This window comes from Streptomyces sp. NPDC059455 (assembly GCF_042750115.1).
In the GTDB taxonomy this organism is placed as follows: domain Bacteria; phylum Actinomycetota; class Actinomycetes; order Streptomycetales; family Streptomycetaceae; genus Streptomyces; species Streptomyces endocoffeicus.
In genome coordinates this window covers 5,897-56,894 of sequence record NZ_JBHYVB010000053.1, presented here as the reverse complement: position 1 = coordinate 56,894, position 50,998 = coordinate 5,897, and the positions used below count along the sequence as shown (strand labels likewise).

The following is a 50,998-nucleotide window of genomic DNA, read 5'->3' as shown; positions in this document are numbered from 1 at the left end:
GCGGGGGGGGGGCCCCCCCCCCCGGGGGGGGGGCCGGCGGGGGCCTGCGGGGGGGGGGGGGGGCCCGCGGCCGAACGTTGGCCGGGGGCCCGCCCCCCCCCCCCCCCGCGACCCGGCCGTACCGAAGAAGCGCAGCGGTCGCCGTACCGCATCGCCCACCGAGCGCCGCGGGTTGAGCGAGGTGTCGGCGTTCTGGAAGACGAGCTGGACGGTGCGGCGCAGGGCGAGCGGGCGCCGCCGCGCGGGGGCGCTCAGGTCCCCGTCACCGCCGGACGAGCCGCCCGGCGGGCCACCGGGCGGGCCGTCGGGCGGGCCGTCGGATCGGCCACCTGACGGGCCACCGGACCCGTCATCTGACGAACCACCGGGCGAGCCGCCGGACGCGCCGCCCGACCCACCCCCGGACGCAGCCCTCATCGTTCCGCCCGACGGCTCCCGCAATCCCGCCAGCGACCACGCGATCGTCGACTTACCGCTCCCCGACTCGCCCACCAGCGCCAGCACCTCACCGCGCCGCACGCTGAAGGAGACTCCGTCCACGGCGCGGCTGGCCCCGTAGTCGATCACGACTTCCCGTACGTTCACCGCCTCCGCCGCGTCCCTGGCCACGCCCGCCCTGGGCCGGATCTCCCGCGTACCGTCCTCGCCCACCACCGCGAGCCCCGCGTCCGCGATGCGGGGGACGCTGGCCAGCAGCCGGCGGGTGTACGGGTCGGCGGGGGCGGCGAAGAGGCGTCGGGTGGGGGCGGCCTCGACGACCCGTCCGGCGTTCAGCACGCACACCTCGTCGGCCATCCGCGCGACCACGCCCAGGTCATGGCTGACCAGGACGGCGGCGAGGCCGAGTTCCTCGCGGAGGGCGCCGACCAGGTCCAGCACTCCGCGCTGGGTGATCACATCGAGGCCGGTCGTGGGCTCGTCCAGCACGAGCACCTTGGGCCGGGCCGCGATCGCCATGGCGATGGCGACGCGCTGCTGCTGCCCGCCGGAGAGTTCGTGCGGATAGCGGCGGGCGAGTTCGCGCGGGCGCTCCAGCCGCACCTGTTCCAGCAGTTCCGTGACGGGCACTTCGCCGCCCGCCTCCGCGATCTGCCGTCCGATCCGCATGGACGGCGTCAGGGCGTGGCCCGCGTTCTGCGCGACCATCGCGACCGTACCGCCGCGCAGCCGCCGCAACTCCCGCGCGGACAGCGCGAAGACGTCCTCGCCGGCCACCGCGACGCGCCCGCCCGTGATCCGGGAGCCGTGCCGCAGATGCCCCAGAAGGGTCGCGGCGATCGTCGACTTGCCGCTGCCGGACTCGCCGACCAGGGCCAGTGTCCGGCCGGGGCGCACCTCCAGCGACACCTCCTGGACGACGGGCACCTCGCGCCCGCCCGAGCGGTAGGCCACGGACAGCTTGTCCACCGACACGATGGGGGCCTTTGGAGACGTGGTCATCAGACGCCCTCCCTGATCCGGTCCACGCCCCACGCCTTCGACAGGCCGTCGGCCGCGAGGTTGAGCCCGACCACCATCGTGGCCAGGCCGATGATCGGCGCGAGGCTGGCCATCGGCACCACGGTGATGGCGGTGCGGTTCTCCGAGACCATCAGCCCCCAGTCGGGAGTGGGCGGGTCCGCGCCGAAGCCGAGGAATGACAGCGAGGAGATCAGCAGCACCACCCACGACGCCCGCATCGCGAACTCGACGCACACCACATCGCTGATGTTGGGCAGCACCTCGCGCCGCAGAATCGCCCAGGTGCTCTCGCCCCGGGCCCGCGCCGCGGTGACGTAGTCCTGGGGCACGACGCCGAGCGCGGCACCGCGCACCACCCGCACCACCTGGGGAACGCAGACGACGGCGATGGCCAGCACGATGACCGAGGATCCGGTGCCCAGCGCGGTGACGATCACCAGCAGGACGAGGATCGCGGGGATGGACAGCACCGCGTCCAGGACGCGCATGACCACATCGTCCAGCCAGCCGCCGCGCAGCGCGGCCGCACAGCCGAGGACGGCGCCGAGGGCGATGGTGATGAGGGTCGCGGTGACGGAGACGCCGAGCGCGTACCGCCCGCCGTACAGCACCCGCGTCAGCACATCGCGCCCGTACTGGTCGGTGCCCGCCCAGTGGTCGGCGCTCGGCCCGAGCAGGGCGTGCGAGGCGTCGCCGGTGGTGGGGTGGTACGGGGTGAGCAGCGGGGCGAGCAGCGCGACCACCACATGAACGGCGACGATCGCGAGCCCGATGACGGCCGGGCGGGAGGAGCGCACCGTGCGCCAGGTGCGGGCGGCGAGGCCGGGCCGTACGGGCGCGGGCGGCGGCGTGCTCGCGCTCACGGCGGACGACGGGGCCGGGCCCGCGCCCACAGGCTCCTTCACTGAGCTCTTCGGATCCTCGACGGAGCTCATCGGATCCTCCCTCCTCGGGTGCGGAGCTTGGGGTTGAGGGCCATGGACCCGAGGTCGGCGGCGAGGTTGCAGACGACGTAGACGACCGCGCTGATGAGGGCGATGGCCTGGATGACCGGCAGATCGCGGTTCTGGACGGAGCTGAGCATCAGCTTTCCGATGCCGGGGTAGTTGAAGACGTTCTCGACCACGGCGACGCCGCCCACCAGCCACGCCACATTGAGCGCGATGACGTGCAGCGTGGGCAGCAGGGCGCTGGGCAGCGCGTGCCGGGTGACCACGCGCCAGGTGGTCAGCCCCTTGAGCCGGGCGGTGGTGACGTATTCGCTCGCCATGACGTCGATCACCGAGGTACGGGCCATCCGCACGATGTACGCGGCCATGACGATCGCGAGCGAGGCGGCGGGCAGCCACACCGCCGGGAGCAGCTGCCCGATCCCGGCCCCCGGCCCGTACAGCACCACGGCGGGCAGCACCGGCACGGTGACGGAGAAGGCGAGCACCAGCACGGTGGCCACGACGAATTCGGGGACGCTCATCCCGACCAGGCTGACCGTGGAGATCAGATGGTCCGGCCAGCGGTCGCGGTAGAGCCCGGCCACGACGCCGAGGACGACGGAGCCGGTGACCGCGAAGAGGACGGTGACGACGGCGATCAGGGCCGAGTTGCCGAGGTACTGGGCGACCTCGCCGCCCACCGGCTTGGTGGTGACCAGCGAGGTGCCGAAGTCGCCGTGCAGCGCGCCCTTGATCCAGTCGGCGTACCGCTCCCAGGCGGGCTGGTCGAGGCCCATCTGCTTGCGCAGCGCGGCGACCGCGTCGGGGGTGGCGTCCCTGCCGAGCACCTGGGTGGCGACATCGCCGGGCAGCGCCTGGACGGCCAGGAAGACCATGACCGAGGAGAGCAGCAGGGTGCCGAGCGCGGCGACCACACGGCGGAGGAGGAAAGAGAACATCACGCCCCCTTCAGCCCGATGTGCAGGTAGTCGAACTCGAAGCCGTGCTCGGCGTAGCCGCGCACCTTCCGGGAGATCCCGACGAGCCGGTCGGCGAACATCGGGGTGATCGCCCCGCCCCGCTCGACGACGAGCGTCTGCGCCTGTCCGTACAGCTCGCGCCGGCGGCCCTCGTCGGTCTCCCGGCGGGCCCGGTCGAGCAGCGCGTCGAACTCCTTGTCGGACCAGGCGGTCTCGTTGTACGAGGAGCCGCCGCGGAAGACCTGGTTGAGCAGCTGGTCGACGGGGCGCCCGGTGTACCAGTAGGTGGCCATGAGCGGCTTCTTCATCCAGATCTGGGTGTAGTACGAGTCCGCGGCCGCGGTCTTGACCCGGATCCGGATGCCCGCGCGCCGGGCCGACTCCTGGTAGGCGAGGGCCATGGGCGTGAAGATCGGGTCGTACGAGGAGGTGTAGAGGTCCACCGCCAGCCGCTCGTGCCCGGCCCGCTTCAGCAGATGGCGGGCCTTCTCGGGGTCGTGGGCGGGGTGGGTGGCGATGTGGGAGGGGTCGTGCGGCGGGACGGGGTTGTCCCAGCCGGCCGTGCCCGCGCCCTGGAGCGCGGCCTTCAGGATGTGCGCGGGGTCGTAGGCGAGCTTCATCGCCTGCCGCACCCGCGGATCGGTGAAGGGCTTCTCGGTGGTCAGCATCGGCAGCACGTACCACTGGGCGTTTTCGGCGCGGGCGATGGTGGCGCGGTCGGAGGCGGCGACGACCCGGGCGGTGGCGAAGTCGAGATTGGTCTGGGAGAGCAGATCGACCTGCCCGGCGAGCAGGGCGTTGGAGCGGGCCTGCATATCGGCCACGGTGTAGAAGTCGATCGCGTCCAGGACCGGGCGCCCGGCCCAGTGGTCGGCGTAGGCGGTGACCCGGCCGGGCCCGGCGGCGGTGAAGGAGGAGAGCCGGAAGGGGCCGGTGCCGATGCCGGTGCGGCCGATGGAGCCGGCGCTGCCCTCGGGCACGACGTAGCAGTTGTAGTGGGTGAGCAGGCTGGGGAACTCGGCGTGCGGGCTCTTCAGGGGGACGACCAGGGTGTGGGCGTCGGGGGTGCGCAGCCGCCCCGGGTCGACCAGCGGGGACAGCACGGGGGCCTGCGGGGACGCGGTCGCCTTGTCGAGGATGTGGCGCAGGGTGTAGGCGGCGTCGGCGGAGGTGAGGGCGCGGCCGTCGTGGAAGGTGACGCCGCGGCGCAGCCGGAAGGTCCAGGTGGTCGCCTTGGCGTCGGGCTCCCAGGATTCGGCGAGGTCGGGGGCCACGGTGCCGTCGGTCGCGATCCGCACCAGGCGGTTGTAGAGCGCGCCGAGGTACTCGTACGCGGACAGCGCGCTCGCGGGATCGAGGGTCTCGGCGTCGGAGGCGGGCGGCCGGGCGATGCGCAGGGTGCCGCCGCGGTCGGGCCGCCCGGCCGGGCCCCGGGTGGGCACGGCCCTCGACGGGGAGGCGGAGGCGGCTCCCGAGCAGCCGGTCAGCGCGGCGGACCCGCCGAGCGCGGCGACGGCCGCCGCGGCGGTGGTGAGCACCGACCGCCGCGGTATCCCGGCCGCGGCGGGGGCTGTGCGGTGGGAGATCTCGGACTTGAACGGGGACATGAACGGGGGCACCCTTCCCTTACTCGTTCAGCGGAACGATTGGGTGAAGTTCGTGAACGATAACGACACCGCCCGTTCGGGCCAACCCCTCTTTCGCGGAAATTAACACCAGAAACAGAGTCGTTATCCGGCGCGGAGGGTGGCGCGAAGCCCGGCGCGGAGTACGGATCCCGGGCGGCGCACGGAGTCGCGGCCCCACCGCCCGGCGCTCCCGCACACCGTCCACGTGGCGAAAAACACCGAGCGGCCCCGGATACACCGCCGTAAGGTGGCCGACATGCAGGTGATCCAGTCCACGAAGCTCTCCAACGTCTGCTACGAAATCCGTGGCCCGGTGCTCGAGGAGGCGATGCGGCTGGAGGCGGCAGGACACCGCATCCTCAAGCTCAACACCGGAAATCCGGCGACCTTCGGCTTCGAATGCCCCCCGGAGATCCTCGAGGACATGCTCCGGAACCTCGGCGACGCCCACGGCTACGGCGACGCCAAGGGCCTGCTGTCCGCGCGGCGCGCGGTGATGCAGCACTACCAGACCCAGGGCATCGACCTCGATGTCGAGGACATCTTCCTCGGCAACGGCGTCTCCGAGCTGATCCAGATGTCGATGCAGGGACTGCTGGACGACGGCGACGAGGTCCTCGTCCCCGCCCCCGACTATCCGCTGTGGACCGCCGCGGTCTCGCTCGCCGGCGGCACCGCCGTCCACTATCGCTGCGATGAGCAGTCGGACTGGCTGCCGGACCTCGCCGACATCGAGCGCAAGGTCACCGACCGCACCAAGGCGCTCGTCATCATCAACCCGAACAACCCCACGGGCGCCGTCTACGGCGAGGAGACGCTGCGCGGGCTCACCGACATCGCCCGCCGCCACCAGCTGATCGTCTGCTCCGACGAGATCTACGACAAGATCCTCTACGACGGCGCCACCCACACCCCGACCACCGCCGTCGCCCCGGATCTGCTGACCCTCACCTTCAACGGGCTGTCCAAGGCGTACCGGGTGGCGGGCTACCGCAGCGGCTGGCTCGCGGTCTGCGGCCCGAAGTCCCACGCCGGCAGCTATCTGGAGGGGCTGACCATCCTGGCCAATATGCGGCTGTGCGCCAATATGCCGGCGCAGCACGCGGTGGCCACGGCGCTCGGCGGCCGCCAGTCGATCAACGACCTGGTGCTCCCCGGCGGCCGGCTGGTGGAGCAGCGGGACACGGCGTACGAGCTGCTGACCCAGATCCCGGGCGTCACCTGCGTGAAGCCCAAGGGCGCGCTGTACGCGTTCCCCAAGCTGGACCCCAAGGTCTACAAGATCAAGGACGACCGGCAGATGGTCCTGGACCTGCTGCGGGCCGAGAAGATCATGATCGTGCACGGCACGGGGTTCAACTGGCCGGAGCCGGATCACTTCCGCATCGTGACGCTGCCCGCCAAGGAGGATCTGGCCGACGCGGTGACCCGGATCGGGAACTTCCTGGACGGATACGGCCAACCCTGATCTTTTAGTTACTGCTCAACTTTAGACAGAGTCTAAGTTAGGATGGCCTCCTCACCCCTTGGAGGCCATCCATGTACGAACCGATCCGCACCAAGTCGGTCCACAGCATGGCCGAGCCCACGCCCGACTTCCCGCACCGATCCCGCGAGGAAGAGCTGGACATCCGGCTGGCCGGACATCTGACCGCCCTGCTCACCGTGACGGACGAGCTGCGCACCCTCACCCCGGACCCCACCCTCGACGACGCCGCCCAGCGCCTCGCCGAGCAGGCCACCCGCCTGCGCGACGGCCACGCCCCGCTGCGCGCGGCACCCACGACTTCGGCCACGGACCCGGCGCATATCGCCGCCCTCCACCAGCGCGCCCACACCCTGGCCGGATGGGCCCTGGTCGTGGCCACGTCCCGGGACGACACGGCGGCCACGACGCTCGCGGCCGAGCGCATGCGCTCCCACGCGACCGCCCTGGGCCTCGCGGCCTGAGCGGACTCGGCCGAAGCCGAAGCCGAAGCCGAAGTGAGCTGAGGGCTGACGGCTGACGGCTGACGGCTGACGAGGGGCGCACGGCCGGGGCCCGCGCCTGAAGCACGGCCCCCGGCCCCCGGAGCGGAGCGGAGTGGCTCAGCCCAGGCGCTTCACCAGCGCGTGGTACTCGTCCCACATCTCCCTGGGCGTGTGCTCGCCGAAGGTGTTGAGGTGGTCGGGCACCAGCCCGGCCTCGTCACGCCAGACCTCCTTGTCGACCGTGAGCAGCAGCTCGAGCGAGGCGTCGTCGAGGTCCAGACCGTCGGTGTCCAGCGCCCCGGGCGCCGGCAGCACCCCGATCGGGGACTCCACGCCCTCGGCCTTGCCGTCCAGGCGGTCGACGATCCACTTCAGCACCCGGCTGTTCTCGCCGAAGCCCGGCCAGACGAAGCGCCCCTCGGCGTCCTTGCGGAACCAGTTGACGTAGTAGATCTTCGGCAGCTTGGCGGCGTCGGCGTTCTTGCCGACCTCCACCCAATGGGCCATGTAGTCGCCCATGTTGTAGCCGCAGAAGGGCAGCATGGCGAACGGGTCGCGGCGCAGCTCGCCGACCTTGCCCTCGGCCGCGGCGGTCTTCTCGCTCGCCACGTTGGCGCCGAGGAAGACGCCGTGCTGCCAGTCGAAGGACTCCGTCACCAGCGGAACGGCGCTGGCCCGGCGGCCGCCGAAGAGGATCGCCGAGATCGGCACGCCCTTGGGGTCCTCCCACTCGGGCGCGATGATCGGGCACTGACCGGCCGGCACGGTGAAGCGGGCGTTGGGGTGGGCCGCGGGCGTCTCGCTCGCCGGGGTCCAGTCGTTGCCCTTCCAGTCGGTCAGATGAGCGGGCGGCTCCTCGGTCATGCCCTCCCACCACACATCGCCGTCGTCGGTGAGCGCCACGTTGGTGAAGACCGAGTTCCCCCACAGGGTCTTCATCGCGTTGGCGTTGGTGTGCTCACCGGTGCCGGGCGCGACACCGAAGAAGCCCGCCTCGGGGTTGATCGCGTACAGCCTGCCGTCCTCGCCGAACCGCATCCACGCGATGTCGTCGCCGATCGTCTCGACCGTCCAGCCCCGGATGGTCGGCTCCAGCATCGCGAGGTTGGTCTTGCCGCACGCGCTCGGGAACGCCGCGGCCACGTACTTGGCCTCCCCGCGCGGCGGGGTGAGCTTGAGGATCAGCATGTGCTCGGCGAGCCAGCCCTCGTCCCGCGCCATCACGGAGGCGATGCGCAGGGCGTAGCACTTCTTGCCGAGCAGGGCGTTGCCGCCGTAGCCGGAGCCGTACGACCAGATCTCCCGCGTCTCCGGGAAGTGCGAGATGTACTTGGTCGGATTGCACGGCCAGGGCACATCGGCCTGGCCCGGCTCCAGCGGGGCGCCGAGGGTGTGGACGGCCCTGACGAAGAAGCCCTCGTCCCCGAGGACGTCGAGGACCTCCTGCCCCATGCGGGTCATGGTGCGCATGGAGACCGCCACGTAGGCGGAGTCGGTGATCTCTACGCCGATCGCGGAGAGCGGCGAGCCGAGCGGGCCCATGCAGAAGGGCACGACGTACATGGTCCGGCCGCGCATCGAACCCCGGAAGACGCCCTGCTCCCCGGAAAAGATCTCGCGCATCTCGTCGGGGTGTTTCCAGTGGTTCGTCGGGCCCGCGTCCGCCTCCTTCTCGGAGCATATGAACGTACGGTCCTCGACGCGCGCCACATCGCTCGGATCGGAGGCGGCGTAGTACGAGTTGGGGCGCTTGATCGGGTCAAGGCGCTTGAAGGTGCCCTTCTCGACGAGCTCCGCGCACAGGCGGTCGTACTCCGCCTCCGAGCCGTCGCACCACACCACACGATCCGGCTGGGTGAGGGCGGCGATCTCGCCGACCCAGGAGACGAGCTCCTGGTGGCTCGTGGGACTCGGGGTGGTCGTGAGGGAGGAAGCCACATTGCTGGGCGCCACGATCGCTCCATCCCGCCGGAACCGCACTCGCTCCGGCGTCTTGATTGAGGGTTTGGACGGATATGTGCACTCATATCCGTTTATGGAGACAGCTACCCCTTGGGGGCTGCGACCCGGATGCTCAGCTCATCCGGTGCCGACCGCGCTCATTTGATCATCCGACTGTACGGGCCATCTGTCCAGTGGGCGCCTTGGTGACCATCACCACTCGACATGGACCGGTAACTTACGGTGGCGTAGGTAGCATGAGCGCCATGACTGCCGCCGCGCCCGATGCCGCCGTTGAGAATCCCCAAGGGCCCGAAGCGGCCCCGCCGCCCCCCCTGAAGCCGGTGCTGCGCGGCTGGCTACACGCCGGCATGTTTCCCGCGGTCCTGGTCTCCGGGGTGGTGCTGACGGCCCTCGCCGACAGTCCGCGCGGGCGGCTGGCCTGCGCCATCTTCACGCTCACCGCCTGTGCGCTGTTCGGCACCAGCGCCCTTTACCACCGCGGCAATTGGGGACCGCGCACCGCCGCGGTGCTGCGGCGGCTGGACCACGCCAATATCTTCCTGATCATCGCGGGCACGTATACGCCCTTCACGCTACTGCTCCTGCCACACGGCAAACAGCAGCTACTGCTGTGGCTGGTATGGGCCGGGGCGCTCGCCGGAATCGCCTTCCGGGTCTTCTGGGTCGGCGCCCCGCGCTGGCTCTACACCCCGTGCTACATCGCGCTGGGCTGGGCGGCCATCTTCTTCCTGCCCGACTTCCTGCACACCGGCGGCATCGCCGTGATGACGCTGATCGTCGTCGGCGGGCTGCTCTACAGCGTGGGCGCGGTGATCTACGGCACCAAGCGCCCCAACCCCTCACCCCGCTGGTTCGGCTTCCACGAGGTGTTCCACAGCTTCACGCTGGCCGCGTTCGTCGTGCACTACGTCGGCATCTCGCTGGTGGCCTATCAGCACGCCTGACCGGCCGACAGCCACTCCCGATTGACTCGATTGACAGCCCACATCTTTTGAGAGTTACTGTCATTTGACGGTAACTCTCGGAGGTGTGCCATGTCCGCTGCCCCGAACCCACGTCCGGACCCACATCGGGATCCACATCCGGATCCACGTCGCTGGTGGACCCTCGCGGCCCTCGTCGCCAGCACCCTGGTGATCGGATTCGACACCACGATCCTCAACATCGCCCTGCCGACCATGGACGCGGCCCTCCACGCCGATATCGGCGAACAGCAGTGGATCGTCGACTCCTACACGGTCGTGTTCGCCGCCGCGATGCTTCCGGCGGGCCTCCTCGGCGACCGGTTCGGCCGCCGCCGCATGCTCATCACCGGTCTGCTGATCTTCCTGGCCGGGGCGCTCATCGGAGCGCTGGTCTCCACCCCCGTGCCGGTCATCGTCGCGCGCCTGGTCATGGGGCTGGGCGCCGCGCTGGTCATGCCGCTGTCCATGGCCGTCCTGCCCACCTTCTTCGGCCCCGGCGAACGGTCCAGGGCGATCGCGGCCCTGAGCGCCGCGATGGGGCTCGGCATGCCGCTCGGCCCCCTCGTCGGCGGCTGGCTCCTCGACCACTTCTGGTGGGGATCGATCTTCCTGATCAACCTTCCTCTCGTCGCGATCGCCATCCTGGCCTGCCTCTTCCTGCTCCCCGAAACCCGCGACCCGGCGGCCCCCAGCAGGATCGACCTCGTCAGCACCGCGCTGAGCGTCGGCGGGCTCATCGCGCTCGTCTGGGGCCTCATCGAGGCCCCGGCCCGGGGCTGGACCCATCCACTGATCCTCACCGCTTTCGCCGCGTCCGTCGCACTGCTCACCGGGCTCACCCTGCGCGAGCGGCAGTCGGTGCGGCCGATGCTGGACCTGGGGCTGCTGTTCCGGCCCGCGTTCCTGTGGAACGCCGTCGCCATCACGCTGGTGGGCTTCTCGCTGCTGGGGCTGCTGTTCGTTCTGCCGCAGTACCTCCAGGCCGTCCTCGGTAACGACGCCTTCGGCACCGGGTTGCGGCTGCTGCCGATGATGGCCGGACTCCTGCTTGCGGCCCGCGCCGCCACCCCGCTCGCCGCCCGCTTCGGGCCCCGGCCCGTCATCAGCGGCGGGCTGCTGGTGAGCGCCGCCGCCGCGTTCCTCGGTTCCCGCACCGAGGTGGGTGACGGCTACGGCATGACCGCGCCCTGGCTCACGATCACCGGACTCGGCTTCGGCCTCGGCGTCGTCCCGGCCATGGACGCGGCGCTCGGCGCCCTGTCCCGGGACCGCGAGGGCACCGGCTCCGGGCTGCTCATGACGCTGCGCCAAGTGGGAGGCACCATCGGCGTCGCCCTGCTCGGCAGCCTGCTCGCCGACACGTACAGCACCCGGCTCGACACCACCGGGCTGCCACCCGCCGCGGCCGACGCGGCGGACGGCTCGGTGGTCGCGGCCCACGCGGTGGCCGGTCGGCTCGGCGATCCGCACCTCGCCGCGTCGGCGGACGCCGCGTTCGTCCACGGCATGGACGTGGCCCTCCTGGTGACCGCGTTCACCTCCCTCGCGGCGGCGGCGCTGGTCGCGATCCTGCTGCCCCGTACGGTTCCCGCCGATCAAGGCGCCATGGTCCAGGAGACCGCCGATGCCCGACAATGAGATTCATGGCTTCCGCACGTACGACGTCCGCGCGGCCCAAGCTCGGGCTGCGCGAACGCAAGAAGATCCAGACCCGGCAGGCGATCCGGCGCGCCGCCTACCGGCTGTTCACCGAGCAGGGGTACGACGCGACCCCGGTGGACCGCATCGCGGAGGCCGCCGACGTCTCCCCCAGCACCGTCTTCCGCTACTTCCCCACCAAGGAGGACATCGTCCTCTCCGACGAGTACGACGATGTCCTGCTCGCCGCGCTCCGGGACCGGCCGCTGGACGAACCGCCGGTCGCCTCGCTGCGGCGCGTTCTGCTCAACCTGTTCCGGCAGTTCGCCGGTGACGAACGGCGGGAGATGCTGGTCCGCCTCACCCTGATCCGCCAGGTACCGGGGCTGCGCGCCCGCATGAGCGAGAGCATGTCCCGGACCGGCGCCCTGCTCGCCGAAGTCCTGGCCGAACGCAGCGACCGGTCGCCGGAGGACTTCGAGGTGCGGGTCGTGGTCGGAGCCGTCCTCGGCGTCCTCCAGGAAGCGCTCTTCCACTGCGCCGACCAGGACGCGGCGGAGGACTCGGCGATGGCGGCCATGGAGGAGAGCATCGACCGCGCCTTGAACATGCTGTCCCAAGGCCTCCCTCTGTAGCGACGCCCCGGCACCCGCCCCCGCCGCAACCCCGGGACCGGCCCCGGACCGGCCGCGTAACAGGCCCGGACCAGCCCCGCCGCGGCTCCGGCCCGGCACCGTCGCGGCTCCGGCCCGGCTGCGGATCGGCCGCGTCGCGGGCCCGGACTCCGGCTCCGGACCGGCACCGGACAGGCCGCGTCACGGCTCCGAACGGCCTCGTCGCGGCCCCCGACCCCGGCACCGTCCCGGCTCCGGACAGGTTCCGGACCGGCCCCTGATCGGCCCCTGACCCCGGCATCGTCACGACCTCGGGCCGCGGCCCCGTCACGGCAGCGGACCCCCGCCCCGTCCCGGACGCGACCAGCCCCGCCGCGGCCCCGGACCGGCACCGTCGCGGCCCCAGGCCCCGGCCCCACTACGGCCCCGGACCGGCACCGTCCCGGGCGCCACCAGCCCCGCTGCGGCTCCGGACCAGCCCTCACGGCTCCGGCCCGGCACCGTCGCGGCCCCGGACCCCGGCATCGTCGTAGCCCCGGACCGGCCGCAGGCCCGCGCGCCGTACGTCGGGGGGTCCGGTCCCGTCGTCCCCGCTCAGCCCCCCAGCTTGGCCGTCAGGGCCTCGACATCGGCCGTGGGCGCGTCGCAGGTGAAGCCTCGGCAGACGTAGGCCGCCGGGCGGCCCTCCAGGAGGGGGCGGTCCTGGAGGAGCGGGATCTCGTCGGAGCCGGGCTCGCCGACCGCGACGACCGCCCCGGGAGCCGTGGCGAGCAGCGCGGCGCGGTGCAGGGCGCGGGTCGCGGGGTCGTCGTCGGGGCCGACCACGGCCACCTCGCGCGGCCCGTCGAGCCGGGCCTCGGCCACCGCCAGGCCCCAGCCGATGAAGCGGGGCACCTGGGGGCCGAGGGCCCGCACCACGGCGAGGGCACGCTCGGCACCCTCCCGGTGGCGCGCTTCGCCGGTGATGGCGGCGTAGGACAGCAGGGCTCCGGCGGCGGCCGTCCAGCCGGACGGCGCCGCGTTGTCCGTCGGGTCCTGGGGGCGGCGGATGAGCGTCTCGGCGTCATCGGCGGTGTCGAACAGCGTGCCGTCCTCGTCGGTGAACCGGCTCAGCACGGTGTCCAGGAGCAGCCCGGCGAACTCCACCCACGCGCCGTCGCCAGTGACGGCGGACAGCGCGAGGAAGCCCTCGGCCACATCCCCGTAGTCCTCGAGCACGCCCGCGTGGCCGCCCGCGGTGCCGTCGAGCGAGGTGCGGGCCAGCCGCCCGCGCTGGTCCATGTGGATGCGCACCAGCAGCTCGGCTGCCTCGGTCGCGGCGTTCACCAGGTCGGGGCGGTCGAAATAGGCGCCGGTCTCGGCGAGCGCCGCGATGGCCAGCCCGTTCCACGCCGCGACGATCTTGTCGTCGCGGCCGGGCCGGGCCCGTAGCTCCCTGGCGGCCAGCAGCCGCTCCCGTACGGAGGAGACGCGGGTGGCGTCCGTCAGCCGCTCCCCGTCGGGCAGCTGGAGCACGGAGGCCCCGTGCTCGAAGGTGCCCTCCCGGGTGACACCGAAATACCCGGCGGCGAACTCCGCGTCGGCCTCCCCCAGCACCTCGCTCAGCCGCTCGGGGGTCCACGCGTAGTACGCGCCCTCGACATGCCTGCCGGTGCCGTCGTCGCTGTCGGCGTCCAGCGCGGAGGCGAAGCCGCCCTGTCGGGTGCGCAGCTCGCGGACCATGAAGTCCGCCGTCTCCAGGGCGACACGGCGCGCGAGGTCCGAGCCGGTGGCCCGCCACAGATGGGCGTAGACGCGGCACAGCAGCGCGTTGTCGTACAGCATCTTCTCGAAGTGCGGCACGGTCCAGGTGGCATCGACGGAATAGCGGGCGAAGCCGCCGCCGAGCTGGTCGTAGATACCCCCGCGGGCCATCGCCTCACAGGTGGCGGACACCATCTGGAGCGCGCCCTCGGAGCCGGTGCGGGCGTGATGGCGCAGCAGGAACTCCAGCGCCATGGACGGCGGGAACTTCGGCGCGCCGCCGAACCCGCCGCGGGTGGCGTCGAATTCGCGGGTCAGGGCCATGAGCGCGCTGTGCAGATCCTCCTCGCCGGGCGGCCGCGGCGCGTCCGAGCCGAGGGCGATACCGCCGCGCTGGGACAGGTCCTCCACGATCCGGCCGGCGACGTCCCGCACCTCGTCGCGGCGGTCCGACCAGGCGGCGCTCACCCCCTCCAGCACCTGCCGGAAGGACGGCATCCCGGGCCGGGGCCGGGGCGGGAAGTACGTGCCGAAGTAGAACGGCCGGGCCTCGGGGGTCAGGAACACCGTCATGGGCCAGCCGCCCTGGCCGGTGGCGGCCTGCACCGCCTCCATGTACACCGCGTCGACGTCCGGCCGCTCCTCGCGGTCGACCTTCACGGAGACGAAGTGGGCGTTGAGATAGTCCGCGGTCGCCTTGTCCTCGAACGACTCGTGCGCCATGACATGGCACCAGTGACACGCGGAGTAACCGACCGACAGCAAAACGGGTACACTGCGCCGCTCCGCCTCCGCGAACGCCTCTTCCCCCCACGGCCACCAATCCACTGGGTTGGCGGCGTGCTGCAGCAGGTACGGCGACTGGGAGCCGGCCAGGCGATTCATACTGGCATCGTCGCACGCTCCGGACACACGGCCCAGCACACCAGGTCGAGAGTCGGGACTCCCGGACGATGCCGCCTCCTTCGTGCCTGCGTGCCTGCTACTCCCAGGAGCAGGCTGGATGTCGCGAGCCTGGCCATACTCGACCGCATGGACGACGCAACGCACGGCAAGTCCCTCCTCGGCGAGTTCCTGTCCACTCGTCGGGCGCGGCTGAAACCGGCAGACGTGGGGTTGCCGGACTACGGCGACCGGCGGCGGGTGCCGGGGCTGCGGCGTGAGGAACTGGCCCAGCTGGCCGGTGTCAGCGTGGCCTACTACATCCGGCTGGAACAGGGGCTTTCGCTCAATGCCTCGCCGCAGGTCCTCGACGCCCTGGCCACGGCTCTGCGGCTGGATGACGCGGAGCGGCGCCACCTGCACACCTTGTCCGGTGATGCCCGGCAGCGCCGCCGCCGGCTCCCCGCCGAGCGGGTCACCGCGGCGGTGCGTCAGCTGATGGACGCCTTCGGGGACTCACCCGTGGTCGTCGTCGGCCGACGTTCGGACGTCCTGACGTGGAACCGCGCCGGGCATGCGTTGTTCGCCGGGCACTTGGCCCCGGACAGCCCGGATCAAGCGGCCACGCGGCCCAACACCGCCCGGCTGGTCTTCCTGGACGCCCACACGCGGGACCTGTACGTGGACTGGCCCAGGAAGGCACGGGACGTGGTGGGCAAGCTGCGGCAGGCGGTCGGCGAATATCCGGACGACCCGCATCTGGCCTCCCTCATCGGCGAGTTGACCATGCGCAGCCCGCAGTTCGCCACGCTGTGGGCCGAGCACCGGGTGCGCGCCTGGGACATGGCCGAGTACCGGATGCGCCATCCGATCGTCGGGGAACTGGATGTGCTGCAGCACTCGCTCCCGGTGCCCCGGGGGCAGGGGATCCGGGTGGTGGTGACGACGGCGGCGCCGGGCTCCGCCGCCCAGGCGGCACTGCAGTTGCTCAACCAGACCCTCCAGCCCGCCGCGGACCCGTCGGCAACCGCCCGCCCCGCTGCCGGCACCCCCGCACGCGTCGTTCCTCACCCGCACTCCTGACGCGGCCGTCCGGCGGCCGCGACACCGCGGTCCGCTCGGCGCGTCACGCCTGAACATCACCCGGCAGCCCCCGGCCCGAGGCCGGCAGGGAGTGCCGCGGGGGCCTCGTCACACGCGCCTTCCCGCCGCCGACGACGCCACCTCCCCTCCTTCCTCCTTTCCTCCCCTGTGTCCCCGCCCGCGCCCGCGGGCCGCCCTGCCCGGACGCGACATCACCGAGACAAGGACAACCATGAAGAAGACGAAGCTGAAGACCGTCATCGCGGGCGCGGCACTTGTCGCCGCCGTGGCCACCGGGACGGCGTGCACCGCGAACGGTTCCGCCGCCGGATCCGGCTCCACGTCCGGCGCCGAGCAGACCCGGACCGAGCAGGCCAAGCAGAAGACGCCCGACGTCATCAAGGCCGACGGCGCGAACGTGTTCCCGCACTCGCTGGACTTCGACGAGCCGTCGAAGACGTTCTTCGCCGGCTCGCTGAAGCACGGCACGGTCTCCGCCGTCGGTCCGGACGGAAAGGTGCGCACCTTCATCGACGACCCACAACTGGTGTCGGCGCAGGCCGTCAACGTCGACCGCGAGCGGGACCGCGTCCTGGTCAGCAATGTGGACTACGGCACCGCCGACCGTTCCCGCAAGGCCGACCCCTTCAAGGTCGCCAGCGTGGGCAGCTACGACCTGAAGACCGGGAAGCAGGACTGGTGCGTCGATCTGACCGCGGTCACCAACGACGGCAAGAAACACCTGATCTCCGACGTGACGGTGGCGCCCGACGGCACCGCCTACGCCGTCGACGAGCTGACCCCGACGGTGTTCCGCATCGACCGTAAGGGCCGCGCCTCGGTCTTCCTGCGGAACGACCTGCTCCAGGGCGCGCTGGACATCCCCGACTTCCTGAACGACGTGGGGATGTCGGCGGTGGAGTGGGTCAAGGGCAACCAGCTGATCATCTCCATGGCCGACGGCTCCTTGGTACGCGTGCCCGTCCAGAATCCCGACGAGGCACGGAAGGTGAAGCTCGACAAGCCGCTGGGGGCGCCCGCAGCCGGTATGCGGCTCCTGAAGGACGGCTCGATCGCGGCGGTCAGCAGCGGCCTGCTGACCGGCAAGCCCGCCCAGATCCAGCGCGTGGAGCCCGGTGACGGCTGGAAGAAGGCCACGGTGAAGGTCACCGACACCGTCGAGAATCCCGTCACCAGCGACGTGACCGCGGGACCGGACGGGACGACATACGCGCTCAGCGGCGGGCTGGCCGACCTCCTCGCGGGCAAGCCCAACGACGGATTCGACCTGACCCCCGTCAAGACCGATTGAGCCGGGGGCCGTTCCCCACCAGGGGCGGGGGCGCGCCGCGCCCCCCCCCCCCCCGGGGCCGGGGTGATGGGCGAGGTGCCCGCCCAGACGTCGGCGGCGTCCGCGACCAGCGCCGGATCGGTGAGGCTGTGCAGCTGGAGGACGGCACGGAAGCGCGGCCCGTCCGCCTTACCGTTCCCACCGACGCCGTGCAGCAGCTCGATACGGATCGAGAGCCGCACCCCCGCGTCGTGCCCGGCGGCCACGTCGGCGGCCCAGGCACGCTGTTCGGGCAGCCGCCGTGGCCCCGGGGCGGCGAAGGCGGGGCCGCCCGAAGCCAGCGCCGCCGCGGGCGAGCGCGGCAGCCCGTCCGCCACCGCGTCCAGGAACGCCCGCAGATGCCGCTCGGGCTCGGGCAGCAGCACCGGGCCGGAGACGGGCAGCGGCGTCGCGTGCGCCGTGGGCGGCATGGCGGCGGCCAGTTCACGCACCCGCGTCAGATCGTCGGGGGTGAGCGGACCGACCCGCCAGGCGTCGTGATCGGTGGCGCTGAGCCCGGGTAGCAGCCTTCCGCGGGCCGCGAGTTGGAGGGCGAGTACGGCGGCGGCGCCCCAGAAGGCCGTGGCGGGGTCGCACTGCCCCGGACCGGCCTGTGCGGCCCGCGCCCGGGCCCGGGTGAGCACCGGCAGCGCCTCGCCCAGGGGCAGCACGAGCGCCCTTACGGTGCGCGTCTCGACGTCGGGGCCGGTGGGGCCGGGGTCGGTGGGGTCGTCATGGGGACCGCCATCGGTGCCGTCCGACGGGACGACGACCGTCAGCTCCGCGGCGGAGCCGGTGGCGGGGCCGGAAGGAGGAGCGCCGTCCGGCCGCCAGAAGGCGATCCGGCCGGTGCGTGCCGGGTCGCCGGGAAGGAAGACCGCGGTGCAGCGGGAGAGTTCTGCGATGTCGGAGGGTGTTGCCGCGGAGGGTGGTGTCACAGCGCTGAGCGTTCCTCAAATTTGACTAGTCGAGCCCGGGCCGCCCGAGGGTACAGGATCACGGCGCGGGGAGGAACCGGGTGCCGTCGGTGTCCGTTGTGTGGAGTGAGTGCGGCTATGGGCCGTGAAGGAGGCGGGTGAGATGTCCACACGCGCGAAGGTCGCCACCGGTGGTGTGGTGGCGGGTGTGATCCTGCTCTGGGTGTTGCCCTTCTGGGCTGCGCTGCTGGTGATCGTGGGAGTGCCGGCGGCGGCCTATCTGCTGCTGGACCCCTCCCAGCGCCGCAGGCTGAACAGGACCACCCGTAAGCAGCTGGGCCGCTGAAGCGGTCGGCCGCTTCAGCGGCCGCGCAACGCGGCCGGCTGGGCCAGGGGCCACGGGCGGAGCGCACCCGGGAGTGACCGTGCAGTACCGATCGCGGACCGCCCGCGACCCCGTTCCGGACCCGGCCGGGTGGGGAGCGGTCATGCCCCTTGGGGCTCCGCCGAGGCCCGGGGTCCGGGGCGACGTCCGGGCCCGGACGGAGAGGTCGCGGGGACCGTACGGGCGCCGATGGGCTCCGCGCGTCGGCGTGGCTGACCGGCCCGGACGGCGTCGTTGACCGGCTCCTCGCGGCGTCCTTGACCGACCCCGTACGGGACGGGGCACGGCGTCAGGTCTCAGTGCGGCCGTACGGCCAGCTTGTCCAGGGCCGTCAGCAGCCCCGGCAGCTCGGGGCCGCGACCGACCGGCAGCACCTCGCCCGGTGCGTCGTCCAACAGGACGAACGCGATGTCGTCGGTCCGGGCCACCATGCTCCAGCCCGGCCCGTCGGCCCGGAGCGTCCGCGCGTCACCGGAGGCGAACGCCGAGCGGATCCGCCCCAGCGGCGGGGGTGAGTCCAGATAACCGCGCGCCTCTTCGAGCACCCGCCGCACGCCCCCGTGCGGCTTCTCGCCCGGGGACACGAACGTCACATCGCTGTCGACCTGCTCACGCCAGATCGCCCACTGGAGCGCGATCTCATCGGCGCCGAGCCGCCGCTGGGCCGGGCCCCACCGCTCGGAGTCCGGCGGCGACAGCGGCGCCCGGGAGGTGTCTTCCCCCAGCCCGGGGTCGGGCGCGGGATCATGGGGAGCCGGTACGCCCGGGGCGGCCACGGCCACCGCGAGCGGCCAGCCGGGAAGCGAGGCGACCACCGTACGGTCCTCGATGGCCAGGGCGTACTCCATACCGCAGTCCCAGGTCGCGATGGCGATGGCCACGAGCGACACATCGTCGGTGACCACCGTCCAGCGGGCGCCGCCGCCATCCTGCCCCAGTACCAGCCCGTAGCCGGTGTCGTACGGCTCCAGCCCGAGCGCGGCACATGCCTCGGGATAGTCGTCGCCGAGCACACTCGGGAATTGAGCGGGTGTCAGCAGCACCGCGGTCAGCACATACAGCGCCTCGTCGCGTGACTCCTCCGTGGCGGGCACGACAGCCTCCTCCTGCGCATGCGGATCCGATGAGCGATCCGTCGTCGCGCACCTTAACCACCCAGTAGCCACGGAGTCGAGACTTCGGGAGGTGGTCGGCCCTCAGCCGTCGGCCGCCGCCCGCAGCGTGTCCAGCGTGCGCCGCAGCCAGGACAGTTCGGCCTGGCTGGTGGCCCGGGCGATGGTGAGAATGCCGCGCCGGAAGGGGTCCTCGACCTCTTCCGCCCGCAACGGGCGGTCACCCTCGTAGAAGAAGCTCGACGGCTGCCGCAGAAAGGCCATCCGGCGCTCCAGCACCTCCGCCTGTGCCGACGGGTCGTCGAGGTGGCGCAGGAACGCCAGCACGGTGAACCAGCGGTTCTCATCGGTGATGTCGACGTCCGCCGGATGCGCGAGGCGGCGGCGCAGCTCCGTCTGCCCCTCGGCGGTCAGCGTGAGCACGTGACGGGGCGCGGCCCCCGCACCCGGCTGGGTCCGGCGGGCCAGCAGACCGGCCTTCTCCAGCCGCTTGATCGCCGGATAGAGGGTGGACTCGGCCACGGGTTTCCCATGTCCGGTCAGCGCGGCGATGCGCTTGCGCAACTCGTAGCCGTGCAGCGGGGCGTCGTGGAGGAAGCCCAGGATGGCGAGTTCGAGCATGGCCGCATTGTGCCGCATGACCGCTGTACCTCGTGAGCGCAATACATCGCCATCGATGTGTTGTCGGTGTCCGACGCGATCCGTAAGGCGGGTATGGCGGAAGGAAAGCCGTGGAGCAGGCCTCATTCGGCCCTGGGTGCCGCGCTCATCGGGCACAGCATGGGCGGATCGGTCGTGATCGTGCTGGCGGTACGCCGTCCGGAACCGGTGTCCCGTCTGGTGCTGACCGAGGCCAATCTGGATCCCGTGGTCTGCTCGGGCCGGCCCTTTCGATCCTCAGCCGACTTCCCTCAGTCGACTTCGCGGACGCAGAGCGCCAGAAAGCGTGTGTCCTCGTCGGTGTACGAGTCCAGGCGCCAGCCGGCGTCCGCCAGCAACGGCCGCAGTTGGGCCTCCGCCCGCAGGTCGTCGGGGGTGAGGGCGCGGCCGTGGCGGGCGGCGAGAGCGGCCCGCCCCACTGGATGGAACAGCGCGAGCCGCCCGCCGGGGCGCACCACCCGGGCCAGTTCGCGCAGGTTCTCGCGGGGGTCGGAGAGATGGGAGATCAGCCCGGCGGCGAACACCGCGTCGAGGCAGCCGTCGCGCAGTGGCAGCCGTGCCACATCGGCGAGGGCGAGGCCCGCGAAGCCGTCCCGGCCCTCGCCCAGGGCGGCGTCCAGCATGGCGGGCGTGAGGTCCACTCCGAGGACGGTCCCCTCGGGGCCGACCGCGTCGCGCAGCGCGGGCAGCGCACGCCCCGTTCCGCACCCCGCGTCGAGCGCCGCGTCCCCGGGGCGGAGCCCGAGGTCGGCGACGGCGGCGGCGTAGGCGGGGCCGTCGTCCGGGAAGCGGCGGTCCCAGTCGGCCGCCCTGGGGGTGAAGAAGTCCCGTACGTCGGCCGCACTGTTTCCATGGGAGGGCTCATGTGGCACGGGAACTCCTCGGGACACCTTGGATACGACGGTGAAGCGCTGCGCTGAGCAAGCAGCCTACGCCCGCTTTGAGTGCAGATTCGGACGCCCATCGATCGCTCTGGCATCTGACTCTGTCAATTTTCAACAGGTTCCGTAATGCGCCCTCAATGTGCGCCCCCGCCGGGTCTAGCGTCCCTGGCCCAGGGGGACACCTGGAGCGCCGCCCCGGCGCGGCGCATCCCGACCGAGGGAGATCGCCCATGACCAAGCCGCGCAGCACCGCCGCACGCTCCATGGCCGATCTCGACCGGATCCTGGACGATCTGGTGGCCGCGGCAGCAGGCGTACGCCATGCCGTGGTGCTCTCCCGGGACGGGGCGACCGTCAGTGCGTCCGGTGGGCTCTCCCGCCATGAGGCCGAGCATCTGGCCGCCGTCGCCTCCGGATTCCACGGCATCGCCGCGAGCGCCGGGCGCCGGGGGCGCGGCGGCCCGGCCCGGCGGACGATGATCGAGATGGCGGCGGGCACCCTCTTCGTCACGGCGTTGGCCGACGGCGCGTGTCTGGCCGTGCTGTGCGGCGCGGACGCCGAGCCGGCCGCGATCGCCGAGGAGACGACCCAGCTCGTGGACCTGGTGGACCGGCGGCGCGGCCCATGGCCCCGCCGACGGTTCGGCCGGATGCGCCGGGGCGCCCGCAACGGCCCTCGGAAGATCCTTCCGACGAGGACAACAACGACGGCGGCGAAGGGGCGCGGTGATGCGAGCGGTGACCTGGCAGGGCCGACATGATGTGCGGGTCGAGACGGTACCCGACCCCATCATCTCCCTCAGCGGGGTGTGCGGCGGGATGGCCGATTCGCTGCCGCTGGAGGAGGCACCCCGCGCTTATGAGATGTTCCAGCACAAGGAGGACGGTGCGATAAAGGTCCTCATGCGCCCGTAAACGTCGGATGGGCGGGGTGCGTCATGAAGGGATGGGTTTCGGTCGAATCTCGCTATTCGGCGACCCCGGAGAGCGCGAGCACCTTGTCGATGCGCACCCTGACCAGCAGCTCGCCCGGCACGCCATTGCGGGCGCCGTACTCCTCGGCCCGGTCCTCGCCCATGTAACGGGAGGCGATCCGGGTGGCCCAGTCGCGGACCTGCCCCAGATCGTCGATCAGCTCGGCGCGCCCCCGCAGGGTGACGAAGGCGAACGGCGGCTTGTCGTCGTCCACGCAGATGGTGAGCCGGCCGTCCCGGGCCAAGTTGCGTCCCTTGACCGTCTCCTGACCTGTGTTGAAGACGAGGTCGTTACCGTCGAGCAGGAACCACACGGGGGCGAGGTGCGGACTTCCGTCGGCCCGCACGGTCGCCAGCTTCGCGGTGCGGGTGCCCTCCGTGACGAACTTCTGCCACTGATCCTTGGTCATGTTCTGTGCCATGTCCCCATCCTGCGTCAATCAGCGCACAAGCGTGGGGTGCCGGGCGGGGCGGGTTGCCCAGACGGCGGCAGTGAGAAAGGCTGGCACGCAGCTGAAGGGAAATCGGGGAGGAGTCGGATATGGCAGTGAACAAGGGGCTCGACTGGTTACTGGACGACCTGACCGAGCGGATCGCGGAGATACGGCACGCGCTGGTGCTGTCCAACGACGGGCTGGTGACGGGGGCGAGTTCCACGCTGGTGCGCCAGGACGCCGAGCACCTGGCGGCGGTGGCGTCCGGGCTGCACAGCCTCGCCAAGGGGTCCGGGCGCCACTTCCGGACGGGCCGGGTGCGGCAGACGATGGTCGAATTCGACGAGGGCGTCCTCTTCGTCACGGCGGCGGGGGACGGCAGCTGTCTGTGCGTGCTCACCGGGCCGGACGCGGATGTGGGGCAGGTCGCCTACGAAATGGCGCTGCTGGTCAACCGGGTGGGGGAGCACCTGGGAGTCGAGGCCAGGCAGGAGAGCGGCGCACCCAGCTGATGCCGCGCGGAAGTTATCCACAGGCCTGACCGGGCATCTTGCTTCGCGGCTATCGTCGTCACTGTCAGTGATTGAGGCAGTGCGGGGGAGGACGTCGCATGGCAGTGCGGGTGGATCAGGAGCTGCGGGAGAGCCAGGGGCCGTGGAGCCCGGAGTGGCTCGGCGAGCCGAGCGTACCGGGACGGGCGAGCGGGCCGGGAGACCCTGGCGGGCCGGCGGGGCCGGGCGGATCGGGCGGGAGCGTCGCGTTCGGCGCGGCGGCCCGGGCGCTGGGGCTCAACCCGCGGGAGTTCGAGCTGGCCGTTCAGTTGGGGGAAGTGCGCACCGTCACCACCGGTCTGGGCCGGCGGGTGGCGTGCGAGGAGTTGAGGCGGGTGACCGCCGCCGAGGGCTTCCCGGAGGCGCTCATCGGCCGTCTCCGCGTGGTCGGCACGGCAGAGAGCGCGGAGCTGCTCGGCATTACCCAAGGGCGGCTGACCCGCCTCGCGCGCGGGGGTTTCTTCGCCCCCGTCCGGTTCTATGTCAATCGCTATCGGGCCGTCGTATGGCTCTATCTGGCGTCGGATCTGACCGAGTTCGCCGTCAGGCAGCCGGAGTTGCTGAGCGGCCGCACCCCGCCGGGACTGAGCGCGGCATTGGCCGCCGGGGAGGACTGGCGGGCCGCCAAATGGCGCAGCCGAAGGATCGGCCAGCTGCTCGCCCAGACCGAGGACCCCTGGGAGCGGGCCGCGGTGCTGGCATCGGTGCTGGGCTCCGTCGAGCTGGCCTCGGCCGTGGCCGATCCTTATGAGCGGGCCCATCTGCGGGAACTCCGCCCCGCGCTCGTCCGGATGCGCCCCGAGGCCGGAGCCGTCCGGGATGTCATCGGCACGGTGGTCACGGCGGACGACCCACGGGAGATCCGGCGCTATCGGGCCGCCCTCGCCTCGTCGCTGGACGACGCCCGCCGGGCCCGGTCCGCGCCACGCCCGGACGCCGGGCCGGAGCCGGTGCCCGATGACCGCACCCCGGTTCCGGGCCGCCCGCGGAGCCTGTGGCAGAAGCTGATCGGCAGGCGATGAGTCACGGTGCGCACGTCCTTGTGGGGCACACCAGGGCGCGGCAAACCAGAGCGTGGCACACCACGGAGGGGCACACCACGGTGGGGCTCAGCCGTCGTCCGCGGCACCTTCGGCTGGCCGCAGCGGGCGGAACAGTCCCTCTTGCACCACGGACACCAAAAGTCGACCCGCACGGTCGTAGATCCGGCCGCGCGCCAGTCCCCGGCCGCCCGTGGCCACGGGCGACTCCTGCTCGTAGAGAAACCACTCATCGGTGCGGAACGGCCGGTGGAACCACATGGCGTGATCCAGCGAGGCCATGTCGAAGCCCCGTGGGCCCCACAGCGGCTCGATCGGCACCCGCACCGCGTCCAGCAGCATCATGTCGCTCGCATAGGTGAGCGCACAGGTGTGCACCAGCGGGTCGTCCCCGAGCGGCCCCACCGCGCGCATCCATACGGCGCTGCGCGGTTCCGCGCCCTGGAGCTCCTCGTCCGTCCAGCGCAGCCGCTCCACATAGCGGATGTCGAAGGGCTGCCGGCGCTCCATACGGGCGAATGCCTCGGGGAGCGTGCCCAGATGGGCGCGCACCTCATCGGCGAGGGTCGGCAGACCCTCCGGCCCGGGGACATCCGGCATCGGCAGCTGATGCTCGATACCCGGCTCAGGAGAATGAAAGGAGGCCGTCAAATTGAAGATCGTGCGACCCTGCTGGATGGCGACGACCCGGCGGGTGGTGAAGGAGCGCCCGTCCCGGACCCGCTCCACCTGGTACACGATGGGCACGCCCGGCCGCCCCGGCCGCAGGAAGTACGCGTGCAGTGAGTGCACCGGACGCTGCCCGTCGGTGGTCCGCCCGGCGGCCACCAGCGCCTGGCCCGCCACCTGCCCGCCGAACACCCGCTGCAGCGACTCATCGGGGCTGCGGCCACGGAAGATGTCCAGCTCGATCCGTTCCAGGTCGAGCAGATCGACCAGGCGCTCGGCGGGATTGGTCATCGGTGGTGCTCCTTCACTGAGGGGGCCGGGCCGGTCCCCGGTGTGGACAGCGTCCAGGAGGCTACAGTTGGCCCACGTCGGTGACCCGGACCACCGCCCGGCCCTCCTCGTCGGAGGCGGCGAGATCGACCTCCGCCGCGATACCCCAGTCGTGGTCGCCGTTCGGGTCGTCGAAGGTCTGCCGCACCCGCCACAGACCGTGCTCGGGGTCCTCCTCGATCCGCAGCAGCTTCGGCCCGCGGGCCTGCGCTCCGGTGCCGAGCTCCTCGTACTCCTCCCAGTACCCGTCCAGCGCCTCGGCCCAGGCGTCCTCGTCCCAGCGGGAGTCGGCGTCCATCTCCCCGAGCTCGGCGACCTTGTCCAGCGCGGCCAGCTCCACCCGGCGGAACATGGCGTTGCGCACCAGCACGCGGAAGGCGCGGGCGTTGGCGGTGACCGGCCTGACCTGGTCGGCGCGCTCCTGCGCCTGCTCCGCCGACTCCACCTCCGGGTTGGCCAGCTGCTCCCACTCGTCGAGGAGGCTGGAGTCGACCTGCCGCACCATCTCGCCGAGCCAGGCGATGATGTCCTGGAAGTCATCGGACTTCAGATCGTCCGGCACGGTGTGGTCCAGGGCCTTGAAGGCGCTGGCCAGGTAGCGCAGCACAATGCCCTCGGTCCGCGCCAGGTCGTAGAACGAGGTGAACTCGGTGAAGGTCATCGCCCGCTCGTACATGTCGCGGATCACCGACTTGGGCGAGAGCGGATGGTCGCCGACCCATGGATGGCTCTTGCGGTAGAGCCCGTACGCGTGGAAGAGCAGTTCCTCCAGCGGCTTGGGGTAGGAGATGTCCTGGAGCCGCTCCATGCGCTCCTCGTACTCGACGCCGTCCGCCTTCATCGCGGCCACCGCCTCACCGCGCGCCTTGTTCTGCTGCGCCGCCAGGATCTGCCGGGGGTCGTCCAGGGTCGACTCCACGACCGAGACCATGTCCAGGGCGTAGGAGGGCGATTCGGGGTCCAGCAGCTCGAAGGCGGCCAGCGCGAAGGTGGACAGCGGCTGGTTGAGCGCGAAGTCCTGCTGCAGATCCACCGTCAGCCGGACGATCGGGGCGCCTCCGCCCTCGCCGTCCCCAGGCTTCACCTGCTCGACCACCCCGCCGTCCAGCAGCGAGCGGTAGATCGCGATCGCCCGGCGGATGTGCCGCAGCTGGTTCTTGCGCGGCTCGTGGTTGTCCTCCAGCAGGCGGCGCATCCCCTCGAAGGCGTTGCCGGGACGGGCGATCACCGACAGGAGCATCGCATGGGTGACCCGGAACCGGGAGGTGAGCGGCTCGGGGTCGGAGGCGATGAGCTTCTCGAAGGTGTTCTGGCCCCAGTTGACGAAGCCCTCCGGCGCCTTCTTGCGGACCACCTTGCGGCGCTTCTTCGGATCGTCCCCGGCCTTCGCGAGTGCCTTCTCGTTCTCGACGACGTGCTCGGGCGCCTGGGCCACCACAAAGCCCGCAGTGTCGAAGCCGGCCCGTCCGGCCCGGCCCGCGATCTGGTGGAACTCCCGGGCCCGCAGCGTCCGCACCCGCTGACCGTCGTACTTGGTCAGCGCGGTGAACAGGACGGTGCGGATGGGCACATTGACGCCCACGCCGAGGGTGTCCGTACCGCAGATGACCTTGAGCAGCCCGGCCTGCGCCAGCTTCTCCACCAGCCGCCGGTACTTGGGCAGCATGCCCGCATGGTGCACGCCGATCCCGTGCCGGACATAACGGGACAGGTTGCGGCCGAACTTGGTGGTGAACCGGAAATTGCCGATCAGCGAGGCGATCTCGTCCTTCTCGGCGCGCGAGCACATATTGATGCTCATCAGCGCCTGGGCCCGCTCGACCGCCGCCGCCTGGGTGAAGTGCACGATGTAGACGGGCGCCTGCTGGGTCTCCAGCAGCTCGGTCAGCGTCTCGGTCAGCGGCGTCGTCCGGTACTCGTAGCTCAGCGGCACCGGCCGGGTCGCCGACCGCACGACCGCGGTGGGCCGCCCGGTGCGCCGGGTCAGATCCTCCTCGAACCGGCTCACATCACCGAGCGTCGCCGACATCAGGATGAACTGCGCCCTCGGCAGCTCCAGCAGCGGGATCTGCCACGCCCAGCCCCGGTCCGGCTCCGCATAGAAGTGGAACTCGTCCATCACCACCTGGCCGATATCGGCGTCCTTGCCGTCCCGCAGGGCGATGGACGCCAGCACCTCGGCCGTACAGCAGATGACCGGCGCGTCCGCGTTGACCGACGCGTCGCCGGTGAGCATCCCGACGTTCTCGGTGCCGAAGAGCTTGCACAGTTCGAAGAACTTCTCCGAGACCAGGGCCTTGATCGGCGCGGTGTAGAAGGTGACCTCGTCCTTGGCGAGCGCGGCGAAGTGGGCGCCCGCCGCCACCAGGCTCTTGCCCGAGCCGGTGGGGGTCGAGAGGATCACATTCGCCCCGGACACCACCTCGATCAGCGCTTCCTCCTGGGCGGGGTACAGCGAGATGCCTCGCTCCTCGACCCAGGTGGAGAACGCCTCGAAAAGTGCGTCGGGGTCGGCGTCGCTCGGCATCTGATCGATAAGAGTCACGCACCTATACTGCCTGGTTTCCCCGCCGGGACGGGAACCGGCTGTACGTGCGAAGATCGTCCGCCGCTAGGCTGTGCCGGGCCGAAGCAGTCAACTCCCGCTCGGAAGCGGGAAAGAACAGGGGCGGGGTACGACCATGATGGGACCGGCGCATTCGCTGTCCGGGGCGGCGGCCTGGCTGGGGGTGGGGGCGGCGGCCGCGGCGGCCGGCCACGCGATGCCCTGGCCGGTGCTGGGCGCCGGCGCGCTGATCTGCGCGGGAGCGGCGCTCGCCCCCGACCTCGACCACAAGGCGGCGACCATATCGCGCGCCTTCGGGCCCATCTCGCGGGCTCTGTGCGAGGTGATCGACAAGATCTCGTACTCCGTCTACAAGTCGACCAGGAAGGCGGGCGACCCGCGTCGCTCCGGCGGCCACCGCACCCTGACCCACACCTGGGTATGGGCGGTGCTGATCGGCGCCGGAGCCTCGGCGCTCGCGATGATCGGCGGGCGCTGGGCGGTGCTGGGCATCCTCTTCGTGCACATGGTGCTGGCCGTCGAGGGGCTGCTGTGGCGGGCGGCGCGGGTCTCCAGCGATGTCCTGGTGTGGCTGCTCGGGGCGGCCAGTGCCTGGATCCTCGCCGATGTGCTGGACAAGGCCGGCAATGGCTCGGACTGGCTGTTCAGCGCACCGGGCCAGGAGTACCTCTGGCTCGGCCTGCCGATCGTGCTCGGCGCCCTGGTCCACGACATCGGGGACGCGCTCACCGTCTCCGGCTGCCCGATCCTGTGGCCCATCCCGATCGGCCGCAAGCGCTGGTACCCGATCGGTCCGCCGAAGGGGATGCGGTTCCGGGCCGGCAGCTGGGTCGAGCTGAAGGTGCTGATGCCGGTCTTCATGCTGCTCGGTGGCGTCGGCGGACTGGCCGCCCTCGGCGTGATCTGAACCCCGGACGGGGCCGGGGCGGCCCCGGACCGCACCAGGGCGGCCCCGGACCGCACCAGGGCGGTCCCGGAGGGCATCGGGGTGGCCACGCCGGGGCGCGGCCACCCCTCCCGCTACTGGTGCCAGGAGCGCCACAGCGCGGCGTACGCCCCGTCCGCCGCGACGAGTTCGTCATGGCTGCCCAGTTCGGTGATCCGGCCGCTCTCCACCACGGCGATCGCATCCGCGTCATGCGCCGTGTGCAGCCGGTGGGCGATCGCCACCACGGTCCTGCCCTCCAGCACCCGGCCCAGCGACCGCTCCAGATGGCGCGCCGCCCGCGGGTCCAGCAGCGAGGTGGCCTCGTCCAGCACCAGCGTATGCGGATCGGCCAGCACCAGCCGGGCCAGCGCGATCTGCTGCGCCTGTGCGGGGGTGAGCGCGAGACCGCCCGAGCCGACCTCGGTGTCCAGGCCCTCGTCCAGCGCGCGGGCCCAGCCATCGGCGTCGACGGCGCCCAACGCCGCCCACAGCTCGGCGTCCCCGGCGAAGGCGCGGGCCAGCAGCAGGTTGTCCCGCAGCGAGCCCACGAAGACATGGTGCTCCTGGTTGACCAGGGCCACATGCTCACGGACCCGCTCGGCCGGCATCCGCGCCAGCTCCGCACCGCCCAAGGTCACCCGGCCCGTGCGCGGGGAGTAGATCCCGGCCAGCAGCCGCCCCAGGGTGGACTTTCCCGCCCCGGACGGGCCCACCAGCGCCAGTCGCGTCCCCGGGGCCACCTTCATGGACACCTCGTGCAGCACATCGCTGCCCTCGTGGTAGCCGAACCGCACCTCGTCCGCCCGCACCTCCCGGCCACCGGGGACCACCCCCTCGTCGGCGGGACCCTCCTCGATCTCCCGCACCCCCACCAGCCGGGCCAGCGACACCTGCGCGACCTGCAGCTCGTCGTACCAGCGCAGGATCAGCCCGATCGGCTCGACCAGCATCTGCGACAGCAGCGCCCCGGTGGTCAGCTCGCCGATCGACATCCAGCCGCGCATCACACACAGGCCGCCGATCATCAGCACCGAACCGGTGATCAGCGTGTAGCTCACATTGATCACCGGGAAGAGCACCGAGCGCAGCCAGAGGGTGTAGCGCTCCCATGCCGTCCACTGCCGGATGCGCAGCTCGGACTGGGCGATCCGCCGGTCGCCCAGCCGGTGGGCCTCGATGGTCCGCCCGGCGTCCACGCTCTCGGTGAGGGCCGCGGACACCGCCGCGTACCCTGCCGCCTCCGAGCGGTAGGCGCTCGGCGCGCGGCGGAAGTACCACCGACAGCCGATCACCAGCACCGGGAGTGCCACCAGCACCGCGAGACCCAGTGGGGGAGCGGTCAGGGTCAGCGCGCCGAGCAGCAGTCCGGTCCACAGCACACCGATGGCGAGCTGGGGCACGGCCTCGCGCATCGCGTTCGCCAGCCGGTCGATATCGGTGGTGATCCGGGACAGCAGATCCCCGGTCCCGGCCCGCTCCAGCACCCCCGGGGGCAGACCCACCGACCGTACGAGAAAGTCCTCCCGCAGATCCGCCAGCATCTGCTCGCCCAGCACCGCCCCGCGCAGCCGCAGCAGCCGGACGAACACGGTCTGCACCACCAGCGCCACCGCGAACAGCGCCACGGTGCGCCCGATGTGGAGGTCCTTCTCGCCCTGGGAGAGGTCCTCGACCACGCCCCCCAGCAGCTGCGGGCCGACCATGGAGGCGAGCACCGCGGTCGCGTTCACGACCATCAGCCAGGTGAACGCGGCCCGGTGCCGCCGCAGCAGCTCCCGCACATAGGCTCGTACGGTGGTGGGTGTGCCGACCGGCAGCGTCGTCGCCGACTCCGGTGCGGCCGGGTCATAGGCGGGCGGTGCCACGCCGATCATGCCGACTCCTCGATCTGTTCCTCGATCCGCCCGATGTCTTCCCGCGCGATGTCCTTCCGCGCGATGTCCTCCAGGCCGTGGCCGGTCGGCCCGGTGGATCGCCCGGTCCTCCGCACGGCGGCCTCGCCGTCCGTCTCGCGGGTGACGACCGCGCGATACGCGGAGTCGGTGCCCAGCAGCTCGCGGTGGGTGCCCACCCCCGCCGCCTCGCCGTCGGCGACGAACACCACCCGGTCCGCCCGGTCCAGCACCAGCGGGCTGGAGGTGAACACGATGGTGGTCCGGCCCGTCCGCAGCCGCCGCACCCCGTCGGCGATCCGCGCTTCGGTGTGCGAGTCCACCGCGGAGGTCGGCTCGTCCAGCACCAGCACCTCCGGATCGGTCACCAGCGAGCGGGCCAGCGCCAGCCGCTGCCGCTGGCCACCCGACAGCGAGCGGCCGCGCTCGGTGATCCGGGTGCGCATGGGGTCGGCGTCACCCTCGTCGGCGGCCGACGCCTGCGCCAGCGCCTCCAGCACATCGCCGCACTGGGCCGCCTCGAGGGCCGTCTCCGCCGAGACCTCGCCGGACCTCGGCACATCCAGCAGCTCGGCGAGCGTCCCCGACAGCAGCACCGGGTCCTTGTCCTGCACCAGCACCGCCGTGCGCGCCGAGTCCAGCGCCACCTCATCGAGGGCGACTCCGCCCAGCAGCGCCGACGGCGCACCGCCGTGGTCCCCGTCGCCCGGGCCGCCGAGCGCGGGATGTCCGCCGAGCCGGTCCGCCAGCCGCCCGGCCGCGTCCGGGTCGCCGCACACCACCGCGGTCAGCACCCCGCTCGGCGCCAGCGTCCCGCTCGCCGGGTCGTACAGATCCCCGCCGAGCGGTCCGGTGGCCTCCTGCGCTTCCGCGCGCTCGCCCCCGTCCACGGATGCCGTGGTGGCCGCGGTGTCTGAGATGTCTGAGGTGTCCGCGGTGGCCGGGGTCTCGTCCTCCGCGGAGGAGCGCCGCAGCGCCAGCACCCGGGCCGCGCGCCGCGCGGAGGGCCGGGAGAAGGAGTACGCCATGGCGATCTCCTCGAAGTGCCGCAGCGGGAAGAGCAGAAAGGTGACGGCGCTGTAGACGGTGACCAGCTCGCCCACCTCGATTCGCCCCTCGCGGGCCAGCGACGCCCCGTACCAGACCACACCGATCAGCAGCAGCCCCGGCAGCGCCACCTGCACGGCCGCGATCAGCGCCCACATCCGCGCGCTGCGCACCGCCGCGACCCGCACCTCCTGTGAGGCGTTCCGGTAGCGGCCCAGGAACAGCTCCTCGCCGCCGATGCCCCGCAGCACCCGCAGCCCGGCCACGGTGTCCGAGGCCAGCTCGGTGGCCCGGCCCGCCTTCTCCCGCTGGTCGTCGGCCCGGCGCGCCGCGCGCGGCAGCAGCGGCAGCACGGCCAGCGCCAGTGCGGGCACACCGACCGCCACCACCGCTCCCAGCGCCGGCTGGTAGAGCACCAGCGCCACGCAGAGCGCGACGGTGGTGATCGCGGCCGCCGTGAAGCGGGACAGGGCCTCCACAAACCAGCCGATCTTCTCGACATCGCCCGTGGAGACGGCGATTACCTCGCCGGCCGCCACCTTCCGGGTGAGCGCGGACCCCAGCTCCACCGCCTTGCGGGACAGCAACTGCTGCACCCGTGCCGCCGCCGTGATCCAGTTGGTGACCGCCGCGCGGTGCAGCATGGCGTCCCCCAGTGCGGTGAGCGCGGTGAGCCCCACCATCAGCGCTCCGGCCAACGCCAGCCGGGAGCCGGAACGGTCCACCACCGCCTGCACACCGAAGCCGATGGCAAGCGGGAAGGACACCAGCGCGGCCATGTGCACCAGACCCCAGAGGGCCGCCTTGACCTGCCCGCCCAGCTGATTCCTGCCCAGCCAGAAGAGAAACCTCGGACCTGACCGCACGTCGGGTCGGCCGGGATCGGGGTACGGAAGATCGCGAATGTGCATGACGTCCCAAGGTCGGGCGGGCGGCGGAGGGAGGGAAGGGCGGGAGACGTGCAAGGCTGACGTTCTCTCGGTGCGGAATTCAACTGGTTTTCCCGGGACCGGCCGGAACACGCCAATCCCGCATACCGCACTGTCCTATGGGGGTGGGACCATGGGGACATGCGAATTTCCGGCATGATGTCCATCCGTGCGGCGGCCGCGGCCGCCGCGGCCCTCGTCCTCCTCACAGCCTGCGGCGACGGCGGTGCTGACGGTGGCGGTGACAAGGGCGCGGACCAGGGCAAACAAGCGCTGCGCAGAGGGGCGCCCGCGCCGGATCCCACGCGTATCCCGGATGTGGGGGACAAGCTCCAGTCCCGGATCCCGGACCAGTCCCGTCAGGTCGTGGCGGTCTACGGCAAAGGGGTGAACTCCGGCGACGCGACCGTGGTCCTCTACACCAAGCAGGGCAAGGACTGGGACCGGACCCGCAGTTGGTCCGCGCACAACGGCAAGCGCGGCTGGACGACGAGTCATCACGAGGGCGACAAGCGCAGCCCGGTCGGGGTCTACACGCTCAGCGACGCGGGCGGTGTGCTGCCCGACCCCGGCGCCCGGCTGCCGTACACGTCGTCCGGCTCCTTCGCGGCGCCCCACTACTGGCCCAAGTCTCACTGGACGGACTTCAACTACGTCATCGCCATTGACTACAACCGCGTCAAGGGCACCTCGCCGCAGGACCAGACCCGGCCCGAAGGGCAGAGCAAGGGCGGCAGCATCTGGCTGCACATGGACCACGGCAGCGGCACCTCGGCCTGTGTCAGCCTCTCCAAGTCCGGTATGGAGTATCTGCTGAAGAACCTCGACCCCAAGCTGCACCCGGTGGTGGTCATGGGGGACAAGGCACACCTCGCCGCCTGAGCGCGGCACCAGGATGTCGGCGGCGCCGTCGCCCGGAACTCAGCAGCGGTGGTCCGGGGTGCCGGACAGGGTGTCCAGCAGCTCGCCCAGCGCCTCGCGCTGCTGATCGCTGAGCGGCGCCAGGATGTCCTCCGCGGCGGACCGGCGCGCCTCGCGCAGCGCGCGCAGCGTCGAGCGCCCGGTGTCGGTGAGCTCGACGCGCACCACCCGGCGGTTGGTCGGATCCGGTATGCGGCGCACCGAGCCATGCGCCTCCAGGGCGTCCACCAGCGTCGTCACGGCGCGCGGGACCACCTCCAGGCGCCGGGCCAGGTCCGCCATCCTCGGCGGCTGGTCGTCATGGGCGACGGTGCGCAGCAGGCGGGACTGGGCGGGGGTGATGCCCAGCGGCTCCATATAGCGCTTCTGGGCGCGGTGCAGTCTGCGGGTCAGGCGCAGCAGCTGCTCCGCGAGGAGGCCGGATGTCTCGGACGTGGGCATGATCGCAGTTTATCAGGACCAGGTTCATTGTGAGTATAGGTAACAATGAGCTATGCTCTCAAAGCCCGCGCCGACGCGGCCACGGCCACGGCTCGACCATGCCGTCATCATCCGCGTCGGCTGCCCTGACTCCAGAAGGAGCCCATGCGTCCCGACACACCTCCGTCATGGACACCGTCCGCCCAGGAGCCCGAGCGTCATACCGCGGAGCCCGAGCAGCCCGCCCAGGTGCGCCGCATCCTCCGGCTCTTCCATCCCTATCGCGGCCGCCTCGCCGTGGTCGGCCTCCTGGTCGCCGCCTCCGCGCTGGTCTCGGTCGCCTCGCCGTTCCTCCTCCGCGAGATCCTCGACACCGCCATCCCCGACGGCCGCACCGGACTGCTCACCCTGCTCGCCCTCGGCATGATCGCCGCGGCCGTCGTCAACAGCGTCTTCGGTGTTCTGCAGACCCTGATCTCCACCACCGTCGGCCAGCGCGTCATGCACGATCTGCGCACCGCGGTCTACGACCGGCTGCAGCGCATGCCGCTCGCCTTCTTCACCCGCACCCGCACCGGCGAGGTGCAGTCCCGTATCGCCAATGACATCGGCGGCATGCAGGCCACCGTCACCTCCACCGCGACCTCGCTGGTCTCCAACCTCACCAGCGTGGTCGCCACCGTCGTCGCGATGCTCGCGCTCGACTGGCGGCTGACCGTCGTCTCCCTGCTCCTGCTGCCGGTCTTCGTCTGGATCAGCCGTCGCGTCGGCACCGAGCGCAAGAAGATCACCTCACAGCGCCAGAAGCAGATGGCGGCCATGTCCGCGATGGTCACCGAGTCCCTCTCGGTGAGCGGCATCCTGCTCGGCCGCAGCATGGGCCGGTCCGAGTCGCTCACCCAGCAGTTCGCCCAGGAGTCCGAGCGCCTCGTGGGCCTGGAAGTGCGCTCCAACATGGCGGGCCGCTGGCGGATGTCCACCATCGGCATCGTCATGGCCGCCATGCCCGCGCTGATCTACTGGGCCGCGGGCATCGCCCTCCAGGCCGGTGGCCCCGCCGTCTCCATCGGCACGCTCGTCGCCTTCGTCTCGCTCCAGCAGGGGCTGCTCCGGCCCACGGTGAGCCTGCTGTCCACCGGTGTGCAGGTGCAGACCTCCCTCGCCCTCTTCGCCCGCATCTTCGAATACCTGGACCTGCCGATCGACATCACCGAGCCCGCCGACCCGGTGCGCCTGGAGAAGGTACGTGGCGAAGTCCGCTTCGACGGCGTCGACTTCGACTACGACAGCGCGTCGCCCGGCCCCTCGAAGGGCACCCTGCGCGGCATCGATCTGACCGTCCCCGCGGGTGGCAGCCTGGCCGTCGTCGGACCGACCGGCTCCGGCAAGACGACCCTCAGCTATCTGGTGCCCCGGCTCTACGACGTGACCGGCGGCCGGGTGCTGATCGACGGTGTGGACGTGCGCGACCTCGACTTCGACTCCCTGGCCCGGGCCGTCGGCGTCGTCTCCCAGGAGACCTATCTCTTCCACGCCTCGGTCGCCGAGAATCTGCGCTTCGCCAAGCCCGACGCGACCGATGAGGAGATCGTGGCGGCGGCTGAGGCCGCCCAGATCCACGATCACATCGCCTCCCTCCCGGACGGCTATGACACCCTGGTGGGAGAGCGCGGCTACCGCTTCTCCGGTGGGGAGAAGCAGCGTCTGGCCATAGCCCGCACGATTCTGCGCGACCCGCCCGTCCTCATCCTCGACGAGGCCACCAGCGCCCTGGACACCCGCACCGAGCAGGCCGTCCAGGAGGCCATCGACTCCCTCTCGGCCGGTCGCACCACGATCACCATCGCCCACCGACTCTCCACCGTGCGCGACGCCGACCAGATCGTCGTCCTCGACGGTGGCCTGATCGCCGAGCGGGGCACCCATGAGGAGCTGCTGGCCAAGGACGGACGCTACGCCGCACTGGTGCGGCGCGACGCCCATCTGTCGCCGGTGGTCCCCGCGGTCTAGTGCCCGAAGTCCTCCGCGTAACCCGCTGAAAGACGGCCGGAGCCTGAAAGACGCGGCACCGCAAACCCCTTCGTCACGCGGGCACGGTGCCGGCCGGGGCCGAGGTGTCCGTGCCCTGCGCCGGAACCTCGCTCGCGGGATGGCAGACGATCCGACGTGTCGGGAGCTCCGGAGCGGCGCCCCCGCCCTCGGAGTGAGCCGGTATGCCGGCGTCCCCGCCCCCGGAGTGAGCCGGCACCAGGTTCCTCAGCGTCTGGGAGGGCTCCAGGCCCAGCTCCTCGAGCAGCACCCGGCGGCATTGCTCGTACTGCCGCAGCGCCGCGCCCCTGTTGCCGGCGGCGAGATGCGCGTTCATGAGCACGCGATGAGCACTCTCCCGCAGGGGTTCCGCGCGTACGGCGGCGAGTCCGGCGGCGACGGCCTCGCCATGGCGGCCCACCGCCGTCAGCCGCTCGGTCATCGCCTCCAGGGCATACAGCCGGAGTTCATGGTATTGCTCCTGCTCGACCAGCACCCACTCGTTCTCCGACCACTCCGGTAGGAGATCGGCCGAGAGATCCTCCCGGGTCTGCGCGGTGAGGATGTCATCGCACGGGCGCGACATATCGAGCAGCCGGTGCGCGCGCGTCGCCGCCACGTGGATATCCACGTCGATGTGTTTGCAGATCGCCAGTTCCTGCGTGGACGCGTCGATGACCTGATGCCCCGTGCGCGTGGCGCGCCATAACGACGACCGGAGATTGGCGTTGGCGCGGGAGGCCGTGACGTCCGGCCACAGCATTCCGGCCACATAGGTCCGGCTGCGCGGCATGTTCTGCAGGGCGAGGAACGCGAGGAGGCGTTGGGCGCTGGAGGATATGGGAACGCGATTCTGATCGACCGACAACGCGAAACTCTTGAGCAGTCTCAACGTCATGACGTGGCCTTCTGTGCTCATCGGCCCCCCGGGGCGATATTGGCTCCAGCGACCCATCCCGTGCGTCCCGTCGGGATGCCCTAAAGCCATGTTACGAGCAGATCATGATCGTGTGTCCGGTCTTCCGGCCAAAGGACGCTATATGGCAGGCCATCACCGGAACGTCGCGGCAACGTCACCTCTCCGGCTCGAGCAACTGGTCGAGCCAGGCGCGCACGGCGGTGAGCACATCGTCGACCGCGCTCACCGCGGTGGGGGCTGTCTGATGCCCGTCCCCGGTCGGCACGATGCGCGCACGGAATCCATCCGGCCTGCCGCCTTCCACCCAGACCCGGAGGATCAGGACACCGGTCCGTTCTGAGGGGATTTCCATGAAAGGACAATATGCTCGTCGGTGTCACCTCGGCGTTGTCGATGTGTGTCCGGGTTCGTCATCGGCGGCCACGAAAACGGACCGGTGACGTTCGTGTGATGTGCGTATCGCGGTCCGGCCACGCCGGTCCCGGCATCCTCTCGGAGCACGCTTTCGAGCGCGGAGAGGGGGAGCATTCGCATGGGCGACTTCGGCGTCATCGCCGACGTCTCCACGGTCATCGTGGACAGCCTGACCCAGTCCCTGCGCGGGCTCAGCCAGGTGGAACCGCCGATCGCGGAACTCAACGACCTCTCCGAGACGGTCCAGACACCACCGCCCAAACTCACGGTGTTCCTCTACGAGATCGCCGAGGACCCCACCTCGCGCAACCGGCCGCCGGTGCGCTCCCAGCCACCCGACCCACCGACCACCCGCAAGCCGCCGATGGCCCTGCTGCTCCGCTACCTGGTCACCCCCTGGGGCGGTGACCAGGCAACCCAGCACCGGATGCTCGGACGGGCCCTCCAGACGTTCTACGACGACGCGATCCTGGACGGCGCACAGCTGTCCGGCAGCCTGGCGGCGAGCACCGACGCGCTCCACCTCAGCCTGACCCCGCTGACCTTGGACCAGAAGTCCTGGGTCTGGTACGCGATTCAGAAGCCGTACCGGCTGTCGCTCAACTACGAGGTCCGCGTGGTCAACCTGGACTCCGCCGTCGAGACGCCGGTCCACCCGGTGCACAGCCGGGTCATCAGCGGGGCGGGGCTGCCATGAGCCGCTTCCTGCCGCTGGAGCGGTCGACGCTCTACAGCCCGGCCTGGTTCATACCCTTCGACGACTACGCCCGGCGGGTGCGCGCCGCCGGGGTCACCGTCCAGCTGGACCGCTACGACGACGGCGACTGGCTGCCGCTGGACGACACGGCGGTGCGCACCCCCAGCGCCGCCTTCGTCTATCCGGGTCTTGGCCGGTGCGCCGAGCCGTGGGCGGCCCGGCCGCGGCGCCACCGGGCGCGCTTCACGGCCCCCGGCTACCAGCCGCTGTACCCGGCCGACGGCCGGCCGTTCTCGGCGGACCTGGTGGGCGTCGAGTTCCTGGTGCACCCGTATGACGACGGCCACCCGCCGCCGGTGGTGACCGAGCCCCGGCTGGTCCGGCTGCTGCCGAGCGTCTCCTTCCCCTACCCGCCGGGACTGCGCACGGTGCACGGCGTCGTGGTCGACGCGGCCACGAGGGCGCCGATCGCCAATGCGCTGGTGGAGGCCGGGGGGCAGACCAGCCGGGACCTGACGCCATGGCATGAGCGCACCCTGTCCGACGCCGCGGGCGCCTTCCGGCTGGCCCTGCGGTGGGAGGGCGAGAAGGCCGACGAGCACGCCGTCGAGGAGACATTCCGACTGCAGGCCACCGAGCGGCCGGGCCGGTCCGGATCGCTGGTCGTGCGGCTGCCCCAGGACACCGAGCGCCGGCACGTCATAGAGATCCGCGAGAGTTAAGGAGCCGTCCATGGCGGAGTATCTGAGCCCCGGGGTCTACATCGAGGAGATCGATGCGGGCCCACGGCCGATCGCGGGGGTGAGCACCAGTACGGCCGGAATGGCCGGGGTCACCGTGCGCGGTCCGTACACCGGCAAGCCCAAACTGGTCACCAACTTCCTGGAGTTCCAGAACACCTTCGGTGGATTCCTCCGCGAGCCGGACCCGCTGATCCGGGACACCTGGGCGAACGACCCGGCGGAAGGCGGCCGTTGGTGGCTGTTCCCGCTGGCCGTCAAGGGGTTCTTCGACAACGGCGGCCAGCGGCTGTACATCAAGCGGGTCGCCAGCAAGCAGGCCGGCCCGTCCTCGGGCGTGCTGGGCCACGGCCTGGTGAGCCCGGTCGCCGGTGATGCCGCCAAGGGCGCCACCCGCCTGGAACTCGGCCATCTGATCGGGTTCTCCGGCGTCGGGCAGCAGATCCAGATCTTCCGCGGCGACGACCAGCAGTCGATCCACACCGCCGGTGTCGCCGCCTATGACGCCACCACCCACCGGATCGAGCTGGACGCCCAGCTGCCAGCCGAGGTCAGGGCGGGCCGCGGCGACTACGTCCAGATCGGGACGCGCAGCGCTGAGCAGACACTGGAGTTCGCCGCCGTCAGCCCCGGTTCGTGGGGCGACGCGGTGCAGGTGCGGATCCAGCCGATGGCCTCGGCCGCGCTGCCGGTGCTGCCGGATCCGCAGGAGGGCGGGCTGTTCGTCACGCGGCTGGCCGCGGACGCCGCCGCCGACAGCGAGACGGTCGAGGTCGCCGCGGTGACCGGGCTCGACCCCGACGAACTGCCGTCCGACGTGTGGGTGCAGATCGGCACCGGCCGCTTCAAGGTCCAGGTGAGCCAGCCGGCGGACGGGAAGGTCACCCTGACCCTGCCGTCCGGCGCGACCCATGAGGCGTGGCGCGGTGGACTGCTGGTGCGCCGGGTGCGCCGGGGCAACACCTCGGCGGGGACAACGCTGCGGGTCGGCGGGGCGAGCCGGCTCTACGAAGGCGCCGTCGTGCAGCTCGACGACGGCACCCATCTGACCATCCGCACCGTCGAATCGGTCGCCGCGGACGTGGTCACCCTCGACGGAAACGTGCCGGGGACGCTGTTCGAGACCGATCGGGTGCAACTGATCGAGGCGCAGGTCGACGCCCGGTTCACCGACCCGTCCGGAGCCGTGGAGACCGAGACCCACCGCAACCTCCGGCTCACCGGCGACACACCGGCCAGCCTGGTGACCACCCTGGCCGGCCGCTCCCGGCTGGTGCGGGCGACGGCGCTGGGCGCCCTGTCCACCGATCCGACGAAGTTCCCCCTGCCCGCCGTCGGATCCTGGCTGAAGCTGGGATACGGGGACGACGCCTACGGGAGTCTGAGCGTGGCCGACTTCGTCGGCGAGGACGGCGGCAGCGGCAAGCGCACCGGGATCGCCGCGCTGGAGGACATCGACGAGGTGGCCGTCTGCGCCGTGCCGGGCATGTGGTCGGGGACGGTCGAATCGGCCCTGGTCACCCACTGCGAGCTGCTCAAGGACCGGTTCGCGATCCTCGATCCGCAGGACGGCCTGGACATCGAGGACGTCCAGGCGTTCCGCGAGCGGTTCGACACCAAGTACGCCGCGCTCTACCACCCGTGGCTGGTCACCCGCGACCTGTCGGCGGGCCGTGACGTCGAGGTGCCGCCCTCGGGCCACATGGCCGGGATCTACGCGCGCGTGGATGTGGAGCGGGGAGTGCACAAGGCACCGGCCAACGCGGTCATCCGGGGCATCCGGCTGACCGACGGCATCGCCCAGGACATCACCAAGCGCCACCAGGACGTGCTCAACCCCAAGGGCGTCAACGCGCTCCGGTTCTTCCCCGGACTCGGCCACCGGGTCTGGGGCGCGCGCACGCTCTCCTCGGACAGCTCGTGGAAGTACGTCAATGTCCGGCGGCTGTTCCTCTATCTGGAGGAGTCGATCGAGGAGGGCACCCAGTGGGTGGTGTTCGAGCCGAACGACGAGGCGCTGTGGTCCCTGGTCCGCCAGACGGTCACGAACTTCCTCACCACGGTGTGGCGCACCGGCGCGCTCGCCGGCACCACCGCCGACGAGGCGTTCTTCGTCGCCTGTGACCGCACCACGATGACCGAGGACGACCTCGCCAACGGTCGGCTCATCTGTGTCGTCGGCGTCGCGCCGGTCTTCCCGGCGGAGTTCGTGATCTTCCGGATCCAGCAGAAGACCCGCGAGACCCAACTCGCCTGAGAGCCCGAGGGAGTCCACCATGCCGCCCGTGACCAGGGACGATCCATACGCGTCCTATAACTTCAAGATCTTCGTGTTCAACGTCAGCGACGACGGGCTCGCGGTGAGCGGGTCCTTCACCGAGGCGAGCGGGCTGGAGCTGGAGATCCCGCCGATCGAGTACCGCAACGGGAGCGAGGACATCACCGTCCGCAAGATCCCGGGGCTGAAGAAGTTCACCAACCTCACCTTCAAGCGCGGCATCACCGGCCACGCCGCCTTCTGGAAGTGGGTGGCCGACGCGCTCAACGGCACGGTGAAGCGCACCCACGGCTCGATCGTGCTGTGCGACGAGAACCGCAACGACGTGGTGCGCTGGAACTTCGACCGCGGCTGGCCCACCAAGTACACCGGCCCGACGCTGAGCGCCACCAAGAACGAGATCGCCATGGAGACGCTCGTCCTGGCGGTCGAGAAGCTGGAGATCGAAACCTGACATGGCAGGCGATGCGCTCCCCGGAGTATCCCTCGCGTTCGCGCCACGCGGCTCCGACACCGAGCCGCTGCGCACCGACGTGGCGGCGTTCCTGGGCCGGCTCCGCCGCGGCCCGGTCGGCACTCCCGTGCGCGTGGAGAGCTGGAACGACGTCGTGGGCACCTTCGGGCCGCCGGAGGGCGCCTTCGCCACCCCGTACGCACTGCGCGGCTTCTTCGAGAACGGCGGCCGCACCGCCTGGGTGCTCCGGGTGTCCGGGCCGGCCTCCACGGCCCGGACGGCGTGGACGGTCGGGCCGCTGAGCGGATGGGACGCCACGAGCTACCAGGTGGTGGCCACCAGCCCCGGAGCCTGGGCCAACGGCGGGCGCGTCGCCATCCGTTACCAGGCCAGCACCGTCGCCGGACCGCCCACCGTGGGCATCCGGATCATGATGCCCGGCGAGCCGCCCGAGACCTTTCCCGGGCTGCCGCTCGCCGGCCTGGCCGACCGGCTCACCGGATCCCGCTACCTCCGGCTGGTCCCGGACGGGCCGCCACCGCCACCGGGGCGGTCCGGCCCGATCTCGATGTCCTGGGACCTGACGCTCGCGGGCGGCGCCGACGCCGCGCCCACCCGCGGGGCGTACTCGGACGCCGTGACCGTACAGGCCGAACTGCCCGAACCGGCGCTGGTGGCGCTGCCGGACCTGGGCACGGACCTGTCCGGTGCCGCGCATACCGACGCGGTGCTCGAACTGCTGCGGAGCGTGCAGCCGTCGCACGACCGTCTCGCCGTTCTGGACGTGCCGCCCGCGCTGTCCTCAGTGGACCAGGTGGTCGACTGGGTCGGTTCCCTGGCGGCCACCGGCGACAGCCAGTTGCTCGGCTGCGCCGCCGTCTACCATCCGCCGCTGCGCACCCCCGACGGGCAGGACCTGCCCACCGTCCCGGCGTCCGGGCACGTCCTGGGCGTCATCGCCCGCCTCGACGGCGAGCGCGGGGCGCACCACACGCCCGCGAACGCGGTGATCCTGGAGGCGGTCGACCTCGCCACCGAATACCCCGAGCCACAGCAGGTCCGGCTGTTCGACGCGGGGATCGACCTGATCCGGTGCACCCGCGGGCGGGGGCTGATGGTGTGGGGCGGGCGCACCCTGTCCGCCGACCCGGGCACCCGCTACATCGCCCACCGCCGGCTGGTGCATCTGCTGGTGCGCGCGATCCGGCGGGCGGCGAGCCCGCTGGTGTTCGACGTCAACTCGGCCGAGCTGCGGCTGACGTTGGTACGGGCGCTCACCTCCGTGCTCCTGTCGGCCTTCCGGGCCGGGGCGCTCGCCGGCGCCCGGCCCGAGCAGGCGTTCCGGGTGGTGTGCGACGACACCAACAACCCGCCCGAGCAGGACCCGGGGCAACTGGTCTGCGAGATCGAGGTGGCCCCGGCCGTCCCCATGGAGTTCATCCGGCTGCGTCTCGTACTCGGCCAGGACCGAGGTCTGGAGGTGATCGAGGCATGAGCCTGGATCCGCTGCCCAAATACCGCTTCCTGGTCACCCTCGACCCCGGCGACGCGTATCTGCCCGCCGCGCAGGCGCTGCTGCTGCCACTGGCCGCCTCCGGCGCGTTCCAGGAGGTCACCGGGCTCGGCGCGCAGCTCGAGGTGACGAGCTACCCGGAAGGCGGGCGCAACGACTCGGTCCACCAACTGCCGCTGCGCCACTCATGGAACCGGATCACCCTCAAGCGTGGTGTGGTGCGCGACCCGGGGCTGTGGTCCTGGTACCAGGCCGGGCTCGCCGACTCGCTGGGCGCCCGCCGCGACGGCGCGGTGATCGTGCTCGGCCCGGACGGGGTGCCAGGTGCGGCCTGGGCCTTCCACGGCGGGCTCGCCGCCAAGTGGACCGGCCCGGACCTGCACGGGGAGCAGAACGCGATCGCCATCGAGTCGCTGGAGATCGCGCACGAGGGGCTGACGAAGGTCCTGCAGGACGCCGCGGCGAGCGCCTTGCCGCGCCAGATCCAAGGGAGGTGACCGAGGTGCCGAAGGTGACCATTCACCACCTCGAGGTCCGGTTCCAGGTGGACGGCGACGACGGCGCCGTGTTCACCCGCCTGTTCAACCAGCACATCCAGGCGTGGGCGAAGTTGTACGAGGACCAGTGCGCACGCGCCAAACACACTGAGGTGGAACGGCGCTTCGGTGACGCGGAGGGCAGTTCATGAGTGTGACGCCCGTGTCCTTCGCGCGGCAGGGGGCCGCCCGGGCCCGGCTGGAGATCGTCCGGCCGGTGATCGCCGACGAGCGGCAGCGGCGGATCCCGCTGCGGTTCAACCCCACCGACTACAAGCTGAGCAAGAGCAACACGTTCGCCGAGATCACCATCCCCGGCCTGGAGACACCGCCCCTGCAGTACGTCCGCGGCGGCACCGAGACCCTCACCGTGCAGGCGCTGGTGGACACCTCCGACACTCTGGAGAACGTACGGAAGGCCTACGTCAACGCGGTGCGCAACCTGCTGCGGCCCGACAGCCGCGAACACGCGCCACCGGTCGTCCGGTTCGTCTGGGACGAGGAGGTCTTCACCGGCGTGGTGGAGAAGCTGGATGTCAACTACCAGCTGTTCCGCCCGGATGGTGTGCCGCTGCGGGCCATGCTGGACCTCTCGCTCAAGGAGTTCCGCACGGCCGCCGCGCAGGTCGCCGAGACGCCGCGCTCGTCGCCCACGGTGGAGAAGAGCTATGTGGTGCGCCGCGGCGACACCCTCAGCTCCATCTCCGCCGCGCTGTACCGGCGGCCCGACGCCTGGCGGGAGCTGGCGCGCGCCAATGGCATCAGCGACCCACGGGACCTGCGGCCGGGCCGGGTGCTGACCGTGCCCCGGCTGGCGTGAGGAGCGCGCGATGAGCACCCCCACCCCCGAGGTCGCCTCGCCCGACCGGTACGCGCCCGAGTTCGATGTGCGCATCGAGGGCCTGGAGATGGACCCGTCCACCAAGAACGACATCATCGACATCAAGGTGAACCGGGACATCGACGAGCTGTCCGGCTTCGATCTCACCCTGAACAACTGGGACGACGCCAATCTGCGGTTCAAGCACAGCGATTCGCCGCGCTTCCGGCTCGGCGGCCGGGTCTCGGTCCGGCTCGGCTACGCCGACAAACTGCTCACCGTCGCCACCGGGACCATCTCCACGCTCAGCCCGAAGTTCACCGACGGCGCGTCGCCCACCGTCCAGGTCAGCGGCGTGGACGGGCTGCTGCGGCTCAAGGACCGCAAGCCCACCGAGAACGAGACCAAGATCTACCGCAATCTGCCGGACTGGCGCATCGCCGAGCAGATCGCCCAGCGCAACCACCTGCGCATCGAGGTCACCCGGGAAGGGCCCACCCATGACGTGGTGGTGCAGAAGAACCAGGACGACGCGACGTTCCTGCTGGAGCGGGCCAAGCGGCTGGACTTCGACTGTTACATCCTGCCGGACGCGAAGACCGGCGAGGACACGCTGTACTTCACCAAGCCGACCGACGGCCGCGACGGCCGCCCGATCCGGCTGTACCGGCTGGCGTACGCGCCCGGGCTGAGCACCGGCCCCACCGGCCGGCCCGAGGGGCTGGTCCCCAACCTGATGGAGTTCACCCCGACGCTGACCGTCTCCCAGCAGGTCAGCAAGGTCACCGTGCGCGGCTGGGACCCCCGTACCAAACAGCCGATCGCCTTCACCGCGACCGCCGAGAACCTCCCGGCCGGGCAGAACACGGCCGACGGGCAGAGCGGGCCGCAGGTCGCCGAGTCCACCCTGCAGGGCCGCCAGGAGGTCGTGGTGGACGCTCCGGTCGGCAGCGACCAGGAGGCCCGCGAACTGGCGATCAGCCTGCTGCGCGAGCGGGCCTACGAGTTCATCACCGCGACCGGCAAGGTGGCGGGCCTGCCCGAGCTGCGGCCCGGCGACAACCTGGAGATCTACGGCCTCGGCCACCGTTTCTCGGGCACCTACTTCGTCAAGCGGGTCGAGCACACCCTCAACACCAGTGGTTTCTTCACCCAGTTCACCGGACGGCGGATCCATCAGGGGGACCAGTGACCATGAGGGGCACGCCACGCGCCCGCTCCACCGACAAGCGCTACTACGGCGTGGTCGAGGCGCTCGTGGTGGAGAACGAGGGCGACGACGAGGGGCAGGTCAAGCTGAAGTTCCCGTGGTTCGACGACACCACGGTCACCGACTGGGTCCGGGTCAGCCAGCTCTACGCGGGAGGTGGCTACGGCTCGGTGTTCGTTCCCGAGAAGGGCGATGAGGTGCTCGTCGCCTTCGTCCACGGGGATATGCGGTACCCGATCGTGCTGGGCGGCCTCTACAACGGCGAGGACAAGCCGCCGACCGCCCGCACCGAAGGCCGCGACCAGAAGATCATCCGGACCCGGCACGGCCATGAGGTGCTCCTGGACGACACCCAGTCCAAGGCCGCCGTACGGATCACCTCCGCCGCCGGACATGTGGTGGAGCTGGACGACCAGGGCAAGGCGATCCGCATCACCGCCGCCGAGGGCGGCAGCGTCACCGTGACCGCGCAGGGCGAGATCACCCTCAAGGCGCCGAAGCTGACGGTCGATTCCCCCTCCATCGACCTCGGCGGCGGTGCCACCGAACCGCTCGTGCTCGGCCACGCGCTGCTCCAGGCGTTCAACACCCACACCCACCCCTCCGCCGCCGGGCCCACCGGCCCGCCGGCCCCGCCGCTCACCCCCGCCGTGCTGGCGAAGAAGGCGAGGACGGAATGAGCGAGGAGTTCCTCGGAACCGGCTGGCGGTTCCCGATCCTGCCCGACGCGTCCGGGCGGCTCGGATACGCCGTCGGCGAGGAGAGCATCGAGCACTGTCTGCGGGCGCTGCTCCTCACCGGCACCGGCGAGCGGGTCATGCGGCCCGAACTGGGCACCCGGGCACAGGAGTTGGTGTTCGCGCCCGGGAGTGTGCAGAACCTGCGCGACCTGGAGCAGTCGATCGCCGTCGCCGTCCGCGACCATGAGCCGCGGGTGGAACTGGAGGAGGTCCGCGCGGAGGCCGACCCGGCCGACGAGTCGCGGATCACCGTCTCGGTCGTGTACCGCATCCGGCGCAGCAACACCAAGGCGAACCTGGTGTTCCCGTTCTACACCGGGCTCACCGGACTCACGGGCCTCACCGGGGGCACACCATGACCCTGCCCCCGCCGAAGCTGGACGACCTCACCTGGGCCGACATGATGGCGGCCATCCGTCGCCGGATCCCCGCCGAGTCCGACGGCACCTGGACGCTGCACGCGCCCGTCGACCCCGGCGTCACCCTCCTCGAACTCTTCGCCTACCTGCTCGAACAGCGGCTGTACTGGCTCGACCAGGTGCCGGACGCGCTCGTGGTCGCCATACTGCGGCTGCTCGGCCTCGAACCGCCGCGCCCCGCCCGCCCCGCCGCCACCGTGCTGCGCCTCGCCGCCCGGCAGGAGGGCGCCGCGGTCCCGCTCGTCCCCGCCGGGACGGCGCTCACCCGGGACCCCACCGGGCAGGTGGTCTTCACCCTCGACGACGATCTGGCCGTGCCGCCGCTCGCCGAGGGCGGTGAGGTCACCGTGTGGACCGACCGCGACCGCACGGCGGATCTGCGGGCCCGGCGCGGCATCGCGCTGCTGGCGAGCGATGGCACCCCGGCACAGGTACGGTTCACCCTGCCGCTCACCGGGGACCACCCCGCGCCCGGCCCGATCGGGCTGCTCGTCGAGCTGGACGCGCCCGCCGCGTCCGCGCCGTCGTGGCTGCCCGGCGCGGTCGCCGACGTACCGCCGCCCGCCGAGCTGACCTGGTCGTGGTTCCGGCCGGGCACGGACATCTCCGGTGCGTATCAGATGGTCGAGGACGGCACGGGCGGGCTCAGACGGTCCGGTGTCGTCCGGCTCCACCCCCCGGCCGACTGGACGACGCGGGACACCGGGCTCCTGGTGTCCACCCCGGCCGCCACCTACGCGGCCCCGCCCCGTCTGCTCCAACTCGCCGTCAACGCCGCCGCGGCACGCCACTGCCGGCATCACACCGTGAGCGGCGACGACCTCCAGGACCAGATCGGCGCCTGGCTCCGGCTGCCCGGGCAGCATCTCGTCCTGCCGGACGCCGCCGACCGCCTCCTCGAGGCGACGCTGCGCCTGGCGGGCCAGGAGTGGCGGCCGGCCCCGGACTTCACCTTCGGCTCCCCGGCCGACCGGATCTTCGTGCTCGACCGGGCCGAGGGCGCGCTGGTGTTCGGCGACGGACTCACCGGGCGCATCCCCCACCCGGATCCGGACGCGCACATCGACTACGTGACCGGCGGCGGCCGGACCGGCAACGGCGGCATGACCGGCAACTGGCTGCCGGCCCAGGACCTTCCGGGAGCGGTCTCGGCCGCCAACCTCGTACGCGCCGAAGGCGGCACCGACCCCGAGACCATCACCGAGGCGCGCCGCCGCGCCGCCGACTCCCTGGGGGAGGTGACCCGCGCGGTCACCGCCGAGGACTACGCCACCCTGGCGCGTGCGACACCGGGCGTCGCCATCGCCCGCGCCTACCCGGCCGTCGGCGCGCACCCCGGCTTCCCGTGCGCCACGGTGCCCGGCGCGGTGACCGTCCATATCGTCCCGGCCGCGCCCCGCGACGACCTCACCCGCGAGGACTTCGTGGCCGCGCCGCTCCCCGACCCCGGGATGCTGCGCGCGGCCGCCGCCCACCTCGAACAGGCGCGGCTGCTCACCTCCGAGGTCTTCGTCCGCGCGCCCCGCTACCGCGAGGTGACGCTGCGCGTGGCCCTGTCGGGCGATCCGGCGGACGTCACCCGCGTGTCCACCGCGCTCACCGCCGCGCTGCGCCGTTTCCTCGACCCGCTCGTGGGTGGTGAGGACCAGGACGGCTGGCCGTTCGGACAGCCGCTGCGGCCCTCGGCCCTGCTGCGGGCCGCACAGCGGGCGCTGGGCGACCTCGCGGACATCGCCGCGGTGGCGATCGGCCTCGACGGGGTGGACCCGGACGGGACTTTCGAGGAGTGCGACGAGGTGCCGCTCGGCGCGGGGGAGCTTCCCGTCCTGCGGGCGGTCCACACCCGGATCGTGCCCGCCGTCGAACCGGGGGAGGGGCTGGTATGACCGGCGAGGTGTGGTGGGAGAGGGACGCGCGGGAACGGGAGCGCGAGGACGGGCGGATCGTGTCCGGCCCCGGCCCGACCGGTGTCCAGCCCGAACTGGTCGACGCCACCCGCGAGGCCGTCCGCGCCGATGTCCGCGGCCGGATCGCGGGCTACACCCCGGACTGGACCGACCCCGACCGGCAGGACGCCGGTGTCGCCCTCGTCCGCCTCTTCGGCACCCAGACCGAACCCGTACTCGGCCGTGTCAACCGGCTGCCGGAGAAGGTCCTGGCCGAACACCTGGCGACGGCGGGGGGGGGGCGCCCGCGGGGGGTTGCGGGGCCGCCCGCGTCGGCGGGGGGGCCCTCCTGGCCGGGGGGGTCGCCGCGGGCGGTGATGATCGCCTCCTGGCCCCTGGTGAGCGCGATCCGTATCGTTCCCGTGCCCACGGTCTCGTACGGCAGCCGCCGCCCGCGCCCGTCCCGCACCTCGATGGGCCCGTCCAGGGAGTGCCGTACGACACAGGGCGCGCCCGCCTCGCTGCGCAGCCGCACCCAGCGGGTCCGGCCGTCCTCGCGGGCGGCGCTCAGTAGGAAGGCGCCCTGGGTGCGGAAGTCGTGGACCATCAGTTCACGCCAGGCGGTGGGCAGCGCGGGGAAGATCCGGATCACCCCGCCCCAGCTCTGGCACACCATGTCGTGCAGCGACTGCGCGGCGGACAGCGGTGTCTCGATGACCGGGCCGGACTCCTTGTACATGGTGTTCGGCTGGATGAAGCGGCTCATCAGCTCGCCCAGGTACTTCAACGCGTCCTCACCACGCCCCATCTGCGCGGACATCGAGGCGGCGCCGGTGAAGGTGTAGCCCTGGAGCGCGCCCTCGAAGCCGACCCAGTGGTTGAGGGAGGTCTCGATCAGCTCGCGCTTGGCGGGGTCCTCCCAGGTGACCTCGTACAGCGGATAGACGGCGAGCATATGGGAGTAGTGGCGGTGGGACTTGGCGAAGGGCACGCCCGCGCCGATCATGAAGCCGTTCTCGTCGACGGGGTACGGGGTGAGCTTGGCCAGCACCTCCCGCCAGCGCGGTGCGGAGGGGTCCTTGACGCCGAGGATCCGGGCCGAGTCCAGGAGGGTGGCGCAGCCCCAGCGCAGCAGCATCAGGTCGTAGTTGCAGTCGGGCGCGTTGACGCCGTACTCCGGCGAGAAGGTGGCGGGCAGATGCAGCTTGCCGTCGCTGCCGGGGGTGAGGAAGTGGAGGTAGTAGGCGATGGCCTTGCGCAGCAGCGGATAGACCACCTCGCGCAGCACCGACTCGTCCATGGTGTGGCGGTAGGTCAGCCACACGTTGTGCAGTGCCCAGGTGAGGTTGCCGACCTCGGGGGTGGGCGGGTCCTGGCCGGGGATGCCGACCGCGAAGCCGCCGTTGGCCACCGCGCCGCCGTTGACCAGATGGATGTCGGTGGTGCGGGGGATGCCCGCCGAGTCCTTGCGGTACGGGGCGTCGAGCTGGTTGGAGAGGTTGTCGCGGAATTCGCCGAGCGCCCGTGTCACCGCGTCGAGTTCGAGGTGGTTGGAGCCGTGGATCAGCCAGTACTCCAGCTGCACATTGAGGTTCCACCAGGTGGCGGGCCACGGGGTGGACTCCAGCCAGGGCCCCGAGGTGGCCATCACGGGGGCGTCGGCACGCGCGGCCGCGGCCACCTTGTACAGCTGGATCCAGTAGAAGCGCTGGAGCCGGGCGTCGGGGAGGGAGAGGAAGCTCTTCCGGTAGTAGGCGTGCCACCAGGCGCGATGGGTGGGCGCGAGGGCGTCGTAGGGGAGCGCCGAGGCGGACCCGATGTCCTTCAGGGCGCGGTCGCGCGCGGTCCGCTTGGGGTGGGAGTGGGCCACGGTGACGTACAGCGTCCGCCGTCCGGCGCGGGTCCGCTCCCGCCAGGCCGTCACATGCTGTCCGCCGGCGAGCAGCGGCTGCACGGCGGCCTGGACGCCGTGGTGGTCCTCGACGACGGCCGGGGGGTTGCCGGTGTAGCCGTCGGGCACCGGTTTGAAGTCGACCCGCGGGCTGATGGCCTCGGCGGGGTGGAACACCCAGCGGAACGCGGCCTCACCGGAGGTCGGGGTCACCTCGATCGCCATGACGGAGCGTGAGTTGTGCACCAGGGCGCGGAGGGTGAGCGTGCCCTTGTCGGTGGTGATGGTCCCGGTCAGCTCGGCGTCGCGCAGCCGCAGCCGCCAGTCGACGGCGGTGATGGCACCGACCGGCTCCAGGGTGAAGTACCCGATGGGCAGCCGCGCGAGCCCGAAGAGGGAGCCGAACTCCGGCCGGTGGTCCTGGACCTCGCTGTGCTGCACATTGAAGCGCACCGCGTTGGCGCCGCCCCGGGGGGGGGTTTTTGCCCCGGCCCCCCCGGGGGTGCCCCGGGAGGGGGCCCCCGGCCCCGGGCGCCGGCGGGGTATGCACCACCACGGGGGGGGGGGGGGGGGCCGGGTCGACTCCGACGGCGGCCGCCCCC

45 protein-coding genes and 2 pseudogenes are annotated in these 50,998 nt (G+C 71.7%); 28 read left to right on the top strand and 19 right to left on the bottom strand.

Going from position 1 to position 50,998, the window contains the following annotated elements:
* From ACFXB5_RS20660 to ACFXB5_RS20645, 4 genes are all read right to left on the bottom strand, one after another.
* Positions 1-1,440, bottom strand: a 1,440-nt coding sequence (locus tag ACFXB5_RS20660) for an ATP-binding cassette domain-containing protein (RefSeq protein WP_385209814.1), incomplete at its 3' end; no start/stop codon positions are given.
* Positions 1,440-2,396 (bottom strand): ABC transporter permease, encoded by a 957-nt coding sequence (locus ACFXB5_RS20655; RefSeq protein ID WP_385209811.1) that lies wholly within the window; start codon positions 2,394-2,396, stop codon positions 1,440-1,442. The genes ACFXB5_RS20660 and ACFXB5_RS20655, both read right to left, overlap by 1 nt.
* Positions 2,393-3,352, bottom strand: a complete 960-nt coding sequence (locus ACFXB5_RS20650; RefSeq protein WP_385209808.1) for an ABC transporter permease — start codon at positions 3,350-3,352, stop codon at positions 2,393-2,395. Before ACFXB5_RS20650 ends, ACFXB5_RS20655 begins: the two co-directional genes overlap by 4 nt.
* Positions 3,352-4,980 (bottom strand): ABC transporter substrate-binding protein, encoded by a 1,629-nt coding sequence (locus ACFXB5_RS20645; RefSeq protein WP_385209805.1) that lies wholly within the window; start codon positions 4,978-4,980, stop codon positions 3,352-3,354. The genes ACFXB5_RS20650 and ACFXB5_RS20645 overlap by 1 nt, the downstream gene beginning before the upstream one ends.
* A gap of 277 nt (positions 4,981-5,257) precedes the next feature.
* Between ACFXB5_RS20645 and ACFXB5_RS20640 the strand changes: the two genes are divergently transcribed.
* Positions 5,258-6,469 (top strand): pyridoxal phosphate-dependent aminotransferase, encoded by a 1,212-nt coding sequence (locus ACFXB5_RS20640; protein ID WP_385209828.1) that lies wholly within the window; start codon positions 5,258-5,260, stop codon positions 6,467-6,469.
* A 71-nt stretch (positions 6,470-6,540) separates the two neighbouring features.
* A complete protein-coding gene (locus ACFXB5_RS20635) occupies positions 6,541-6,951 on the top strand; it encodes a hypothetical protein (RefSeq protein ID WP_385209802.1) in 411 nt (136 codons plus the stop codon).
* 138 nt (positions 6,952-7,089) lie between these two features.
* Here the strand turns inward: ACFXB5_RS20635 and ACFXB5_RS20630 are convergent, their stop codons facing one another.
* Positions 7,090-8,925, bottom strand: coding sequence for a phosphoenolpyruvate carboxykinase (GTP) (locus ACFXB5_RS20630; protein WP_385209800.1), 1,836 nt, complete (start codon positions 8,923-8,925; stop codon positions 7,090-7,092).
* A 254-nt stretch (positions 8,926-9,179) separates the two neighbouring features.
* On the opposite strand from ACFXB5_RS20630, the gene ACFXB5_RS20625 reads away from it, so the two are divergent.
* The 3 genes from ACFXB5_RS20625 to ACFXB5_RS20615 all read left to right on the top strand — a co-directional run bounded on the left by ACFXB5_RS20625 (position 9,180) and on the right by ACFXB5_RS20615 (position 12,175).
* On the top strand, positions 9,180-9,881 hold the full coding sequence (locus ACFXB5_RS20625; protein ID WP_385209825.1) for a hemolysin III family protein: 702 nt from the start codon (positions 9,180-9,182) through the stop codon (positions 9,879-9,881).
* Between the two features lie 90 nt (positions 9,882-9,971).
* Positions 9,972-11,540 carry an MFS transporter gene (locus ACFXB5_RS20620; protein ID WP_385209798.1) on the top strand — a complete coding sequence of 523 codons (1,569 nt, stop codon included), beginning with the start codon at positions 9,972-9,974 and terminating at the stop codon, positions 11,538-11,540.
* A gap of 5 nt (positions 11,541-11,545) precedes the next feature.
* The gene (locus ACFXB5_RS20615; RefSeq protein WP_385209795.1) at positions 11,546-12,175 is read left to right on the top strand and encodes a TetR/AcrR family transcriptional regulator; all 630 of its coding nucleotides are present in this window, start codon (positions 11,546-11,548) and stop codon (positions 12,173-12,175) included.
* Positions 12,176-12,748: 573 nt separating this feature from the next.
* Here the strand turns inward: ACFXB5_RS20615 and ACFXB5_RS20610 are convergent.
* A complete protein-coding gene (locus ACFXB5_RS20610) occupies positions 12,749-14,782 on the bottom strand; it encodes a thioredoxin domain-containing protein (RefSeq protein ID WP_385209792.1) in 2,034 nt (677 codons plus the stop codon).
* 147 nt (positions 14,783-14,929) lie between these two features.
* On the opposite strand from ACFXB5_RS20610, the gene ACFXB5_RS20605 reads away from it, so the two are divergent.
* Positions 14,930-15,862 carry a helix-turn-helix domain-containing protein gene (locus tag ACFXB5_RS20605; protein ID WP_385209789.1) on the top strand — a complete coding sequence of 311 codons (933 nt, stop codon included), beginning with the start codon at positions 14,930-14,932 and terminating at the stop codon, positions 15,860-15,862.
* Positions 15,863-16,094: 232 nt separating this feature from the next.
* A complete protein-coding gene (locus ACFXB5_RS20600) occupies positions 16,095-17,174 on the top strand; it encodes a hypothetical protein (protein ID WP_385209787.1) in 1,080 nt (359 codons plus the stop codon).
* A gap of 50 nt (positions 17,175-17,224) precedes the next feature.
* Here ACFXB5_RS20600 and ACFXB5_RS20595 read toward each other — a convergent pair.
* Positions 17,225-18,130: pseudogene (locus ACFXB5_RS20595) on the bottom strand (ATP-dependent helicase); the annotation flags it as partial.
* Positions 18,131-18,272: 142 nt separating this feature from the next.
* Between ACFXB5_RS20595 and ACFXB5_RS20590 the strand changes: the two are divergent.
* Positions 18,273-18,455, top strand: a complete 183-nt coding sequence (locus ACFXB5_RS20590; protein WP_385209784.1) for a hypothetical protein — start codon at positions 18,273-18,275, stop codon at positions 18,453-18,455.
* A gap of 335 nt (positions 18,456-18,790) precedes the next feature.
* Here ACFXB5_RS20590 and ACFXB5_RS20585 read toward each other — a convergent pair whose 3' ends face one another.
* Positions 18,791-19,588 carry a hypothetical protein gene (locus ACFXB5_RS20585; RefSeq protein WP_385209782.1) on the bottom strand — a complete coding sequence of 266 codons (798 nt, stop codon included), beginning with the start codon at positions 19,586-19,588 and terminating at the stop codon, positions 18,791-18,793.
* A gap of 102 nt (positions 19,589-19,690) precedes the next feature.
* Positions 19,691-20,227 (bottom strand): PadR family transcriptional regulator, encoded by a 537-nt coding sequence (locus tag ACFXB5_RS20580; protein ID WP_385209822.1) that lies wholly within the window; start codon positions 20,225-20,227, stop codon positions 19,691-19,693.
* Positions 20,228-20,362: 135 nt separating this feature from the next.
* On the opposite strand from ACFXB5_RS20580, the pseudogene ACFXB5_RS20575 reads away from it, so the two are divergent.
* Positions 20,363-20,476: pseudogene (locus ACFXB5_RS20575) on the top strand (alpha/beta fold hydrolase); the annotation flags it as partial.
* Between the two features lie 41 nt (positions 20,477-20,517).
* On the opposite strand, the gene ACFXB5_RS20570 reads toward ACFXB5_RS20575, so the two are convergent.
* On the bottom strand, positions 20,518-21,138 hold the full coding sequence (locus ACFXB5_RS20570) for a class I SAM-dependent methyltransferase (RefSeq protein WP_385209780.1): 621 nt from the start codon (positions 21,136-21,138) through the stop codon (positions 20,518-20,520).
* Positions 21,139-21,380: 242 nt separating this feature from the next.
* Here ACFXB5_RS20570 and ACFXB5_RS20565 point away from each other — a divergent pair, with 242 nt between their 5' ends.
* Together ACFXB5_RS20565 and ACFXB5_RS20560 are read left to right on the top strand one after the other, a co-directional pair.
* Entirely contained in the window at positions 21,381-21,911 is a 531-nt protein-coding gene (locus tag ACFXB5_RS20565) for a roadblock/LC7 domain-containing protein (protein WP_385209778.1), read from the top strand.
* Positions 21,880-22,065, top strand: coding sequence for a hypothetical protein (locus ACFXB5_RS20560; protein ID WP_385209831.1), 186 nt, complete (start codon positions 21,880-21,882; stop codon positions 22,063-22,065). The genes ACFXB5_RS20565 and ACFXB5_RS20560 overlap by 32 nt, the downstream gene beginning before the upstream one ends.
* 52 nt (positions 22,066-22,117) lie before the next feature.
* On the opposite strand, the gene ACFXB5_RS20555 is transcribed toward ACFXB5_RS20560, so the two are convergent.
* On the bottom strand, positions 22,118-22,546 hold the full coding sequence (locus tag ACFXB5_RS20555; RefSeq protein WP_385209775.1) for a PPOX class F420-dependent oxidoreductase: 429 nt from the start codon (positions 22,544-22,546) through the stop codon (positions 22,118-22,120).
* Positions 22,547-22,665: 119 nt separating this feature from the next.
* Here ACFXB5_RS20555 and ACFXB5_RS20550 point away from each other — a divergent pair, with 119 nt between their 5' ends.
* Together ACFXB5_RS20550 and ACFXB5_RS20545 are read left to right on the top strand one after the other, a co-directional pair.
* Positions 22,666-23,070, top strand: coding sequence for a roadblock/LC7 domain-containing protein (locus ACFXB5_RS20550; RefSeq protein ID WP_385209773.1), 405 nt, complete (start codon positions 22,666-22,668; stop codon positions 23,068-23,070).
* Between the two features lie 98 nt (positions 23,071-23,168).
* Entirely contained in the window at positions 23,169-24,131 is a 963-nt protein-coding gene (locus tag ACFXB5_RS20545) for a DUF6397 family protein (protein WP_385209770.1), read from the top strand.
* Positions 24,132-24,218: 87 nt separating this feature from the next.
* Here ACFXB5_RS20545 and ACFXB5_RS20540 read toward each other — a convergent pair whose 3' ends face one another.
* A complete protein-coding gene (locus ACFXB5_RS20540; RefSeq protein ID WP_385209768.1) occupies positions 24,219-25,109 on the bottom strand; it encodes an acyl-CoA thioesterase in 891 nt (296 codons plus the stop codon).
* Between the two features lie 61 nt (positions 25,110-25,170).
* On the bottom strand, positions 25,171-27,693 hold the full coding sequence (locus ACFXB5_RS20535; protein WP_385209764.1) for a DEAD/DEAH box helicase: 2,523 nt from the start codon (positions 27,691-27,693) through the stop codon (positions 25,171-25,173).
* Positions 27,694-27,829: 136 nt separating this feature from the next.
* On the opposite strand from ACFXB5_RS20535, the gene ACFXB5_RS20530 reads away from it, so the two are divergent.
* Positions 27,830-28,621 (top strand): metal-dependent hydrolase, encoded by a 792-nt coding sequence (locus tag ACFXB5_RS20530; protein WP_385209762.1) that lies wholly within the window; start codon positions 27,830-27,832, stop codon positions 28,619-28,621.
* Between the two features lie 113 nt (positions 28,622-28,734).
* Here ACFXB5_RS20530 and ACFXB5_RS20525 read toward each other — a convergent pair whose 3' ends face one another.
* Positions 28,735-30,516, bottom strand: coding sequence for an ABC transporter ATP-binding protein (locus ACFXB5_RS20525; RefSeq protein WP_385209760.1), 1,782 nt, complete (start codon positions 30,514-30,516; stop codon positions 28,735-28,737).
* Positions 30,513-32,492: an ABC transporter transmembrane domain-containing protein gene (locus ACFXB5_RS20520; RefSeq protein WP_385209758.1), complete on the bottom strand. Its 1,980-nt coding sequence runs from the start codon at positions 32,490-32,492 to the stop codon at positions 30,513-30,515. The genes ACFXB5_RS20525 and ACFXB5_RS20520 overlap by 4 nt, the downstream gene beginning before the upstream one ends.
* Before the next feature lie 159 nt (positions 32,493-32,651).
* On the opposite strand from ACFXB5_RS20520, the gene ACFXB5_RS20515 reads away from it, so the two are divergent.
* Positions 32,652-33,392 carry a L,D-transpeptidase family protein gene (locus ACFXB5_RS20515; protein WP_385209756.1) on the top strand — a complete coding sequence of 247 codons (741 nt, stop codon included), beginning with the start codon at positions 32,652-32,654 and terminating at the stop codon, positions 33,390-33,392.
* A gap of 39 nt (positions 33,393-33,431) precedes the next feature.
* Here the strand turns inward: ACFXB5_RS20515 and ACFXB5_RS20510 are convergent, their stop codons facing one another.
* Positions 33,432-33,872 (bottom strand): MarR family winged helix-turn-helix transcriptional regulator, encoded by a 441-nt coding sequence (locus tag ACFXB5_RS20510; protein ID WP_385209754.1) that lies wholly within the window; start codon positions 33,870-33,872, stop codon positions 33,432-33,434.
* Positions 33,873-34,016: 144 nt separating this feature from the next.
* On the opposite strand from ACFXB5_RS20510, the gene ACFXB5_RS20505 reads away from it, so the two are divergent.
* On the top strand, positions 34,017-35,861 hold the full coding sequence (locus ACFXB5_RS20505) for an ABC transporter ATP-binding protein (RefSeq protein WP_385209752.1): 1,845 nt from the start codon (positions 34,017-34,019) through the stop codon (positions 35,859-35,861).
* A gap of 73 nt (positions 35,862-35,934) precedes the next feature.
* On the opposite strand, the gene ACFXB5_RS20500 is transcribed toward ACFXB5_RS20505, so the two are convergent.
* Complete coding sequence (locus ACFXB5_RS20500) at positions 35,935-36,777, bottom strand: BTAD domain-containing putative transcriptional regulator (RefSeq protein ID WP_385209750.1); 843 nt, start codon at positions 36,775-36,777, stop codon at positions 35,935-35,937.
* A 175-nt stretch (positions 36,778-36,952) separates the two neighbouring features.
* The gene (locus ACFXB5_RS20495; protein WP_385209747.1) at positions 36,953-37,150 is read right to left on the bottom strand and encodes a hypothetical protein; all 198 of its coding nucleotides are present in this window, start codon (positions 37,148-37,150) and stop codon (positions 36,953-36,955) included.
* 180 nt (positions 37,151-37,330) lie between these two features.
* Between ACFXB5_RS20495 and ACFXB5_RS20490 the strand changes: the two genes are divergently transcribed.
* Genes ACFXB5_RS20490 through ACFXB5_RS20435 form a run of 12 tightly spaced genes read left to right on the top strand, consistent with a single transcriptional unit; the run spans position 37,331 to position 48,505 of the window.
* A complete protein-coding gene (locus ACFXB5_RS20490) occupies positions 37,331-37,909 on the top strand; it encodes a DUF4255 domain-containing protein (RefSeq protein ID WP_275560165.1) in 579 nt (192 codons plus the stop codon).
* Positions 37,906-38,631: a carboxypeptidase-like regulatory domain-containing protein gene (locus tag ACFXB5_RS20485; RefSeq protein ID WP_385209744.1), complete on the top strand. Its 726-nt coding sequence runs from the start codon at positions 37,906-37,908 to the stop codon at positions 38,629-38,631. The genes ACFXB5_RS20490 and ACFXB5_RS20485 overlap by 4 nt, the downstream gene beginning before the upstream one ends.
* 10 nt (positions 38,632-38,641) lie before the next feature.
* The gene (locus ACFXB5_RS20480) at positions 38,642-40,906 is read left to right on the top strand and encodes a phage tail sheath family protein (protein ID WP_385209741.1); all 2,265 of its coding nucleotides are present in this window, start codon (positions 38,642-38,644) and stop codon (positions 40,904-40,906) included.
* Positions 40,907-40,925: 19 nt separating this feature from the next.
* The gene (locus ACFXB5_RS20475) at positions 40,926-41,381 is read left to right on the top strand and encodes a phage tail protein (protein WP_201847538.1); all 456 of its coding nucleotides are present in this window, start codon (positions 40,926-40,928) and stop codon (positions 41,379-41,381) included.
* 1 nt (position 41,382) lies between these two features.
* A complete protein-coding gene (locus tag ACFXB5_RS20470) occupies positions 41,383-42,876 on the top strand; it encodes a phage tail sheath family protein (RefSeq protein WP_385209738.1) in 1,494 nt (497 codons plus the stop codon).
* Entirely contained in the window at positions 42,873-43,391 is a 519-nt protein-coding gene (locus tag ACFXB5_RS20465; protein ID WP_020865982.1) for a phage tail protein, read from the top strand. The genes ACFXB5_RS20470 and ACFXB5_RS20465 overlap by 4 nt, the downstream gene beginning before the upstream one ends.
* A gap of 14 nt (positions 43,392-43,405) precedes the next feature.
* Complete coding sequence (locus ACFXB5_RS20460; protein WP_385209735.1) at positions 43,406-43,582, top strand: putative phage tail protein; 177 nt, start codon at positions 43,406-43,408, stop codon at positions 43,580-43,582.
* A complete protein-coding gene (locus ACFXB5_RS20455; protein WP_201847530.1) occupies positions 43,579-44,250 on the top strand; it encodes a LysM peptidoglycan-binding domain-containing protein in 672 nt (223 codons plus the stop codon). Before ACFXB5_RS20460 ends, ACFXB5_RS20455 begins: the two co-directional genes overlap by 4 nt.
* 10 nt (positions 44,251-44,260) lie before the next feature.
* A complete protein-coding gene (locus tag ACFXB5_RS20450) occupies positions 44,261-45,442 on the top strand; it encodes a phage late control D family protein (protein WP_210947401.1) in 1,182 nt (393 codons plus the stop codon).
* A 2-nt stretch (positions 45,443-45,444) separates the two neighbouring features.
* On the top strand, positions 45,445-46,140 hold the full coding sequence (locus tag ACFXB5_RS20445) for a phage baseplate assembly protein V (RefSeq protein WP_385209732.1): 696 nt from the start codon (positions 45,445-45,447) through the stop codon (positions 46,138-46,140).
* Complete coding sequence (locus ACFXB5_RS20440) at positions 46,137-46,559, top strand: GPW/gp25 family protein (protein WP_385209729.1); 423 nt, start codon at positions 46,137-46,139, stop codon at positions 46,557-46,559. The genes ACFXB5_RS20445 and ACFXB5_RS20440 overlap by 4 nt, the downstream gene beginning before the upstream one ends.
* Positions 46,556-48,505, top strand: coding sequence for a putative baseplate assembly protein (locus ACFXB5_RS20435; protein WP_385209726.1), 1,950 nt, complete (start codon positions 46,556-46,558; stop codon positions 48,503-48,505). Before ACFXB5_RS20440 ends, ACFXB5_RS20435 begins: the two co-directional genes overlap by 4 nt.
* Before the next feature lie 151 nt (positions 48,506-48,656).
* Here ACFXB5_RS20435 and ACFXB5_RS20430 read toward each other — a convergent pair whose 3' ends face one another.
* Positions 48,657-50,837, bottom strand: a complete 2,181-nt coding sequence (locus ACFXB5_RS20430) for a glycoside hydrolase family 95-like protein (protein ID WP_385209723.1) — start codon at positions 50,835-50,837, stop codon at positions 48,657-48,659.
* Positions 50,838-50,998 lie beyond the last annotated feature (161 nt).

Bases quoted from the DNA above. Each gene is read 5' to 3' on its own strand.
- ACFXB5_RS20510 (WP_385209754.1), bottom strand. From the start codon at position 33,872: ATGCCCACGTCCGAGACATCCGGCCTCCTCGCGGAGCAGCTGCTGCGC.
- ACFXB5_RS20555 (WP_385209775.1), bottom strand. From the start codon at position 22,546: ATGGCACAGAACATGACCAAGGATCAGTGGCAGAAGTTCGTCACGGAG.
- ACFXB5_RS20435 (WP_385209726.1), top strand. From the start codon at position 46,556: ATGACCCTGCCCCCGCCGAAGCTGGACGACCTCACCTGGGCCGACATG.
- ACFXB5_RS20605 (WP_385209789.1), top strand. From the start codon at position 14,930: ATGGACGACGCAACGCACGGCAAGTCCCTCCTCGGCGAGTTCCTGTCC.
- ACFXB5_RS20625 (WP_385209825.1), top strand. From the start codon at position 9,180: ATGACTGCCGCCGCGCCCGATGCCGCCGTTGAGAATCCCCAAGGGCCC.
- ACFXB5_RS20475 (WP_201847538.1), top strand. From the start codon at position 40,926: ATGCCGCCCGTGACCAGGGACGATCCATACGCGTCCTATAACTTCAAG.
- ACFXB5_RS20440 (WP_385209729.1), top strand. From the start codon at position 46,137: ATGAGCGAGGAGTTCCTCGGAACCGGCTGGCGGTTCCCGATCCTGCCC.
- ACFXB5_RS20470 (WP_385209738.1), top strand. From the start codon at position 41,383: ATGGCAGGCGATGCGCTCCCCGGAGTATCCCTCGCGTTCGCGCCACGC.
- ACFXB5_RS20525 (WP_385209760.1), bottom strand. From the start codon at position 30,516: ATGATCGGCGTGGCACCGCCCGCCTATGACCCGGCCGCACCGGAGTCG.
- ACFXB5_RS20590 (WP_385209784.1), top strand. From the start codon at position 18,273: ATGTCCACACGCGCGAAGGTCGCCACCGGTGGTGTGGTGGCGGGTGTG.
- ACFXB5_RS20550 (WP_385209773.1), top strand. From the start codon at position 22,666: ATGGCAGTGAACAAGGGGCTCGACTGGTTACTGGACGACCTGACCGAG.
- ACFXB5_RS20635 (WP_385209802.1), top strand. From the start codon at position 6,541: ATGTACGAACCGATCCGCACCAAGTCGGTCCACAGCATGGCCGAGCCC.
- ACFXB5_RS20455 (WP_201847530.1), top strand. From the start codon at position 43,579: ATGAGTGTGACGCCCGTGTCCTTCGCGCGGCAGGGGGCCGCCCGGGCC.
- ACFXB5_RS20480 (WP_385209741.1), top strand. From the start codon at position 38,642: ATGGCGGAGTATCTGAGCCCCGGGGTCTACATCGAGGAGATCGATGCG.
- ACFXB5_RS20560 (WP_385209831.1), top strand. From the start codon at position 21,880: ATGCGAGCGGTGACCTGGCAGGGCCGACATGATGTGCGGGTCGAGACG.
- ACFXB5_RS20540 (WP_385209768.1), bottom strand. From the start codon at position 25,109: ATGACCAATCCCGCCGAGCGCCTGGTCGATCTGCTCGACCTGGAACGG.
- ACFXB5_RS20500 (WP_385209750.1), bottom strand. From the start codon at position 36,777: ATGACGTTGAGACTGCTCAAGAGTTTCGCGTTGTCGGTCGATCAGAAT.
- ACFXB5_RS20515 (WP_385209756.1), top strand. From the start codon at position 32,652: ATGCGAATTTCCGGCATGATGTCCATCCGTGCGGCGGCCGCGGCCGCC.
- ACFXB5_RS20490 (WP_275560165.1), top strand. From the start codon at position 37,331: ATGGGCGACTTCGGCGTCATCGCCGACGTCTCCACGGTCATCGTGGAC.
- ACFXB5_RS20450 (WP_210947401.1), top strand. From the start codon at position 44,261: ATGAGCACCCCCACCCCCGAGGTCGCCTCGCCCGACCGGTACGCGCCC.
- ACFXB5_RS20610 (WP_385209792.1), bottom strand. From the start codon at position 14,782: ATGAATCGCCTGGCCGGCTCCCAGTCGCCGTACCTGCTGCAGCACGCC.
- ACFXB5_RS20530 (WP_385209762.1), top strand. From the start codon at position 27,830: ATGATGGGACCGGCGCATTCGCTGTCCGGGGCGGCGGCCTGGCTGGGG.
- ACFXB5_RS20600 (WP_385209787.1), top strand. From the start codon at position 16,095: ATGAAGAAGACGAAGCTGAAGACCGTCATCGCGGGCGCGGCACTTGTC.
- ACFXB5_RS20615 (WP_385209795.1), top strand. From the start codon at position 11,546: ATGGCTTCCGCACGTACGACGTCCGCGCGGCCCAAGCTCGGGCTGCGC.
- ACFXB5_RS20650 (WP_385209808.1), bottom strand. From the start codon at position 3,352: ATGTTCTCTTTCCTCCTCCGCCGTGTGGTCGCCGCGCTCGGCACCCTG.
- ACFXB5_RS20565 (WP_385209778.1), top strand. From the start codon at position 21,381: ATGACCAAGCCGCGCAGCACCGCCGCACGCTCCATGGCCGATCTCGAC.
- ACFXB5_RS20445 (WP_385209732.1), top strand. From the start codon at position 45,445: ATGAGGGGCACGCCACGCGCCCGCTCCACCGACAAGCGCTACTACGGC.
- ACFXB5_RS20485 (WP_385209744.1), top strand. From the start codon at position 37,906: ATGAGCCGCTTCCTGCCGCTGGAGCGGTCGACGCTCTACAGCCCGGCC.
- ACFXB5_RS20620 (WP_385209798.1), top strand. From the start codon at position 9,972: ATGTCCGCTGCCCCGAACCCACGTCCGGACCCACATCGGGATCCACAT.
- ACFXB5_RS20505 (WP_385209752.1), top strand. From the start codon at position 34,017: ATGCGTCCCGACACACCTCCGTCATGGACACCGTCCGCCCAGGAGCCC.
- ACFXB5_RS20495 (WP_385209747.1), bottom strand. From the start codon at position 37,150: ATGGAAATCCCCTCAGAACGGACCGGTGTCCTGATCCTCCGGGTCTGG.
- ACFXB5_RS20645 (WP_385209805.1), bottom strand. From the start codon at position 4,980: ATGTCCCCGTTCAAGTCCGAGATCTCCCACCGCACAGCCCCCGCCGCG.
- ACFXB5_RS20520 (WP_385209758.1), bottom strand. From the start codon at position 32,492: ATGCACATTCGCGATCTTCCGTACCCCGATCCCGGCCGACCCGACGTG.
- ACFXB5_RS20655 (WP_385209811.1), bottom strand. From the start codon at position 2,396: ATGAGCTCCGTCGAGGATCCGAAGAGCTCAGTGAAGGAGCCTGTGGGC.
- ACFXB5_RS20465 (WP_020865982.1), top strand. From the start codon at position 42,873: ATGAGCCTGGATCCGCTGCCCAAATACCGCTTCCTGGTCACCCTCGAC.
- ACFXB5_RS20580 (WP_385209822.1), bottom strand. From the start codon at position 20,227: ATGCTCGAACTCGCCATCCTGGGCTTCCTCCACGACGCCCCGCTGCAC.
- ACFXB5_RS20640 (WP_385209828.1), top strand. From the start codon at position 5,258: ATGCAGGTGATCCAGTCCACGAAGCTCTCCAACGTCTGCTACGAAATC.
- ACFXB5_RS20545 (WP_385209770.1), top strand. From the start codon at position 23,169: ATGGCAGTGCGGGTGGATCAGGAGCTGCGGGAGAGCCAGGGGCCGTGG.